Genomic DNA, 40,407 nt, shown 5'->3' on the forward strand with positions numbered 1-40,407 from the left:
CTCCAACAGAAAATTTACAATTGATTATGACGATTGCTGCATTGCAGCTAAAAATGTCGCCTGAGGAAATTTGGAACGCTGTTACGGTGAACGCTGCTCATGCGATTGGTCGTGGTGATGAAGCTGGACAGCTGGCTGTAGGCCGAAAAGCAGATGTTGTCATTTGGGATGCACCTAATTATTTATATATTCCATATCATTACGGGGTGAATCATGTAAATACAGTCATAAAAAATGGAAAGATTGTCGCTGAAAGGATGAGAATCATTGACTAACCGAACTGCACTCTTTAGAGAGTGCGGTTTTTTAAGTGTTATTGTATAAAACCTTTCTAAAACCGAATGTAGAATTTAGAATTAAAAGACAAAAACATATGATAAGCGCGTTATTTACAACGGTGTCACAACCCTCAAATAATTCTAAATTCTAAATTCTAAATTCTAAATTCTAAATTCTAAATTCTAAATTGGTCTTTCAATTTTACATTTTACATTTTACATTGACTTTCCTTTCCCTTCCTGTTGACAGCTTTCTCATAGAATGTTACGGTAAATAATATTTTACTATATTAGTGATTTACCAAGCTAAAGAGATAAAAAAGAGAAAAAGAAAGAATAAGAGAGAAGGAAATGAGAGGAGACGTCATTTATGAATGCAGTGGTAGTGGCAGTTGTTGTCATGCTAGTGTTAAGTTTAGTTCGTATTCATGTTGTATTAGCGTTAATTGTAGCAGCACTTGTTGGAGGCCTTTTAGGTGGACTGGGTTTTACAGAAACGATTGATGTATTTACGAATGGACTAGGTGGCAGCGCATCTGTTGCCTTAAGTTACGCCTTGCTAGGTGGATTTGCGGTTGCGATATCTAGAACGGGTCTGCCTGATGTTATTGTGAAATTTGCCTTAAAGGTTGTAGGGCGCAAGGGTGATAGTCAGCGTAAAGCGTTATCTAAAGTGTTTATCTTTTTAATTATTGTAACGATTTCATGTTTCTCACAGAATGTCGTTCCAATTCATATTGCTTTTATTCCAATTTTAATTCCACCGTTATTAAAAGTATTTAATGAATTAATGTTGGACCGTCGTGCAGTAGCCACAATGATAACATTTGGATTAAAAGCACCATACATTTTGTTACCGGCAGGGTTTGGATTGATTTTCCACGAAATTATCGCTACAAATATGGAAGAAAGTGGACTTGCAATCACTCAATCGGACATACCATCGGCTTTACTTATTCCGACATTAGGGATGGTCATTGGTTTGGTTGTAGCTGTTTTTATCACATACCGTAAACAAAGAAACTATAAAACTGTTCAATTTACTGAAGAAAAAGAAGAGCAAATCTCTTATTCTTCTATAACAATTTTATTTGCAACGATTTCAATTGTTGCTGCGTTAGTTGTTCAACTAATGACAGAATCAATGATTATTAGTGCTCTGACAGGTCTAGTAATTATCTATCTTAGTGGGGCAATTAAGCTTAGACAGTCGGAGGAATTAGTGACTGATGGAATGAAGATGATGGCCTTTATCGGTTTTGTCATGCTTGCAGCTTCAGGGTTTGCGGCAGTAATTCGTGAAACTGGTCATGTCGATCTATTAGTGACTCAAGTAGCAGCAGTGATCGGTGATAATAAAGGATTAGCGGCGATGTTGATGTTACTCGTTGGTTTGTTTATCACAATGGGGATTGGTTCTTCTTTTTCTACGATACCAATTATTACGACACTATTTGTTCCTCTGGCAATCACTGTCGGTTTTAGCCCAATGGCGACAATTGCCTTAATTGGTACGGCTGCTGCTCTTGGTGATGCAGGTTCTCCAGCTTCAGATAGCACCTTAGGGCCCACAGCTGGATTAAATGCCGATGGCCAGCATAATCATATTTGGGATACGTGTGTACCGACGTTTATCCACTTTAACATCCCATTGGTTATTTTTGGATGGATTGCAGCGATGGTATTATAGAAATAATAAAGATTACGGTAAAAAGCAGATGGTTATAAAATTAACGGGTTCCGTTACCTATCGCAAACATTAAAATGTAACGTAAAATGACTACTAAATTGTATATCAATTTAGTAGTCATTTTTTTATTGATATATAAACACATTTGTAGTTATTATCTGTTTGAATTTACAAGGAATTCTGAATATTTAAGTTAAAGTAAATACAGAGATTGTGAATCGATACACTTAAAGTAACGAGCAGAAGAGTTGAATAAGGTTTGGATAACTTTACCTGTAATTTTAGTTATATAATTAAACGTCTAAGTTATATAGAAAGTTCTTAAATAGTTTTACAGGAGTGAACAGAATGAACAATTTTAAAGGGGTTTTGGTCGCTATTTTGATTTTTATCGTTATGATTATGATTTTTTTCTGGGCTTCGGGATTTTTGGTGAAAACGGAAGATGTTAAAGAAGTTTTTGTTCAACTAACTGCTCAAGAGTTTAATAACAAAGGTTGCTGCGGCAGCCTTTGTTTATTCAATTCAACGGTACAGAAATGTGGAAGAAGCAAATTTATAGAATAGAAAAAAAGAAAATGATAACTTATTTGTATTAGGCAATTGAAGGAGTGTTCTGTTTGAAAAAAATTCTTTTTTTAGTATTTTTAATCGGTAGTTTGATTGCTTGTTCTTCTGAGTTAGAAAATGAAAGTACAAGTTATGAAATAGGTATCGTTGGAAATTCCACATTTGACCTTGACGGGCATAATGTTATAAAGGTTTCTCTCAATGAATTACGGAATAATGAATATACATTTGATGCAGTTTTTATAGCTAAAGAGGAACTTTCTTATGCCTTATCTCCTGAAAATCAAAGCTTGTACAAAGATTTAAAATTCCCAGTTTTTTTTATAGGTTTACAAGAACCTTTACATGATTATATAACTCACGAAAGTAATTATGAAGAAAAGTATTTAGGAGATAGTGAAGCAAATGTCTTATTAGCTCAATATGTTTATACACTAAGCGGAGAAATAGTATTTGGGGAAATTCGTGGTAATCAAGGTTTGCTTGAACGTTCCTTAATTTCAACATTAGATAGACAAAATTAGTTAAAGAAAAACAGTGAAGAATGCTAACGGAGTGCTTTAACTAACAGGAGATGCCGTTACGGTAACTCCTTCTTGAGCTAACGAGGAAAGTTTAATTGAGAAAGGTTTTATAAAAAAATCTAAACTATTATAGTGTGTTTTGATTAGAGATCAAAACATGCTTTTTTTTAACCTTTAACTAAAATAATTTAGGAAAAATGAATTGTTGAAACTTTTTGTATTTCTAGATCACTCTAAATAGTGAGAGGAGGGAATGAGACACGATGAAACATGATCTACAAACTGTGAAAAGGGCGATTAATGGAGACGCTGATGCTTTTGAAGAATTACTTTTTAAAGAAGAAAAAATACTATATTACAAGGCGCTTTCTTACGTTGGTAAAAAAGAAGATGCTTTGGATGCTATACAAGAAACAGCGTACAATGCATTTCTCGCGATAGGGCAATTGCGAAATCCGGAGTATTTTTCAACTTGGCTGTTTAGAATTTTAATACGTGAATGTTATAGGTTATTAAGAGAACGAGACCAAATAATTCCCTATGAGGAAAGCGAATTGTTGAAGAGATTAGATCGCATATATGACAAAGAGATAGATTCTTTTCATTTAAATGAGGCATTATCGAAGCTAAATTCGTCCTATCAAACATCAATTATCTTATTTTACTATCATGACCTGTCTATTAAGGATATTTCCGAGGTGATGGAGAAGCCGGTTGGTACAGTGAAAACGAATTTACGTAGAGCGAAGAAAATATTGAAAATGGAATTAGAAAGGAGTTATCAATTAAATGAAAAAGTCACATGATCCTTTCGAGGAGTTTCCACAAGATCAAGTTCGTTCAGCTATTCGTTCGGGAATCGTTCAAGCTAATGAGCGATTAGATACGTCCCGTTTTAGAATGACCAAGGGCAAAAGAAGAAGAAAGATATTCTATGCTTTGAGCAGTGTGGCAGCTGTTTTTGGAATATTGGTTGGTTCCTCTTACTATTCTCCAGCTTTGGCAAACAGTTTGTCCCAAATACCGATTATCGGTTCTGTTTTCGGGAATTCTGATCTGATCGGTTTACTACAAGCTCAAAAAAATGGGTTAACGAATGAAATTGGGGAGACACAGACGGTCAATGGAATTTCCGTTACGCTTGATGAAATTTTATATGATCAAAATAATATTACTATCGGCTTGTTCATTCAATCTGATGAGGAACTTGATCAATTTTATTTTGGTGCCGGGATGGATTTTACGATTAATGGGAGAAATCCTGCTGGAGCCACTGGGAGTTACGGTGAAGAAATCCTTTCGGCAACAACTCGGACGGCTATTCAAGAAATAAATGTGACCGAGGATATGCCAGAAGAATTCGAACTTGGATTAATGTTACATGGGGGGAATGGGGAAAAATGGTATTTCTCAATTCCAGTTGAAAAAATTACTGACATTCAAAAAATTCCTGTGCATCATTCACAGACGGTTGATGGTTTGACCCTTACTGTAACAGAAATGTCTTTTAGTGAAACAGGTGTAAGTATAGCCTATAAGAGTTATGAAGAGGAAACAGATTTTGATCTAAGTCGCGGAGGAAATATCGAATTCATGGTAGTTGATCAAGATGGAAATGAAATTACAGGTCGCTCGGGTGGAGCAACAGGTGAAAGGGTTAAGGATAGAATACAGTTCAAGAGTAATAAGCAATTTGATCCCATAGATTCTAATGTTACTGAATTGACAATCACTCCTTATATAGTCATTCCTACGGGCGGTGGAGGAGTGGAAATTGATGAATATGGCGAGGAAAAAGAGTTAGAATTTAAAGGGGATACTATACAGCCGGTTGAGTTTGACTCTTTTAAAGTGAAAATGCAACAATAAATTCATTATCTATATTTTAGGTAGATAATGAATCTTAGTTAATTTATTCACTTAAAGTAAACGAAGCAGTTGAAGAAGCAAATAAAAATAAATGGAATTCGTCTAGTTCATTATGAGGTAGGCGATTTTATTTTTTTCACAACAAAAAGCACTGCAAATACGGTGCAATTCGTTATTTATTTCATTAACATTTTAATGTGTATATTAGGTTTATGCGATAGGTAACGGAACCCGTTATTATCACATCTGCTTTTTTTCATGTTTTTTTGTAAAAAGATGCAACCTTTCGACGTGCGATTACGTTACTATTATAGAGAGTGTTAAAGGTGGGGTGCTATGAAAAAATGGTTGATTAGTTTCATTTTATGTGGATTAACCCTTGTGGCTTGTTCTAATGATAAGCTCGTTGGTGAAGAGGATGTTTTAGTTAGTTATTATGAATTAGTTGACATGTGTAATGAGTTGTTCAGGTATCATGCACCGATGGATGAACATTATATAAATGAAGCGTACCAACATGTTGCTGATGTACAAAACCTCTTGGAAGGGAAAGTAACGGAACATGGATTAGAACAAATAATTGAGAGTATTTTTGATAAGGAAGAGGAACAGCTCGTTTATAAAGGACAGTATAAACGATATATAGAGGAGTCGTATTACTACGGTAATGACTACAATCATAGGGATGAGTATTATCCTACTGTTAGGGAATCGATTTTAAATCCAGGATTACAAATTATTTCAAGTGAAGAGCTGCAAGTTGAAAGTAAAGACGAAAATGTACTTGTTACAGGTGAACAAGTGCCGGTTATATTTTATGATGAAGAAGACCGGTTAAACAAAATGCAATTTCAACGATTCGGCTATCCTGCAGTTGATTATATAACGATATCATTCTCTTTCGTTCATAAAAACGGCCAATATTTAATGGACGACTATCATATAGAAATTGTGGAAGGATAAGGATGTATTCACTAGTTGAATACATCTTTTTTTATTATATGAATTAGGAGGATTTGTGATGGCTAAAGATGAAAGATTAAATGAAGAAGGGGCAATGAATAATAATTTGTCTTCAAGTACGTTATTGGCTAATGAAGAAATAAGAAAAGAGCATAAACAGGCAAAAGTCAAAAAAGGCAAATAAATAGTTGCTTTTGTTTGTTAATTGAACAAGGTAATGAAGATGAGATTAGGCGTTTGGATAGTTGGTATCCAAGCGTCTTTCTATTTGTAAAAAAGCTATCTTTTCACATTGATTCATAATCAGTAACATGTAAAATGTGTTTTTTAAGAAAAAAGTGAAATGAAAGCCCTTACGTTCATAAAGTTATTTGAAAAGTGCAAAAAGTATATTGACTTTCCCTGTTAATGAGGTACTATGTAAGTTAAAATTCTAAATTTTTAATCAATTGGAGTGTGGATAGAGTGAAATATGCATTTGCCAACAGAGTAAAACATCTTAAGTCATCAGCGGTTCGAGATATATTGAAAGTAGTCAATCAAGGGAATGTCATTTCGTTTGCCGGCGGACTACCTGACGATGACTTATTTCCGATCGAGGGGATTCGGGAGGCATTTTCTTCTGCGTTTGCAAGCGGGAAGAAGTCTCTTCAATATATTGAAACGGAAGGATATGCACCGTTACGCGAACTGTTACTTGAAAGAATGAAACGTAAAGGGATTGAACGTTCATCGATTAATGAAGTATTGCTGACTACAGGTTCACAGCAGGCAATTGATTTATTTGCTCGCGTTATGTTCGACCGGGGCGATGTTATTTTAACGGAGAATCCAACGTATTTAGCAGCATTGCAAGTGTTTCAATCATATGAAGCGAAGATTATTCCGGTTATGTCTGATGAGCATGGCATGCTTCCAGACGATCTCGAATATAAAATGAAAAAGTATAAACCTAAATGTGTTTATGTTGTACCGACATTCTCTAACCCTGCAGGAAAAGTGTGGTCTCTTGAACGAAGACAGAAGTTGCTTCAGTTAGCGCAAAAAAAACATGTTGTTATTTTTGAAGATGATCCATATGGTGACATTCAGTTTAATAAAGATGAGGTCTATACTCCAATTGCTGCTCTAGATGACGGCAACCATGTACTGTATACGAGCACATTCTCAAAAACAGCAGTACCTGCGTTAAGAACGGGGTGGATAGCAGGGCCGAACCAAATTTTAAGAATAATGTCGCAAGCCAAACAAGCAAATGATCTTCATTCCAACTCGCTTTCACATCAAGCACTATACCATTTATGCCGTAATTTTGATCTTGACGGTCATATTAACAATCTTATTACTGTCTATCAATCTAGAATGAAACTTATGCTGCAGCATCTTCAATCACTAGAATCATTAGGGGTCAAGTATATCGAACCTAAAGGCGGGATGTTCTTTTGGATTGAACTCGATGAGTCCATTAATACAACTGAGTTATTACAGACGGCAGTGCAGCATGGAGTAGCTTATGTTCCGGGAGCACCGTTCTATGTTGACGAACCAAAGCAGAATACAATGCGTCTTAACTTTACTCATTCCACACCTGAGAAAATTAATGAAGGAATGGAAAAACTGACAAAAGTTTTTCAGATTCATTTGCAATCGGTTTAAGTAAGTTGAAAGTGAATAGTTGTAACATAGCCAAAAAAGGTCCAACCGTTACAGGTGGACCTTTTTTACTATGAAGGGGGCAGTGTTCTTAATTAGTTCACAGCGTCTTTTAATTGTTTTCCAGGCTTGAATGCAGGTACTTTACTAGCTGCAATATCAATTTCTTCACCAGTTTGCGGGTTGCGGCCTTTTCTAGCAGAACGTTCACGAACTTCAAATGTACCAAAGCCGATTAATTGGACACTATCTCCGTTTGTTAGTGAGTTTGAAATGGATTCTAAAACAGCATTAACGGCATTTGTAGCATCTTTCTTTGAAAGGTTTGTATTGTCAGAGACATAGTTTATTAAATCAGTCTTATTCATAAAATTACCTCCATAATCTATTAAAAATTTATTTCACTTATCTTCATATTTACCACTATTTCAGTTTCTATTCAATATTTTCTGAAAAATTTTCAAATTTCATTTCATTTTGTTTCGTGAGATGGGTCACGGATTGCCAGGAAGCCCTTTGTTATAATTAACTATTAGCTTGATAGATAAATGAGGTAGTTAAAGATGATAAACAAACGCTGGGTGCCGTCCAGGTTCAATGTGGTGACAAAAACGGATAATGAAGAGTTACTGATTTATAACAGTTATACAGGGGCGATTGCTGCTTTTTCGGTTACTGAGAAGCAAGAGGTGTTGAGCCTATTAAAACGCAAAGGTGTGGAAAGTCTTTCACAGTTAGGAACAATATTGGAGGCTGAAGGTTTCTTAGTATCAAGTGAAATTGATGAAAAGCAAAGGGCACAATTTTTACATCAATCACTGCACCGGACAGATATGATGCATCTTATTATTATGCCGACAGAAGCTTGTAATTTTCGGTGTACTTACTGCTATGAGTCGTTTCCAAGAGGGAATATGTCAGGTGAAGTTCTAGCAGGTTTGAAAAAGTTCGTTGAGACAAAAGCAGGACAGCTATCCAATTTGATGGTTAGCTGGTTTGGTGGTGAGCCATTACTTGCTCTTGATGAGATTACGTCGCTCTCAAAGTCTTTTTTAGAAACAGCCAGGAATCACCAAGTAGACTATAAAGCTGAAATGGCTACGAACGGCTATTATTTAACTGAAGATACGTGCAGGAAGCTATTAGCACTTGAAGTGAGGCAATTTATGGTGACCATTGATGGGTCAGAGGTGATTCATGATCAGCGCAGAAAATTAGTCAATGGAAAGGGCACTTTTAAGACGATCATTCATAATCTCAAACAATTAAAAAATATAGACGATCAATTTGAGGTTTTTATACGGATTAATTTTGATGAAAGCAATCTTAATAACATTCCTTCTTTTATTGCATCGTTAAGTGAATTTTTTCAAGGTGATAAGAGGTTTCAAGTCTTCTGCCGACCAGTCGGGCGCTGGGGCGGTGAAAATGACGAGAACATCCCTGTATGTGACCGTCAAACATCAGATATAAAAATATGGGAATTTACCGAACATAGTCTATCGAATGGACTTGCGATGAGTTCACAAATCGAAAGTGCATTAATGCCAACGGGCTCTGTTTGCTATGCTGCCAAGCCACATTCATTAGTTGTTGGTTCAAACGGCCAATTGTATAAATGCACACTAGCCTTTGATCAGGAATTCAATCAGGTGGGGCAATTAGCTGGTGATGGTACTGCTACTCTAAACTTTGATAAAATTGCTGCTTGGACACTTTCAGGTGAAGAAAAGGATGAACATTGTCAATCGTGTTTTTACCGACCGGCTTGCCAAGGGAATCATTGTCCATTGTATCGAATTCAAACAGGAAAAAGACCTTGTCCTTTTGAAAAGCGACAAATAAAGAAAGTGTTACAGCTTTTGTGGAAGAGTTACGATAACCCTTAATAATTACTAAGAAAGTTGAAGTCTATTGGAGTGTAGAGTTTAGAGTGAAGATCTTTGTGAGCATCTCTAGGAAGACTTCTTAGGAATGCTTTCAAACAACTCTAAATTCTACACTCTACACTCTAAACTCAAAAGGAGGTGAATGACTTGAAAATTCTTCGTCCTGCTATATCACCAGTTGCTTCAACAAAAAAGGGTCAATTAGTGAAATCAGTACCAGGTAATATGAAATAATCATAAGTGGAGAGCCGACTATCAGTTGATAGCGGCTCTCTTTCTATATAATGATTTATTCTGTTTGCATTGCTATCTTTTAGTTTAAATGTGATTTTTGTTACGTTATTAGAATATCGTCATAGTTTCGCCTCTAATTCTCCATAATTATAAAAATTATTCTGATATGTTGTGTGATAGATTATTATTACGAGTTAGTAGTTAATAAAGTTGAAAGTTAAAAGTTAAATGTTAATAGATGTATAGATGAGGGGAAATTAGGGAGTGGGTGACGTAAGTGAGTTTGAAAGCGAAATTAATGTTTATTTTCTTAGTTGTTTTGCTTGTACCGAGTATCACAATCGGAATGGTTCATTCCTACCAGGCAAAGGAGCAAATTACTAATGTAGCAAAACAATCTCTTGAAAATGAAGTCAAAGTCATTTTAGAGATGATTACCTTTTTGGAACAAAAGGTTGAACTTGGTCACGTTACGTTAGAAGAAGCCCAAGAAGAAATGAAGGAATTTTTGATTGGACCGCAAAATGAAGATCATACGCGTTCAGTTAAAGAGAACGTTAATTTAGGAGAGCATGGTTACTTTTTTGTCATTGATAAGGAGGCCAATTTAATTGCTCACCCAACAAGAGAAGGGCAGAATCTAACGGCATTAGGAGATATTAATGCAGTTGATTTTGCTTCGACATTAATTGAAAACGCTCAGCTTCCAAATGGCGGGTATACGTATTATGATTGGGAGCTGCCGAGTGTAAATAATTCAAAGGCCTTAAATCGTGCTGACGGATTATATGTTTCATGGGATGTTCCTCAGAGCACGATGGTAGATCTAATTTCTCCGAAGATCACTTATACGATTCAAGACCATAACTGGGGTTGGATTATCGGTGCAAGTGCATACTTATTTGAAATCAATGGCCCAGCAGTTGAAGTGCTTGTTTCAACAATTATTTCGATTGTTGCCTTCGCTTTTGTCGGGATCTTTTTCATTAATTATGCTGCAACAAGGATTACAAAGCCGATCACTGATTTGAAGGAATCAATGGAGCAGCTATCAGAAGGGAAGATTGCGGTCGATAAATTAAATACATCACGTTACGATGAAGTTGGTTTAATGAATCGAGCTTTTGTTGATTTGGCGTCATCTGTCAGTAGCTTTTTAACTGGCTTAAAAAAAGAAGTGGACACAGTTATTCCGTATTCGAAAAAGGAGAATGACTCTCAAGGTTTAAATACACTCTCTCCATTTACGAAAGCAATCACCGAAGTGCGACAGCAGACAGAAGATCATCTTCGTCTTTCCGCAAAAGTATTTGAGAACTCACTTGAAGGAATTACAATCACAGACAAAAACGGGGATATTATTTTTGTTAATCCTGCATTCACTAATATAACAGGATATACACCAGAAGAAGTGATCGGGAAGAATCCTAACCTGTTAAGCTCAGGAAAGCATGATAAAGCGTTTTATGACGGGATGTGGAGCTCATTAAAGGAAAAAGGTCAATGGAAAGGTGAAATATGGAATAGAAAAAAAGACGGAAGCCTTATTGCTGAATGGCTAACGATCAGTTCAATCTTGGATGATAGTGGAGAAACAACACACTATGCGTCAGTATTTACAGATATAACGGATCGGAAAAAACAGATGGAAATGATTGAATATCAAGCAAATCACGATTCACTAACTGGTTTGACGAACAGACGACTTTTTAATAAACAAATTATTGAATCGTTACATTCCGCCAAGGACAGTCACCGAAAAATGGGGATTATGTTTCTTGATCTTGATCAATTTAAAAACATTAATGATAGTTTTGGTCATGGATTTGGAGATTGTTTGTTACAAAACATAGCAGCAACTCTGAATGAAACAGTTGACGATGACGTGACATTGGCCCGCCTTGGCGGAGATGAATTTATTCTCTTTTATCCTGCTATCACTGATCGGGATGTCCTGGCAGAAGATGCTCAAAAGATCATTGATAAGATTAGCCAACCGATTACGATCAATGGGTATAGTGTTGTTGTAACGACGAGCATTGGTATAAGTGTGTTCCCGGATGATGGGGAAGATTTAGATTCACTCATAAAAAATGCTGACATTGCGCTTTACCATGCGAAGGGAAAAGGACGTAATAGTTATTATTTTTATGAATCATCGATGAGTGAAAAGGTAATGAAGAGAGTTGAGTATGAAGCTAAACTTCGTGAGGCAATTAGCGAGGAGCAATTTCAAGTATATTACCAGCCAAAAGTGGAAGTATCAACTGGAAAAATCATAGGGATGGAGGCTTTGCTTCGTTGGCAGCATCCAGAGATTGGGATGATTTCACCATCCGATTTTATCCCGATTGCGGAAGAAACTGGGCTTATTATTCCAATTGGTGAATACGTACTACGAACGGCTTGTGAACAAAGTAAGCATTGGCAGCAAGCAGGATATCCGCCAATAGCTGTATCAGTCAATATTGCATCACAGCAATTGCAAAAAGACTATTTACTGTCACTAGTCACAAAAGTCTTGTTTGAAACTGGATTAGAACCTAAATACTTAGAGTTGGAAGTGACAGAAGGAAGTCTGATGATGAATAACGAAGAAACAATTGAAATTCTTACTAGTTTAAAAGAAATTGGTGTGAAAATTTCGATTGATGACTTTGGTACAGGATATTCCTCTTTGAACTATATTAAGCAATTTTCGATTGATATGATCAAAATTGACAAGTCATTTGTCATGAATATGACGAGTGATCCTAACGATACTGCAATTGTTAAAGCGATCATTTCCATGGCTCACAGCTTAAATATGAGGGTTGTTGCTGAAGGGGTTGAGACAGAGGAGCAGTTTGCCTTATTGCGTGACATGGGTTGCGAATGGGTACAAGGCTTTTTATTTAGTGAACCAGTAACTGCCATTGCCTTTGAAAATATTATGGAAAAGGAAAAATATGTTCAGCGGATTCCGTGTGCACATAGCAGCAGATTAGTAGCAGAACGTTAATGGTTAATAGTTAATAGTGAATAGTCAAGATTTAGAGATTGAGTATTTAAAGTTCAGTAAATCTTCAATACTTTGTTGAAAAGGATATCGAAATAAAAAAATAATTATGAAATGTCAAAATAGTTTCACAAAAGGGGCAATTTTGTATTGTTCCTTTTTCATTATTTTGATATAAATAATATAAGGCAACCGTTTTCTCTACTGCCAAACTGCACTTCAATATACTACTCATTCCATTGATTGTTAGTTTATGAGAGGGGGTTTATCATTTATTTAGACAAGCTTTGTTTTGGCCTCTATATCGTATTCAGACATTGCTCCATTACTGTATTCTCTTCGTGTCCAGTCAGCAAAAATGAAAGAACTTTCTAAGACCTTCACCAATGTTTTAAACCCAGTTTATTTTTTCCATTGTGCTCCATATCAGTAAGTTAGTGAATTACTGAACGAATTAATTTCAAGCAAAAATAAGAAGTCAATAGTGTAGTGATTAAGGAGAGGAGTGTGAATTTTGCATGCATATTCTCGTATGCGTTAAGCAAGTTCCTGATACTAAGATTATCAAAATCAATCCAAAAACAAATACACTCGATCGTGCGAGTGCTCCAGCCATTTTAAACCCGTATGATGCCCATGCGGTTGAGGAAGCAGTTCGTCTTAAGAAGGAGTATGGGGGTAAAGTGACTGTCTTATCAATGGGGCCGCCACAGGCTGTTACAGCAATCAAAAAGTGTATCGAAATTGGTGCAGATGAAGGGGTGTTGATTTCCGACCGTGCCTTCGCTGGTGCTGATACATTAGCTACAAGCTATGCATTGTACAAAGCGATTCAAAAGATTGAAAAAGCGGAGACGATCTCACTGATTTTAGCAGGTAAGCACGCAATTGACGGTGATACTGGACAAGTTGGTCCTGGTATTGCGAGACGCTTAGAGATACCGCCGTTAACGAATATTATCAAGGTTGATTCTGTCGATAGTGAAAACCGCAAAATTACCGTTCATCGAAAGCTGGAAATTGGCCATGAAGTCATCCAATCCTCAATGCCGTGTCTTTTAACAATTGAAAAAGAAATTAATGATATTTCCTACTCGCCACTACCAAATATGATTGCAGCTGCTCGTTATGAACCAATGGTTTGGACTGTTGCTGATCTGGACGAAGTTGATAAAGCTCAATTAGGAATGAAAGGGTCTCCAACAATTGTTGGCAAGATGTTCCCGCCCCCTAAAGAAGAAGGCGGTAAGAAAATTGAGGGCGATGCCAAGTCTCAGGTGAAGCAAGTACTTTCCATTGTTCTAGAGAAACGTGAGCTGTTTGCACAGAAAGGTGGGAAATAAGGATGAATATTGAGGAATATCAAGGAGTATGGGTTTCAATTGAACAGCGTGATGGTGAAATAGCAAATGTTTCACTCGAATTATTAGGGGCAGGACGTGACCTGGCAGACAAACTAGGTGTTGAATTATGCGGTGTCTTACTGGGCGATAATGTAAAACCATTATGTCCGACGCTGTTTGAATATGGTGCGGACAAGGTCTATGTCATTGATGACCCAATATTAAAGAACTATCGTACTGAAACACATATGGTTGCAGTCGGTGACTTAGTTCGTAAATACAAGCCAGAAATTTTCCTTTATGGTGCGACATCGAATGGGAAGGACTTAGCGAGTGCCGTTGCAACAGAAGTAATGACAGGTCTTACAGCTGATACAACAATTCTTGATATTGATGTTGAAAAGCGTTTATTTGAAGCAAGTCGTCCGGCTTTTGGTGGAAACATAATGGCGACAATCCTTTGTAAAAAACACCGTCCGCAAATGGCAACGGTAAGACCGAAAGTGATGAAAGCATTAGAGCCGGAGCGAGGTCGACAAGGAACAATTGTCGAAGAAAAAATTCAGCTCAAAGAAGAAAACCTTCGTACAAAGGTGCTTGAAATCGTCAAAGATGCCGGTAAAAAAGTAAACCTTGAAGATGCCGATATCATCGTTGCTGCTGGTAAAGGTGTTCGTGATGAAAAAGGATTCCAACTTGTTTGTGATTTTGCCAAAGTAATAGGGGCTGAAGTAGGAGCTACCCGTGATGTCATTGAGGCAGGACTTCTAAGTCATGAGTATCAAATTGGACAAACTGGTGAAACTGTTACACCGAAATTATACTTTGCCTTTGGAATTTCAGGTGCGATCCAGCACGTTGTCGGAATGAAGAACTCAGAAACGATTATTGCAGTTAATACAGATCCGAATGCTCAAATTTTTGAAGTAGCGACATATGGAATTGTCGGAGATTTATTTGAAATCTTACCATTACTAATCGAAGAGTTCAAAGTAGCACTAAAAGAAGAGGTGGGTGTTGTTCATGCCTGAGAAATTTGATGTCATCGTAGTCGGAGCTGGTCCAGCAGGTACTGCCTGTGCCTATACTTGTGCAAAAGAAGGTTTAAAGGTTCTTCTTATTGAACGTGGTGAGTATCCTGGTGCAAAGAACGTAATGGGTGGTATTTTATATCGTAAACAATTAGAAGACATTATTCCGGAATTTTGGGAAGAAGCACCACTTGAAAGACCAATTGTTGAACAAAGATATTGGATGATGGATAAAGAATCAATGGTCACGATGGGTTATAAAGGCGGCGAATGGGCTGAAAAGCCATATAATAATTTCTCTGTTCTACGTGCGAAGTTTGACCAATGGTTTGCACAGAAAGCCGTCCAACAAGGAGCAGTCCTAATCAATGAAACGGTAGTTAAGGAATGTATCGTCAAAGACGGTAAAGTAATCGGAGTAAGAACAGATCGCCCTGACGGTGATGTCTATGCTGATGTTGTTGTGCTGGCTGACGGCGTTAATTCACTACTGGGAAAACAATTAGGTTTTCATCGCGAATTAAAACCGCAAGAAGTAGCTTTAGCAGTAATGGAAGTTATGAAGTTGCCTGAAAAAACAATTAACGAACGCTTCGGTCTTGAAGGGAACCAAGGAGTTTCAGTTGAAATCTTTGGAGATTCAACAAATGGCGCGCTAGGAACAGCTTGGCTCTATACGAACAAAGACAGTATCAGCATCGGTGTTGGAATTACATTATCAGGTCTTATTAAAGAAAAGAAAAAGCCGTATGAACAAATTGAATATGTAAAAAATCATCCAATGATTAGACCTTATATTGAAGGTGCTGAATCATTAGAGTATTTGGCGCATTTAATTCCTGAAGGCGGATATAACTCGATTCCTAAACTGGCAGGTCATGGAGTGCTCCTTGTTGGTGACGCAGCCCATCTGGTAAACGGAATTCACCGTGAAGGTTCCAATATGGCAATGGCATCAGGGAAAATGGCTGCAGAAACTGTAATACTTGCAAAGCAGGCAGGTGATTTCTCTGAAAATATGCTAGATTCATATCGAACAAAAATCTATGACAGTTTCATAGGCCAGGATTTAAAGAAATACAAGGATGCAACTCATACATTTGAGGAAAATCCGCAATATTTCAAAGAGTATATTCCGTTAATGAACAAAGCTGCAAGCAAGCTGTTCAGTATTGATGGAACGTCAAAGAAAGAAAAGCAAAAAGAAATTATGAAATCATTTACATCAGGAAGAGGAAAGCTTGGAGTAGTCCAAGATCTATACCGTGCGTGGAAGGTGATGAAATAATATGGCGAAAACACTTGAAGAAAAGCAGTATCTCATTCGTTTCAAAGCAAATCACGAATCACACTTGGAAGTATTAGACTACGACGTCTGCGACACAAAATGTCCTGAAAAACTGTGTACAGTCTTTTGCCCAGCTGAAGTATACAAGTGGGAAGGTGACCGGATGTTTGTCGGCTTTGAAGGCTGTCATGAGTGCGGAAGCTGCCGCATTGGTTGTCCACATCAGAATATAAAATGGGAATATCCAAAAGGTGGACACGGCATCATTTTCCGCCTTGCATAAGAACCATATTATTAATGTTTCCAATGAACAGTCTAATGGAGTGGCAGCTCCGTTAGACTGTTTTTTACGGTTTTCCTCTATATTCCTGATAAAAAGTACATCACTTTTACTAAATTGATATATAGTTAATACTATGTTTATGTTACAAAATAAATTATAGCAAATGGACACAAAAAATTCAAAAATAATGCTCTTCAGAATTTTAAAAAAGTTGACTGCCAATACAATAAGATTATGATATGATTAACAACAAATACATTACATTGATTCACTTTATTGTTGATTTGAAAGGAGATTTTTTTTATGGGTGGAAAGGAAATCGAAATCTTACACCTCTTGGAGGAAAATGCCCGAATTTCGATTGATACGTTAGCAAAAATGGTTGACCTGTCTGTAGAAGAAGCAGAACAAATTATAAAAAACCTCGAGGATAAGAATATTATTCTTAACTATACTGCCGTGATAGATTGGCGTAAAGTAAATGTAACTGAAACAGTGACTGCCATGATCGATGTGAAGGTGACACCAAAACGCGGTGTTGGCTTTGATGATGTTGCTGAGCGTATTTACCGCTTCCCTGAGGTAAAAGCGCTTTATTTAATGTCAGGAGCTTATGACCTTTCCGTTGTAATTGAAGGAAAAACAATGTCAGAAGTAGCAAGTTTTGTTTCTGATAAGCTATCAACAATTGACTCTGTTCTTTCAACAACTACTCACTTCCAATTGAAAAAGTACAAACATGATGGAGTGGTATTTGGGGATAAGGAAGAAGATAATCGGATTGTGGTGTCGCCATGAGCCAAGTAAAATACAACCCAAGATTATCAGACGCAGTTCAAAATATTAAACCATCGGGAATTCGCCGCTTTTTTGATTTAGCATCAACGATGGATAATATTATTTCATTAGGTGTTGGTGAGCCTGATTTTGTAACACCATGGAATGTTCGTGAAGCTAGCATTTCTTCAATGGAACGTGGTTTTACGGCATATACAGCGAATGCAGGTTTAATTGAATTAAGAGAAGAAATTTCAAAGTATTTAGAGTCTCGCTTTGAACTTTCCTATGACCCTAAGGATGAAGTTCTCGTAACGGTAGGAGCAAGTGAGGCGATTGACATTGCACTGCGTTCGATCGTTAATCCTGGTGACGAGGTCATCGTTGTTGAACCGACATTTGTGTCCTATGCACCAATCGTTTCATTAGCTGGTGGTGTACCTGTTTCAATTGGAACGTCAAAAGAAGACGATTTTAAGCTGCGTGCAGAGCAAATTGAAGCAGTTATTTCACCGAAAACAAAAGCAATTATGCTTGCATTCCCGAATAATCCTACAGGCTCAATTATGACGAAAGAAGAGCTGGAGACGATTGCAACTGTCATAGAGAAGTATGATCTAACGGTTTTATCTGATGAAATTTATGCTGAGTTAACTTATGACGAAAAGCATTACAGCATTGCCAATATTCCAAGCATGAAAGACCGTACGATTTTAATCTCTGGCTTTTCTAAAGCATTTGCGATGACTGGCTGGCGCTTAGGGTTTGTAACCGGACCGAAAGATTATGTTGCTGCCATGCTGAAAATTCATCAATATACAATGATGTGTGCGTCGACAATGGCGCAGCACGGAGCTATCGAAGCATTACGTAATGGAATTGATGATATGGAAAAAATGATCCGCAGCTATCGTCAACGAAGAAATTACGTGGTCAAAGCATTTGCCGAAATTGGCCTGCCATGCCATACTCCAGGAGGGGCGTTCTATGCATTTCCATCGATTAAGGAAACAGGTCTTTCGTCAGATGAATTTGCCGAGCGTTTACTAATGGAAGAAAGAGTGGCGGTTGTGCCTGGTAATGTTTTTGGTGACGGAGGAGAAGGGCACATTCGTTGTTCATATGCTACATCGATGGAAAATCTTCAGGAAGCGATCCGACGAATGGGTAATTTTATTACGAATTTGAAATAAAGGGCAAAAAAAAGAGACAAAACCATAAGGGTTTTGCCCAAAAATAAATAGGGGGAATACTAAAATAGTATACACAATTAGTATTACCTAACGAGCATGTTCTATACGTAATAAATGAAAAAAAGTTTAAATTTTTTTAAAGCTATTTGTTAACCAAACTAAAAATAATGTTGACATATGGTCTCCCTCCATTATAATTAAGCATAAGAGGATTATTTATTGTGGAGGGAAAAAGAATGAATCGTTCTAGTCAAAGTATTGTTAATATGATGTATATTGCTATGATGGCAGCAGTCATTGCTGTTCTAGGGTTAATCCCTCCGATTACGTTAGGCTTTACACCAGTACCAATTACAGCTCAAACATTTGGGATTATGCTTGCTGGTGCGGCACTCGGTGCAAGGCGCGGGTCATTGGCTGTTATTTTGTTTTTATTACTTGTTGCATTTGGAGTACCGGCATTATCAGGTGGCCGCGGTGGTTTAGGAGTTTTTGTTACACCATGGGCAGGCTATTTATACAGCTATCCAATCGCAGCCCTATTTATTGGGTATGTCATTGATCGTATGAAGCATTTAAATTTCTCAAAAATGCTTATTGTTAACCTAATTGGTGGAATTGTCATTATCCACGCAGTAGGTGTTGTATGGTTTCAAGTCTTTAATGGCGTTACATTTGGAGCAGCGCTTGTAGCCGCTTCCTTCCCGTTCTTAATCGGTGATACGCTAAAGGCGATTCTGGCAGCAACTGTTGCCTTGGCACTGCGCAAGGCAATGCCGCGACTCAGAACCGATAAACAAAAGGTGCAAAAAAATATTGCATCGTAATATTGAGTATAAAAGTAAAAGCAAAAACGCTTGTTAAAAAGGTTGTCAGTGATGACAGCCTTTTTCTTTTAACGAAGAAAATGATAGAAAAGGAAAGGGAGGATAAAAGTGAATTCGGCAGTTATTATTGAAGCAAAAAGAACAGCGATAGGAAAAGCAGGAGGACAATTCAAGAATTTGCAACCGGAAGCTCTTGCCGCGCCACTCATTGAGGAAATAGTAAAAGATTATCCACAGTTACATGATCAAATTGATCAAGTGATTCTTGGTAATGTTGTTGGACCTGGTGGAAATATCGGCAGATTAACAGCGTTGACAGCAGGTCTGCCACTGCATGTGCCAGGAAGTACAGTCGATTTACAGTGCGGAGCAGGGCTTGAAGCGATTCGAATGGCTGCTAACAGCATTTACTCTGGTGCCGGTGAAGTGTACCTTGCAGGCGGAGTAGAGAGTGCCAGCTTAGCCCCGTGGAAAATCGCCAAGCCACAAAATATGTACGGGCTTGAAGCGCCGAATATTTTTACAAGAGCAAGATTTTCCCCTGATACAATTGGAGACCCCAATATGGGAGTTGCTGCCGAAAATGTTGCCAAGCATTATCATATTTCCCGAGAGGAGCAAGATGAATTTGCGTTTAACAGCCATCAGAAGGCGATAAAAGCCATGGCTGATGGGAGATTTGAACGAGAAATTGTTCCTTTAATAACAAAGGAAAGGAATGTGGAGAAGGTCATTGACCAGGATGAATGTCCACGTGAAAATACAAATTTAGAGAAGTTATCGAAGCTTCCATCTGTGTTTATTGAAGATGGTACGGTGACGGCTGGAAATGCTTGTCCAATGAATGATGGTGCCTCGATGATCCTGATGATGTCTGAAGAAAAAGCAGAGCAATTGTCGTTGAAACCGAAAATGAAATATATTGATGGTGTCGTGACAGGAGTCGATCCGAATCTATTAGGGATTGGTCCGGTTCCAGCTGTAACCAAGTTGTTAGCACGACAGCAGCTTTCAATTCATGATATTGATTACTTTGAAATAAATGAGGCATTTGCATCACAAGTGGTCGCTTCCATTAAGGAACTGCACATTCCATTTGAGAAAGTAAATATATATGGCGGTGCCATAGCTTTAGGTCATCCGTACGGGGCATCAGGTGCCATTCTAGTTACTAGGTTAATGCATGTATTAGAAGACCGGAAAGCAAGATTTGGTGTCGTTTCATTAGGCATCGGTGGTGGACTGGGGATTGCCGCATTATTTGAACGATTGGAATAGAAAGGTTGATGGCAGTGAAAACACTTGTTGAACAACTTTATGATCATAATCGAAAAAAGACCGCACTAATCATTGAAGGGGCTACAATTACTTACGAACAGCTTATTAACGGCATTGAGCAACGAAAGGATCAGCTAAAGAGCGTAGCAAAAGGAAAAATCAAAGGAAAAGTGATAGCTTTACAGCTTGAAAATGGCCTTCCTTTTATCGAATGGTTTTATGCCATAGTAGATCTTGGCGGGATCGCACTTCCTTTTCCGGTTGGGTTTACAGAAGATGAGAGGCTTCGGAATCTAATGAGATTTGAGCCATTATGTTTGATCACAGTAGAAGAGGTTACTAAACTGAATTTTAGTGGTGAATCACGGATTGAAATGCAACATACTAGTGTTAAAGTAGACTACCCGTTTTATATCTCTTTATCATCAGGAAGTACAGGTAAGCCAAAAGGGATTATTCGTACCCAACGCTCATGGCTCGATAGTTTTGTTTGTATGAGCAAGTCATTTCAGCTCTCCAGTAAAGACATTATACTCATTCCCGGACCGTTATGCTATTCAGCTTCTTTAATTTCTTTATTACATATGCTTTCGTTAGGGGGAACAGCTTATGTCTTAAAGAAATTTTCGAAAGATCACGTTCTGCAAGGGTTGGACATGGTCACGACAGCTTTTATGGTTCCTACGATGTACCAAATGATCATTGATCAACTAGATAAAAATGAAGACTGCATTGTTCCTCAGAATCTCCGTTCCATCATTACAGCCGGAGCAAAAATGAATGTCCAACTGAAAGACAAACTTAAACAGTATTTCCCTCAAGTAATTTTGTATGAGTATTTTGGTTCGGCGGAACAGGGCTTTATCTCTTATATAACAAATGAAGAATCAAGTGAGAAACAACAAACCGTTGGGAGATTGTTTCCTTCGACAGAAGTAAAGATTGAGGAAGGTGCAATCTTTGTCCGCAGTCCTTATACAGCACGTTCGTATTGGGGTATGGATGACAGTTGGCAAGGAAATTGGCTGACTGTTGGTGATCAAGGCTATTTTGACAGTGATGGGTATTTACATTATGTAGGTCGAAAAGAACAGATGATAATTAGTGGTGGTATTAATGTGTACCCTCTGGAAATTGAACGTGTACTTGAAGAGATAGAAGGGGTTAGCTGTGCAGCAATTATCGGTCTAGCAGATAAAGTATGGGGTGAGAAAATTGTTGCCGTCATTCAAGGTGACAAAGCATTTGCTGACAAAATCGAAAAAGAATGTCAGCACCGCTTCTCGGCAGCCAAGAGACCAAGGGAGTTCTACTTTATCGATTCGCTCCCAAAACTAGTAAATGGGAAAATCGACCGCAAGAAAATTAAGCAGATGATGGAGGCGGAAATGACATGGAACGGGTCGTACTGATTACAGGTTCTACAAGGGGCATTGGTCTTGCGTTGGCAACGTTTTTTTATCATCAAGGCGATAGCATTATCATTCATGGGCGTACAAGAGAGACCGTTACAAAGGCATTGACACTTTTCGATGATAAAAAGCGTGTAGCCAGTTTTTGTGGTGATATTGGCAAAAGTGGAATAGCGGAAAGGCTTGTAAAAGAAACAGTGGAAAATTTCGGGAAGATTGATATAGTTATAAATAATGCTGGTATTGTTCGAGATCGAATAAGTTATAAAATGACTGACGAAGAATGGACGGAAGTCATTGACAGTCATTTATTCGGTACGTTTTCAACCTGTCGCACTGTCATACCCTATATGAGAGAACAAGGGGGCCAGATTATCAATATGACCTCACTTGCAGGAATCGAAGGGCAAGCGGGTCAAGTAAATTACGCAAGTGCCAAAGCTGGTATAATCGGGTTAACCTATACGCTGGCAGAGGAGCTCGCTCGTTTTCAGATTTCCGTTAATGCGATTTCTCCAACGGCATTAACGGATATGACAAAGCCCTATGTGGAAGCCGCTAATAAGTTAAAAGAAAATGTGGATTACTGGCAAATTGGAGAACCTGAGGATATTTGTCCATTGGTTGATTATTTATGCAGTGAAAAAGGGAAACTAATAACAGGAAGAGTCTTCTCTGTAAATGGAAACAAAATAGGCTGCTATCAAAAGCCCGAACATCGAACGGTGACTTTATCTCAAAATGAGACGATGGAGGAGCAGATTTCAAGAATTGTGAATGGTTGAAAGTTAATAGTTAGTTTAGAGTTTAGAGTTTAGAGTTTAGAGTTGGAAGAGCAATTAAGAATTTAGAATTAAGAATTTAGAATTGGTGTGGGTAGGTTCGAGGGTGTTATTTACAAACAATAATTGAAATGAAGGAGTATTTTAATAATGAGTAATGGGTTTGAGGGGTATCAATTGCCGTCATACATAATGAGTGCATTAAAGGAAATGAAGATTACGGAGCCAACGGATATTCAGAAACAGGCGATACCTGAGATTTTAGATGGACAAGATGTAATTGCCAGATCACAAACAGGATCCGGAAAGACACTTGCGTTTTTAATTCCAATGCTGGCAAAGATTAACGAAGCAGAGCAGCAATTACAAGCAATTGTCCTTTCTCCAACACATGAATTAGCCATGCAAACGTATCGTGTTGTTGAGGAGTTAACTAAAGGCTCGTCAATTAAAGCTGATGCATTTATTGGGAGTGCGAATATTAAGCGACAATTAGACAAATTAAAAAAACAGAAGCCACAGCTGATTGTTGGGACGCCTGGGCGAATCATGGAATTGATTGAGATGAAAAAGTTGAAGGTCCATCAAACGAAAATGGTTGCTGTAGATGAAGCAGATCGGATGCTTGAAGAGAAAAACACGTGGAATGATTTTCAGAACATTGCAAAGCGTGTTGGGCGTGAAGGACAATATCTCTTCTTCTCAGCGACAATACCAAAGGACTTTCATTCTTTAATTGGTGATAATGTGTTAACCCCAGTAACGATTGAAGCAAAAGGGGGATTAATTGAAGCGGAAAAGGTGTCACATCTCTATGTAACCTGCGATGACCGCCAGCGGGTAGATGTAGCAAGAAAGCTTATTCATGGTCTGAACATAAAGCGTGGAATCCTGTTTGTTAACCATTTGGATAAGGTTGCTGAAGTGACTGATAAATTACGCTATAAGGGAATAAAAGCAGATGCCCTTTCAGGAGACCAAGACAAAACCGAGCGTGCCAAGGTGTTAAAAGAATTCAGTTCTGGTCAATTACATGTTATAGTGGCTTCTGATCTTGCGGCGAGAGGATTGGATGTCGAGGACGTCACACACATAATAAATGTTCATCTGCCTGTTGATGCGGATGCGTACTTGCACAGGGCAGGAAGAACAGGACGAATGGGGAAAACGGGGACCGTTGTTTCGCTTACTAGTCCTAAAGAGAAATTTATTATTGAAAAATTTGAGAAAGCACTCAGTATAAAGATTGAAGAGCAATCGTTAGAGTATGGTAATTTAACTAAGCCTGTTGAAAAGAAAAGCTTTCAAAAAAAGGAAACAAGTGGAGCGAAATATAGTAAAAAAAGAAGATGAGCGAGCTCTCATCTTCTTTTTTTAGAATTTAATTAAACGTTTGATTAAATAATGCCCACAACATTTAAAAAGACAATGATGATGGCAACTGGTGCAAGATAGCGAATCAGTAAGAGCCATACAGCAAAGGTACGTCGACCGATTGACGATGCCTGTGTTACTTCTTCAAGTAAAACATTTCGAGGTACTCTCCAACCGACGAAGATTGCGATAAGAAGCGCTCCAAGTGGCAGGAGGATATTACTTACCAGGTAATCCGCCAGATCAAAGAATGCTCGGTCAAAAATAGTAAATTCACTAAGTACTCCAAAGGATAACGCAGAAGGAATTCCTAATAGGAAAATTAAGATTCCAGAACGCCATGCCATTTTACTGCGCTTTGAAGGATCATTTTTAGTTAATGATGCAACAATAATCTCTAATAGTGAAAATGCTGAAGTTAATGTTGCAAATAGTAATAGTGCCAAGAATAACGTGAGAAACAGTGATCCAAACGCCATTTGACTAAAGACTGCCGGTAATACTACAAAGATTAATCCAGGGCCCTCTGCAGGCTCAAAACCAAAAGCAAATACTGCTGGGAAAATAGCCAGTCCTGCTAATAATGAAATAAAGATACTTAAACCAACAATCGAGACTACCGAACGAGGTAAGCTTTCATTTTTAGAAAGGTAGGAGCTATATGTAACCATTATGGATACACCTAGACTTAATGCAAAGAATGATTGGCCCATTGCAAAGAGAATTGTTTCAGATGAAAGCTCTGAAAAATCAGGTTGCAAGAAGAAAAGAACACCTTCTAGGGCTCCATCTAACGTTAGGGAACGAATGACTAAAATAATAAATAAAATGAAAAGTGCAGGCATCATATATTTTGATGATCGTTCAATTCCTTTTTGAATCCCGCCTTGGACAACAAAGACAGTAATAAACATGAAGACAAGATGAGCAAATATTGCAATATAAGGATTTGCAATAATGCTGCCAAAGAGATTCCCGTATTCTTCGTGGCTAAGCCCAGTAAGACTGCCGGTAATACTTCTGAAAAAGTAAATAACAATCCAGCCGCCAACAACACTATAAAAGGATAGTAATAAAAATGAAGTTGCTACACCAATTCGACCAATATTATGCCAGTAGCTACTAGGAGCTAATGCCCGATATGCAGAGATTGCTTCTTTCTGCGTACTGCGACCGATTGTCAGCTCAGCTAAAAGTAAGGGTGCTCCAATTAAAATGGTAAAAAGTAAGAAAATTAAAAAGAAAGCACCACCACCGCTTGTCCCAGCTACGTAAGGAAGCTTCCAAATTGCCCCTAATCCAATAGCTGATCCTGCTGCAGCTAAAATAAACCCAAGTTTTGATGTCCATTGTTCCTGTTTTGCCATAAAAAACCACCTCTAAGTCACTACAAAGTTGTTACAATGAAGTTAGAATGTATGTATTGGTGATAAAGACCAAATAAAAAATGTTCCCTTCCCAAAGGATGAGAACAACCCTTAAGACCTATCCCAATTTTTTATTACTATAATGTTTTAAAGCGATTATGTCAATGGAATTTCAATCCTATTTCAATAAATCCTCATATTTAAATTTATGTAAATAATGGAAGTGATTTGAGGACAATTGTCACTATTTATCATACCCAATTCAAGTTAAATCATGATAATATCAATAATCGTGGATAAAAATGCAACAATTCGAGAAGTTTAAACTATGAGATAACCATACAGTCAGTCGATCATCAATCTGCTAAGTGAGAGGATGCTTTGTTTTATAGGTATTTTTATGCTATACTTAATAAGTTAAAAAATAGTTAGGAGTTGTTTCCATGTCAGAAAATTATCAAGTTGGAAGTATTATCGAAGGTAAAGTTACAGCAATTAAACCATTTGGTGCTTTTGTAGCATTAGATGATAACAAACAAGGATTAGTTCATATTTCACAAGTAGCTCATGGATTTGTAAAAGATATTAATGACCACCTTACTGTTGGTGATTCAGTGAAAGTAAAAATTATGTCTATAGATGAAGAGTCTGGCAAAATTTCACTTTCTATCCGTGAAACTGAGCCTGCTCCTGAGCGCCCGGCACGTCAAGAGCGTCCACAACAAGAGCGCAAGCCGCGTCGTCCACAAGCAGCTAAAGAGCAACAACAAGCTCAAGGACAAGCACCTCAAGGATTTAACACTCTTGAGCAAAAGTTAAAAGACTGGTTAAAACAGTCAAATGAAATTCAAGCTGATCTTAACAAACGTACGAAAAAGTAATTATCAAAGGCACTAATTTCATTTCATTCATAAGGAGAGGGCAGCCTTAAATCACCCCTCTTCTTTTTGTTTGAAAAACTCCATTAGTTCCAGCTTGTATATAGAGAAAAAGGTGACCAGTTCAACTGGTCACCTTTTTTAATGGTGTCTAGCTCCGGCGCCTAGCGCTCTTACGATTAATCGCCGTTCGCTTTTCTAGTTACCTTTGTGGTTCTGGACTTCTTTCAAGTTCTTCACTTGGTTTAAACAAAAGGGAGAGACAATATAAACCAGCTAGGCCGACAATAGCGTATATAAAGCGGGAAATACCAGCTGCTTGTCCTCCGAAAATCGCTGCTACAAGATCCCAACGGAAAAAGCCAATTAGTCCCCAGTTAATTGCACCAATGATAGTAAGTGCTAATGCGGTTCTTTGGATACCACTCATTAAAACTCACCTCCTGTCTATAGGTTGATGAAGAATGAAAAAGTTTATGCAAGATAAGCGATTAGGATCTTACTGGGAATGATATATTTCGTGAGTTTGTTCAGGAAACTTTCACTTTTTTGGTAAATAAGAGATAATAGATATAGGTACAAGATGGAAAAATGGAAAGGGGTTATACTAATGAATAATTTTTCTTTTCGTAATCCGACGAAACTCATTTTTGGAAAAGGCCAATTGGAGACTTTAAATCAAGAACTCCCGAATCACTGTCAGAAAATTTTACTGGTTTATGGTGGTGGGAGTATAAAGAAAAATGGATTGTATGATGAAGTAAAGGAAAAGCTTGATCAAAAAGGAGTTACTGTATTTGAATTAGCTGGTGTTGAGCCAAATCCACGGTTATCTACAGTACATAAGGGTGTTGAGATATGCAAACGTGAGGAGATCGATTTTATCTTGGCGGTTGGTGGCGGAAGTGTGATCGATTGCGTAAAGGCGATTTCTGTTGGTGCTGAATATGACGGTGATGTATGGGAGATTATTACACGAAAAGCCAGTCCGTCAAAAGCAGTGCCCTTTGGAACAGTGTTAACATTAGCGGCAACAGGTTCAGAAATGAATCCAAGTTCTGTTGTCACCAATTGGGAGACAAAGGAAAAAATAGGCTGGTCAAGTCCTATTACTTATCCGCAGTTTTCAATTCTTGATCCTACCTATACCTTTTCGGTTCCGAAAGATCAAACAATCTATGGGATAGTCGATATTATGTCACATATACTTGAACAGTATTTTCATCATATCCCAAATACACCGATTAATGACGGAATGTGTGAATCGCTGTTGCGTACTGTTATTGAAACTGCGCCAAAGCTGATTGATGACCTGGAAAATTATGAATACCGGGAAACAATTTTATTAAGTGGTACAATGGCGTTAATTGGAGTTTTATCTATGGGAAGCCGCGGCGATTGGGCTACTCATAATATTGAACATGCTGTTTCAGCCGTGACGGATATTCCTCACGGTGGAGGATTAGCGATTATCTTCCCAGAGTGGATGAAGCTTGTTGTGGATGAAAAAGTAGAGAGGTTTAAACAATTAGCTGAACGTGTATGGGATGTTGAAACTGCTGGAAAGTCAGACCGAGAGATTGCATTGGAAGGAATTGAAAAACTGCAGCAATTTTGGATCAGTCTTGGTGCTCCGAGCAAGCTGGCTGATTATAAAATTGATCAATCAAAAATAGAGGAAATGACTGAAAAAGCGATGACACGTGGGGAATTTGGCCATTTTAAACGTTTAAATAAAGAAGATGTAACTGCAATTTTAACCAATTCTTTATAAAGGGGAGGACTAATGTCCTTTCTTTTTTTATGCTCATCTTTTGTCCATCATTCACAGGTATTTATGCAATGCGTATACATAGCATATGGGGTGATGGATATGGGCGATAAACTAACATTTGATTTTAGTCATGCCCGCTCTTTTATTAAAGACCATGAATTAGAGCAAATAAAAGAAACGGTAAACTTAGCTCATAGGATGTTACATTATCATGCAGATCAAGAAAATGATTATTTAGGTTGGTTAAACTTGCCTAATGAACTTAACAGAAATGAAATTTTGCAAATAAAAAAGGCTGCACAGAAAATAAGGAAAGAATCTGATGTGCTTATTATAATCGGCATTGGCGGTTCTTACCTCGGTGCACGTGCAACGATTGAAGCGTTAACCTCTTCTTTTTATAACCTTCAAGCAAATGACGTACGTCAAACACCACAAATCTTTTATGCTGGACATCATATTAGTTCAGATTATATGAATGATCTGTTATCCATAGTCGAAGAGAAGGACATTTCTATTAATGTTATTTCAAAGTCAGGAACAACAACAGAACCAGCGATTGCCTTTCGAATTTTTCGTAATTATTTAGAAAAGAAATATGGAAAAAAAGAAGCAAGCAAGCGGATATATGTAACGACTGACCAAAAAAGCGGGGCATTGAAGGCGTTAGCTGATAAGGAAGGATATCAAACATTTGTGATTCCTGACAATATAGGAGGACGTTACTCAGTTTTTACGGCAGTTGGCCTTTTGCCGATTGCTGTAAGTGGAATTGACATAGATGAGCTAATTCGAGGGGCATCAGATGCTTGTCATGAGTATAACAATGCTAATATCCTCCAAAATCAGGCTTATTTATATGCAGCGGTTCGTAACCTACTTTATCATAAGGGGAAAACAATAGAAGTTATCGGAAGTTATGAGCCATGTCTCAACTACTTCTCTGAGTGGTGGAAGCAATTATTTGGCGAAAGTGAAGGAAAAGACGGGAAAGGAATATTTCCAGCTTCATTATCGTTTACAACTGATCTTCATTCCCTCGGTCAATATTTACAGGATGGACGGCGGGATATGTTTGAAACAATTCTCCAGGTTAAGCAGGCTAAAGATAACATCGTGATTGGAAAAGATAACGACGATCTTGATGAGCTTAATTATTTAGCGGGAAAATCACTGCAATTTGTGAACGAAAAAGCATTACAAGGATCAATGCTCGCTCATGCAGATGGTGGTATCCCAAATTTATTGATTACGATACCTGAATTAACACCTTATTACTTTGGATACTTACTCTATTTCTTTAAAAAAGCATGTTCTCTAAGTGGCTGTTTACTAGGTGTCAATCCATTTGATCAACCGGGTGTTGAAGCGTATAAGAAAAATATGTTTGCCCTCCTCGGAAAACCCGGCTATGAGATGGAGAGGGAAATCCTTTTGAAGCGACTACGAAAAAATGAAAGTTAAAAGTTAGAACCAGTTTAGAGTTTAGAGTGTAGAGTTTAGAGTTGTTTTTTGGGTGGATTCAGTGAGGCTTTTGCTGAGTCGGCTCTTTTTGTTTTTAATTTTAAAGGTTTTTCACTCTAAACTCTATACTCTACATTCTAAACTGTCTTTTTGGGTATTCTATTTGGTAAGGATGTGTTATTGAAAGGAGAATATGTAATGATTGAGTTGCCTTCGAAGGTTGAAAACAGACAATTTAAGTTAATTGATTTAGAAAATAAATTGAAGCCGTTAGGGTATGTCATCGGTGGGAATTGGGATTATGATCATGGGTATTTTGATTATCAAATGGAAGAAAAGGACACGTATTTGTTTTTACGACTTCCTTTTAAAGCAGTAGAAGGTGAACTGGATCAAAAAGGGGTTATCGTCGAATTAGGAAGACCGTTTTTGTTAAATCATCAATATAACAATGATCAGCAGACATTTACTACAGACGATGATCCATTAACAAATCAGTTTTCAGCACCGCTTGATCCAGATGATGAATTTCCAAATGAGTGGATCGCTACTGGGAAAAATTTATTAAATGAATTAGAAATAACAATCCTAACATAACGTTCATTGATTACCTTCAAAAGAAGATAAGCCTAGCGTTGAATGACGATAAGCTTATCTTCTTCTTCTAATTGTAGTGATGGTGTTGGATTTAACAGCAACTGCTCACCCCGCTTTATTCCTAGAACGAGCGTTTGGTGGTTTAGATAATGCTGGCAAACCCTCTCAAAACTTTCATGAGTAAGCTCTTCAGGGGAATGAATATAAATCATTTTATTTCCTTCTTGGTGATCCAGCAAATCTGAAAATACAGTTGCCACGCCATTAAATAACGTACTATTTACCATAAGCAGACTTGATATATAAGCGGATTGAAGGATTTCATCAGCACCTGCCCGGCGGCAATTTTTCAACTGTTCAGGTGTTAATAACTCGACAATACTGTATATAAGTGGATTTAGTCCTTTGATTGCAAGCAGGACAATAATCGATTTTGTATCGGCTTCTGTTTCTGATTTGCGTTGGTCAGCAGTGATAAGGACAGTTTTTGCTTGTCTTACATTTGCTCGCTGTAATGTTACATCCTCAGTAGGATTGCCTCGAATAAAATGGACATTTTTAATATCAATCGGTCTTTCCTGAACACTTTCGTCAATGAGGACTATCTGTAAATCAGGGTGTAATTGATGAAGGTGGATTATCGTATTTTTTGCACGCTCATTCCAGCCAACGACAATTGTATGATTTCCTTTTTTAAATGCCAGTTCCCCCTGTTTTAACGAGTTCTTTGTTGTGATTGTTGATGAAGCTAATGTGGTCAGGAAAAAGGTTACAAAACCAATCCCAAAAAGAATAAGAACAACTCCAACAAGGCGACCGAAAAAACTTTGTGGAACAAAATCACCATAACCGACTGTGGTTGCTGTAACAATAGCCCACCAAATCCCGTCAAAGATCGTTGGAAATGTATTTGGTTCTATAAAATGAATGATAACACCAACGGTTAAGGTCATTAATAAAACGATGATCAGAAGTCTAACTACAACAGGAAAACGGGAATAAGTATGAAACACTTCATCGACCTTGACCAAATGATCGCCACCTTTTACTACTCTTTTATCCTCCATTATGACCATAAATCTATGCAATCAATCGTTGTTTCTGATAAGATAATTATAGTATAAGGAAAGAAGAGGGGTTCAGTGTGATTCAAGCATTTGTTCTTGCGGTGACTGTATTCATAGGCTGGACACTGTTAGACTTTGTAAAGAAAAAGAGACTAACAAAAGAAAGCTTAATCGGTTCATTTATCACAGCAATTTTGGCAGGAGTTGTATGGTTTATCATGGAGCTGATTATTAGCTTCTTATAACTTTTTGCACTCTTGAAAAGTAGCAAAATATCATTTATAATCAATCTTGTGTTAAAGAAAAACATTATAGGGCATTAGCTGGAAGAGGAAGTAGCAACGAGCGATGCTTCACTGAAGTACCGTCGAGTTGTTTCGACGCATAAAACAACATTGAATTAGCTAGTAGAGGAAGAAACAGGGACTCATCCTTGAATTAACTTCATTATTACTACGGGGCATTAGCTCAGCTGGGAGAGCGCCACGCTGGCAGCGTGGAGGTCAGCGGTTCGATCCCGCTATGCTCCATCTTACATAAACATTGATATATCAAGGATTTTAAAGGGTAGTCGTTCTGAAATATAGAACGGCTATTTTTGCGTTGTGTGCGAATAGTGTACGAAAAAAATTTTTTGTGTGCAATTTAATGCTTAAAGTAAATAAAATGGTAACTTTATATCAAGAGCAAACAAGAATAGATGGGTTATTGAAGAAACGAAAGCGTTTATGGAATAAATATAAAAGGATCATACATATTAGCAGGACTAATATGTATGATCCTTTTTTTTATTCACGCAAAATAAGTATTAAAAAAAGTGCAAAATAATTCCAAAAGTTACAATATACACTAAGAATATACATACAGGTAGAGGGCTATCCGAACCTTACATAGAGGAGAGCCCCCAAAAAAGTAAGTCGTATAGATTTGAATTTTAGTGAACAAAACAAGTACATTTTATTCGTAGTTATACACTTTATGATGAATTTCAATCATGAAAATTAGAATCTTCGGTATTTCCATTATGTTTTGTTCTTATTTTGAAAATATTTGAGGTTTGTACCAAAACCCAATTATCTGACTTTAGACCAATGTCTCTCTTGTTTAACATCGCTTATGGTATCTTCCCTTCTATTTCTCGTTTTGCTCTAATAAAAGCAATAAATTGTTGTATTTCTTCTTTAGAAAGAGAGGTTCCATCGACAGTAAGGTCCAAATTTGGCAGATCTGTTAATTCTATGATATGAACTGACTTTGTAGTATCCTCTTCAAGTTGAAAATTTGGATGATCAACTCTACCTAAAATGTAATCGGTTGATGTGTCAAATAATTCAGCTATTAATTTAATTGCTTCTAATGAAGGGCGGCGGTACCCCGATTCGTAGCCTGCATAAGTACTTTTGGCAATACCGAGTCGATCAGCCGTATATTGTAACGACCAACCTTTGTCCTTTCTTAATCTAGTTAACCTATTTATAATCATTTTTTACTCTCCTTTATTTCAACTTATTATACCATATATTAAAATAAAATGTACGCGAATTGAATAATTTTTCTTGATTTTCACAAAATTCATGACTATAATACAATTAAATTATTCAAAACGCGTACAAAATACATTTTTTCTGTTTTAAAGCTTATTGTAAATTCATTGACAAAAATTAGAAAAACTTATGGGGGTATTATTTTGAAGAAGCTGATGTTACTTACTACTGGCGGGACAATTGCTTCATTAGAAGGGAAAAATGGACTAGTTCCTGAGATGAACGCTAACGAAATTTTAAGTCACTTACCGGGATTAAATTTACTCTGTCAGATTGATGGCAAGCCTTTAATGAATATCGACAGTACAAATATACAACCAGAGCATTGGGTTGAAATAGCAAACTCTATCCACCAGCATTACCATGACTACGACGGCTTTATTGTCACACATGGGACGGACACAATGGCTTACACTTCAGCTGCGCTCTCCTATATGTTGCAAAATGTAGAAAAACCAATTGTGCTTACAGGATCTCAAATCCCAATTGCTTTTAAGAAAACAGATGCGAAAAGAAATATCTCTGACGCCATTAGATTTGCTTGTGAAGCTATAGGTGGAGTATATGTAGTTTTTGATGGTAGAGTCATACAGGGTACTAGGACCATTAAAGTAAGAACAAAAAGCTATGACTCGTTTGAAAGTATTAATTACCCTTATGTTGCTTCTATACTTGAAGATGCTATTGAATATCATAAACCATCTCATTCATCAAAGAATAAGGAAATACAGTTAGATACTTCACTTTGTACTAATGTTTCTTTGGTTAAGTTACATCCAGGGATCAAGCCGGAATTCTTTGATTTTCTGAAAAAACAATATAAGGGGATTGTAATTGAAAGTTATGGTAGCGGTGGCATTCCATTTCAGGGAAGAAATCTTTTAGAGAAATTGAATGAGTTGACCGAATGTGGAATCTCTGTTGTCATTACTACCCAATGTTTAGAGGAAGGAGAGGATATTGATATATATGAAGTGGGACGAAAACTAAATCAGAGTAGCATCATTCGTTCCAGAGATATGAATACAGAAGCCATTGTTCCTAAATTGATGTGGGTACTAGGCAAGACACAGGATCCACAAAAGGTGAAGGAAATGATGGAAACACCAATTGCAAATGACATTACATTCTTAAAAGGGAGCAGGGGAAATGTTGAGAGAAGAAACGGTATACCGAGTTGAGAAGGATTTCCTCGGTGAGAAAGAAATTCCGGCAGATGTTTATTATGGAATACAAACATTAAGAGCTGTAGATAATTTCCCAATCACCGGTTACAAAATTCATGAAGAAATGATTAAAGCTCTAGCAATCGTAAAAAAAGCAGCAGCACTTGCCAATATGGATATCAAGGGACTGTATAAAGAAATTGGTGAAGCAATCGTTCAATCCGCAGATGAAATTATCGAAGGAAAATGGCACGAGTATTTTATAGTCGATCCGATCCAGGGAGGTGCCGGCACTTCAATGAATATGAATGCAAATGAAGTGATTGCAAACCGTGCGCTTGAACTGCTCGGTTATAATAAAGGGGAATATGGGAAAGTAAGCCCAAACAGTCATGTAAATATGTCGCAATCCACAAACGATGTGTTTCCGACAGCCATCCATATCTCAACTCTTAATATGCTGGAAAAGCTTTTGGATACCATGAATGACATGTTGGATATCTTCAAGAAGAAAGCTCAGCAATTCGATCATATCATAAAAATGGGACGCACCCATCTTCAAGATGCCGTACCAATTCGCCTAGGTCAAGAATTTGAAGCATACAGCCGAGTATTGGAACGTGATATTAAACGGATTGGACAAACACGCCACCATCTTTACGAAGTGAACATGGGAGCAACAGCTGTAGGGACAGGATTAAATGCTGACCCCCGGTATATTAAAAATGTTGTAAAACATCTTGCAGATATAAGCGTATTGCCGCTTGTTGGGACACAGCACCTTGTTGATGCAACACAAAACACGGATGCCTACACAGAAGTGTCAGCTGCATTGAAAGTCTGCATGATGAATATGTCCAAAATAGCGAATGACTTGCGATTGATGGCATCCGGACCGCGTGCGGGATTTGGCGAAATTATCTTACCGTCACGTCAGCCTGGTTCTTCGATTATGCCTGGAAAAGTCAATCCAGTAATGCCGGAGCTCATTAACCAAGTCGCCTTTCAGGTCATTGGAAACGACCATACGATTTGCTTGGCCTCTGAAGCGGGACAACTTGAATTAAACGTAATGGAACCAGTGTTGGTTTTTAACTTGCTTCAATCGATCAGCATCATGAACAATGCGTTCCGAAGCTTTACAGACTTTTGTCTCACTGGTATCGAGGCAAATGAAGACCGGATGAAAGAATATGTTGAAAAAAGTGTGGGAATCATTACAGCTGTAAATCCGCACATAGGGTATGAAGCTGCATCACGAATTGCACGGGAAGCCATATTAAAAGGCAAATCTGTTCGAGAGCTTTGCCTGAAATATAATGTTATGACAGAGGAAGAACTCGATTTGATTTTAAACCCTTACGAAATGACAAATCCAGGTATATCTGGTAGTGCTCTATTCGATCGAGTGCAACACTATTAATCTATAGATCCAATTAAAATGTATATTGAAATTCTATTGGAAAATCATCCCCAGTAAGAGCCATGGCAGGATAGTCAAAGGCATTAATTGTTTTATTTATTTTTATTAGTACTTTTGTTATGAATTTCTTAACTGGCGGATGACTATCAATGAAAGATGATCTATAAAAACAGGGTTTTGAAAGCGGTTTATATTGATAAGGGGGAGTAGGAATGAGGAATGTACGATTACCATCTATGCTAGAAATTATTTTTACATTGGGGTTGTTTTTAGCAATCGTTTTTTCATTTACGACGATGTTTGATTTACCGATACAGCTAGCACTATTTATATCGTGGTTCCTAGTTATTTTACTTGGGTTGCGCTTGGGACACAAGTACGAGCAACTGCAAGAATCTATTAAAAATGGTATTTCGAATGGTCTTGAAGCTATTTTAATTCTCGTAGCAGTCGGTGCCCTTATTGGGACTTGGATAGCAGGAGGAGTCGTGCCAACCCTTATTTATTACGGTTTGGAGTTTATCCATCCAAGCATTTTCTTATTAGCGACTCTCGTCATTTGCTCGATCACATCTTTGGCGACAGGTACGTCGTGGGGAACAGTCGGGACTGCTGGAATCGCGATGATGGCAATTGGAGAAGGGATGGGGATCCCGCTCCCGATAGTAGCCGGTGCTGTTCTTTCGGGTGCATACTTTGGTGATAAGCTTTCCCCGCTATCTGACAGTACCGTACTTGCAGCATCAATGTCGAAAGTAGATGTAATTGCACACGTACGTGCCATGTTATATTTAGACATCCCTGCATACATAATCACTGCTTTTCTTTTTACTATCGTAGGCTTTATTTATGGCGGGAAAAATACAGATTTAGAAAGGGTAGAGTTTCTTAAGAATGCATTACTTGAGAATTTTAATATTCAAATTTGGATGCTCCTCCCTGCGATATTTGTCATTCTAATGCTAGCACTGAAACAACCATCTGTACCGACAATTGCTGCAGGGGCTCTCTTAGGAACCATTTGGGCTACAGCATTCCAAGGAATAGATTTTTCTGTCGCCTTAGGTACGGCTTATAATGGTTTTTCAATAGATACAAGCATTGAATTCTTGGATGTTCTTCTGAACCGTGGGGGGATCCAGGGAATGCTTGGCGCAATCGTCGTTATTATTTTCGGATTAGGATTTGGCGGTTTATTGGAACATTTAGGAGTACTAAAAGTAATAATATCAAAATTCCAGAACCAGCTAACTTCAGCAGGTAATGTGACCCTTTCAACAATAATTGTTGCCTTTTTAGCGAATGTATTTGGTTGTGCTATGTACGTTTCATTAATTTTAACACCAAAGATTATGGAAAAAAGCTATGATAAATTACACATTGATCGCAGAGTTTTATCTCGAAATTCTGAGGTTGGAGGTACGCTAACATCAGGGATGATTCCTTGGTCTGATAACGGGATTTTCATGGCAGCGATTCTAGGCATATCTACCTTTTCCTATGTTCCATTTATGTGGTTAAGTTTTGTTTCCATTATACTTGCGATCATTTATGGTTATACAGGAAAATATATTTGGTACACTAAAAATAAAGTACAGTCAGTGGAGAAGATGGCTAATTAAACTCATGTAATACAATTGATAATTAATTGAATCTCAAGAATCTTATAAATAAGATTTTGAAATAAAATCGCGGCAGTATGCCTAGAAGGGGTAAATAATATCTCAAATGTAAAATTTATCATGTGATGTAATGTAACTCATGAAGAATTATTTAATTATGTTAGCAATACAAAGGCTGATTATGAGTACAATATGGATGTACCTAATCATATTTTCGTTGAACTGCTTACCTTTGGTAGTGGTAACGGTAATTGGTCTTTAACAGTCTTTGATCTTCCGTAATCGAGCGCTATCCTTGAATAAGGGTAGTGCTCTTTCCTTTTAAGAACCATTTTCTTGAATAACACCCAATAAGAAAATTGAATATTTATGTTAAAATAATTAGAGATTGTGAAGGATTGCACTTAAAGTAACGAGCAGAAGAGTTGAAGAAGGGAAATGGAAAACAATAACCAAATATTTAATAAGTTATGTTACCATTTAGTAAAGCTTTTCAGACATTTTGAATAATTTTGGAGGTGTGTTTTTGAGATTTATAACTATAATACTACTGCTTTCTTTATTACTAACGGGCTGCTCATTTGGAGAAGATGAAGCGAAAAGAATAGATACTATCAGTCAATTAAAACCGAAAGAAGAAGGTCAGTATCACATGTTTGTATTTTTTGACTTCCCTGACAACAATGTAGTACCGCCTGAACCAACTGCTCGCGGAAATGTTGATGAGTATTTACAAAGGCAATATGATGTTCATGATACTATGATGGTGACAATGAATCCAGCAATGAAAGTACATCAATTTGGTGTTAGAAATGCTAATGAAAATCCCGAACAAATTGACTTTTTAAACATAGAAGAATTCCCTACTTTTGTTATATTGGACAATACGGGAATTGTATTGCTTTCAACTGACATGGATGAAACTGCTGAATTTTTACAAACACTTCCTGACCTTTAAAGTGATTAAAAAATAAGTTTCCCTTATTGAAGAAACGGATGCATTACTTGAACAACAGGAGCAGTCATAGATGATTGCTCCTGTTCTTTTTACTTCAACTATTAAAGTAGGTAGGTTAATGGGCTAAAATATATGAAACTAAATACAGCTTATGCGCGTCAAATATGGTAATAAAAAATTATTAAATCAGGTGGTGTAATACAGTGTTTAAATATAAAAAATTGTTTATAACCTCTATTTTAATTGTAATTCTTTTAGTATCCGTAGGTTGTTCTAGTAATAGTAAAGAAAGTTCTATTTTTTTTTAAAGAGCAAGAGGTTGAAAAATTTATCCTTATTTCTAAGGTTAAAATTATATTTACGGAAGGGGAAAAAATTGAAAAGCTATTATCTATAATAAATAATTCAAAATTTATAGAAGCTTCTTTAGAGCTAAAGAACTGGGATTACGAAATACAAATTTATTCTACCAATGAAGAGATAATTGAAAATTACTATGTTTGGATAGATAAAGATTACAAAAGAGGAACATTAGTTAAAACCGATGACAAAAATGCGTATAGTATGAGGGAAAAAGATGTAGGAATTTTCTTAGACTTAATAGAAAAATAAAAGGTTAGTATTCCGCTAACGGAGAGCGATAGCTGAATAAAGGTTATCGCCTTTCTTTTGTTGAAGTAACGAAGCAGGCTTGTAAAAATTAAAAGAAGGTGAATGCTTGAAAAAGTTTTTAGTAGTTATTTTATTGGTATTGATAATTGCTTTTGGATTTATTGGAATTAGATTTGGAAGTGCCTTGTTTCAAGAAGAAAATACAACTGAAATAATTGCAACTATCACTAAATTGGAGTTCTCAAATAGTGATTACATACAAATAACCGATACTTCTGATGGAATAAGGTATGTTACAAAGAATAAAAATGGTTCCCAAGAACAAATAATTAAAGAATTTATGGAAAAGAATGATTGGGCGTTTAAAGAACAAATGGGTGCGGGTTATATATTTGAGAAAGATGGAGTGACCGTAGTAGTTGAAACAAGGCTATTTACAAAAAACTATTTCCTTTGGGATGTTCCAAAGGAGGTATTCAGGTAACGGAAGCGATTGTTCCATATGAGCAGTCGCTCTATTTCTAACGGAGCAGGTTAATGAAAATACGAAGAAGAATATATTTATGAAATAAAATACCAAAAACAGACATAAACATGCCAATAAAAGCAGTCTTTTGAGGTGTTGATATGTATAAAATAGCTTTACTAATCTTAATTTTAACTGGGTGTCAATCATATGAAAATATATATCATGAAGATACAAATGTAGAGACGAATAGGCTTGAACTGGAAAATAAGAGCAATAATCTTGATGTTGATGATTATCGTGGATTATCTAAGGTTTTATTAGAGAAGCATGATATTGTTTTAAAGTCTTTCGCCTCTTCTTTTCCTACGATGGAAATTGTTTTTAGAAAGTATGGGGATTTTGAAACAGAGTTAACAGAAGCAGAAGTGGAACAAGTAAAAAAGACAATAAATCATTTTATAGAAAATGATAACTTTAATATAAATCTAAATCAAGAGATGATTACGAAATTCCCAGGTGTAAAGGGAGATATTAAAGAAATCAACAGCGTTAGTAAACAGTTTCTTGTATTAGATGATTATGCATATGAGGGCAGAGGAATATGGATGAGTCTAATGGAGGATACCATTATAAGCTATTCAGACTCATCAACTCAGTTGGGATTTGAGGATATTAAACTGGGACAAAAAGTATCAGTTTGGTATGATGGATTTTTAGAAGTATCAGGTGGAACAGCTTTAAAGGTTATTATTGACCAATAGATTATGAAATCAGTTTTTATTGAACTAACGGATGCAATAGCACAAGAAGGCTGTCGCTTCCGTTGCTATTGAAGCAAAATAATTGAATTCATTATGAGAGGGTTATTAACGTTTTCATTGGTGATTGTAACGAATATATAATAGAGTATCTTGAAAAAGATGAAACAGATAAACTTGAAAAGTTCTTTAATTTTTTTGAGAAAATGGCAATTGAGGGTGATGATTATACTAAGGAACTATTAACGGTCACTATTCTTGAGCGACTAGGTGATGATAAAGAAATCTTAATTACGGCTTATAAATACATGGGTAAAGAAACAAGGAAGGCTTCAGATGAAGTTGAAAAGGGTTGGGGTCGATACTAAACTAAACAGATGCTCTAGTAAAATTACGGGCTGTAATATATGCAGCTCGTTTTTTGTGCTCACAGATTGGAAAATGATGTTAAA

Annotated in this window: 39 protein-coding genes and 1 tRNA gene (1 of these 40 only partly in view); 35 read left to right on the plus strand and 5 right to left on the minus strand. The window is 37.1% G+C overall.

Features of this window, described 5'->3' with window-relative positions; all coding sequences use genetic code 11:
- The 9 genes from hutI to ACJ2A9_RS14590 form a co-directional block, all read left to right on the plus strand.
- Positions 1–275: the final stretch of an imidazolonepropionase gene (gene hutI, locus ACJ2A9_RS14550; protein ID WP_441422392.1), read on the plus strand. The gene continues 988 nt to the left of window position 1, outside the view; only the last 275 of its 1,263 coding nucleotides appear in the window; its start codon lies beyond the left edge, outside the window; its stop codon occupies positions 273–275.
- Between the two features lie 373 nt (positions 276–648).
- Positions 649–1,968: a Na+/H+ antiporter family protein gene (locus ACJ2A9_RS14555; RefSeq protein ID WP_441422393.1), complete on the plus strand. Its 1,320-nt coding sequence runs from the start codon at positions 649–651 to the stop codon at positions 1,966–1,968.
- Positions 1,969–2,316: 348 nt separating this feature from the next.
- The gene (locus ACJ2A9_RS14560; protein ID WP_441422394.1) at positions 2,317–2,535 is read left to right on the plus strand and encodes a hypothetical protein; all 219 of its coding nucleotides are present in this window, start codon (positions 2,317–2,319) and stop codon (positions 2,533–2,535) included.
- Positions 2,536–2,588: 53 nt separating this feature from the next.
- Entirely contained in the window at positions 2,589–3,062 is a 474-nt protein-coding gene (locus ACJ2A9_RS14565; RefSeq protein ID WP_441422395.1) for a hypothetical protein, read from the plus strand.
- A gap of 263 nt (positions 3,063–3,325) precedes the next feature.
- Positions 3,326–3,868, plus strand: a complete 543-nt coding sequence (locus ACJ2A9_RS14570) for a sigma-70 family RNA polymerase sigma factor (RefSeq protein ID WP_441422396.1) — start codon at positions 3,326–3,328, stop codon at positions 3,866–3,868.
- Entirely contained in the window at positions 3,852–4,931 is a 1,080-nt protein-coding gene (locus ACJ2A9_RS14575; RefSeq protein WP_441422397.1) for a DUF4179 domain-containing protein, read from the plus strand. Before ACJ2A9_RS14570 ends, ACJ2A9_RS14575 begins: the two co-directional genes overlap by 17 nt.
- A 336-nt stretch (positions 4,932–5,267) precedes the next feature.
- Positions 5,268–5,894: a hypothetical protein gene (locus tag ACJ2A9_RS14580; RefSeq protein WP_441422398.1), complete on the plus strand. Its 627-nt coding sequence runs from the start codon at positions 5,268–5,270 to the stop codon at positions 5,892–5,894.
- A 58-nt stretch (positions 5,895–5,952) separates the two neighbouring features.
- Entirely contained in the window at positions 5,953–6,078 is a 126-nt protein-coding gene (locus ACJ2A9_RS14585; protein ID WP_441422399.1) for a hypothetical protein, read from the plus strand.
- Positions 6,079–6,359: 281 nt separating this feature from the next.
- On the plus strand, positions 6,360–7,550 hold the full coding sequence (locus tag ACJ2A9_RS14590; RefSeq protein WP_441422400.1) for an aminotransferase-like domain-containing protein: 1,191 nt from the start codon (positions 6,360–6,362) through the stop codon (positions 7,548–7,550).
- Positions 7,551–7,642: 92 nt separating this feature from the next.
- Here the strand turns inward: ACJ2A9_RS14590 and ACJ2A9_RS14595 are convergent, their stop codons facing one another.
- Positions 7,643–7,915, minus strand: a complete 273-nt coding sequence (locus tag ACJ2A9_RS14595) for an HU family DNA-binding protein (RefSeq protein WP_441422401.1) — start codon at positions 7,913–7,915, stop codon at positions 7,643–7,645.
- Between the two features lie 195 nt (positions 7,916–8,110).
- Here ACJ2A9_RS14595 and ACJ2A9_RS14600 point away from each other — a divergent pair, with 195 nt between their 5' ends.
- The 13 genes from ACJ2A9_RS14600 (at position 8,111) to ACJ2A9_RS14660 (ending at position 24,235) form a co-directional block, all read left to right on the plus strand.
- Complete coding sequence (locus tag ACJ2A9_RS14600) at positions 8,111–9,436, plus strand: radical SAM protein (RefSeq protein ID WP_441422402.1); 1,326 nt, start codon at positions 8,111–8,113, stop codon at positions 9,434–9,436.
- Positions 9,437–9,947: 511 nt separating this feature from the next.
- Positions 9,948–12,671 (plus strand): EAL domain-containing protein, encoded by a 2,724-nt coding sequence (locus ACJ2A9_RS14605; protein ID WP_441422403.1) that lies wholly within the window; start codon positions 9,948–9,950, stop codon positions 12,669–12,671.
- 515 nt (positions 12,672–13,186) lie between these two features.
- Positions 13,187–14,011 (plus strand): electron transfer flavoprotein subunit beta/FixA family protein, encoded by an 825-nt coding sequence (locus ACJ2A9_RS14610; protein ID WP_441422404.1) that lies wholly within the window; start codon positions 13,187–13,189, stop codon positions 14,009–14,011.
- Between the two features lie 2 nt (positions 14,012–14,013).
- A complete protein-coding gene (locus tag ACJ2A9_RS14615) occupies positions 14,014–15,042 on the plus strand; it encodes an electron transfer flavoprotein subunit alpha/FixB family protein (protein WP_441422405.1) in 1,029 nt (342 codons plus the stop codon).
- Positions 15,035–16,330: an FAD-dependent oxidoreductase gene (locus tag ACJ2A9_RS14620; RefSeq protein WP_441422406.1), complete on the plus strand. Its 1,296-nt coding sequence runs from the start codon at positions 15,035–15,037 to the stop codon at positions 16,328–16,330. Before ACJ2A9_RS14615 ends, ACJ2A9_RS14620 begins: the two co-directional genes overlap by 8 nt.
- Position 16,331: 1 nt before the next feature.
- Positions 16,332–16,613, plus strand: a complete 282-nt coding sequence (locus ACJ2A9_RS14625) for a ferredoxin family protein (protein ID WP_441422407.1) — start codon at positions 16,332–16,334, stop codon at positions 16,611–16,613.
- Positions 16,614–16,916: 303 nt separating this feature from the next.
- A complete protein-coding gene (locus ACJ2A9_RS14630; RefSeq protein WP_441422408.1) occupies positions 16,917–17,411 on the plus strand; it encodes an Lrp/AsnC family transcriptional regulator in 495 nt (164 codons plus the stop codon).
- A complete protein-coding gene (locus ACJ2A9_RS14635; protein ID WP_441422409.1) occupies positions 17,408–18,583 on the plus strand; it encodes an aminotransferase in 1,176 nt (391 codons plus the stop codon). The genes ACJ2A9_RS14630 and ACJ2A9_RS14635 overlap by 4 nt, the downstream gene beginning before the upstream one ends.
- 236 nt (positions 18,584–18,819) lie before the next feature.
- Positions 18,820–19,410: a biotin transporter BioY gene (locus ACJ2A9_RS14640; protein ID WP_441422410.1), complete on the plus strand. Its 591-nt coding sequence runs from the start codon at positions 18,820–18,822 to the stop codon at positions 19,408–19,410.
- Positions 19,411–19,518: 108 nt separating this feature from the next.
- A complete protein-coding gene (locus tag ACJ2A9_RS14645; RefSeq protein ID WP_441422411.1) occupies positions 19,519–20,688 on the plus strand; it encodes a thiolase family protein in 1,170 nt (389 codons plus the stop codon).
- An 8-nt stretch (positions 20,689–20,696) separates the two neighbouring features.
- Positions 20,697–22,100, plus strand: a complete 1,404-nt coding sequence (locus ACJ2A9_RS14650) for an AMP-binding protein (protein ID WP_441422412.1) — start codon at positions 20,697–20,699, stop codon at positions 22,098–22,100.
- Positions 22,082–22,885, plus strand: coding sequence for an SDR family NAD(P)-dependent oxidoreductase (locus tag ACJ2A9_RS14655; RefSeq protein ID WP_441422413.1), 804 nt, complete (start codon positions 22,082–22,084; stop codon positions 22,883–22,885). Before ACJ2A9_RS14650 ends, ACJ2A9_RS14655 begins: the two co-directional genes overlap by 19 nt.
- 147 nt (positions 22,886–23,032) lie before the next feature.
- On the plus strand, positions 23,033–24,235 hold the full coding sequence (locus ACJ2A9_RS14660) for a DEAD/DEAH box helicase (RefSeq protein ID WP_441422414.1): 1,203 nt from the start codon (positions 23,033–23,035) through the stop codon (positions 24,233–24,235).
- A 44-nt stretch (positions 24,236–24,279) separates the two neighbouring features.
- On the opposite strand, the gene ACJ2A9_RS14665 is transcribed toward ACJ2A9_RS14660, so the two are convergent.
- On the minus strand, positions 24,280–25,623 hold the full coding sequence (locus tag ACJ2A9_RS14665) for a sodium-dependent transporter (protein ID WP_441422415.1): 1,344 nt from the start codon (positions 25,621–25,623) through the stop codon (positions 24,280–24,282).
- A gap of 443 nt (positions 25,624–26,066) precedes the next feature.
- Between ACJ2A9_RS14665 and yugI the strand changes: the two genes are divergently transcribed.
- The gene (gene yugI, locus ACJ2A9_RS14670) at positions 26,067–26,504 is read left to right on the plus strand and encodes a S1 domain-containing post-transcriptional regulator GSP13 (protein ID WP_441422416.1); all 438 of its coding nucleotides are present in this window, start codon (positions 26,067–26,069) and stop codon (positions 26,502–26,504) included.
- 199 nt (positions 26,505–26,703) lie between these two features.
- Here yugI and ACJ2A9_RS14675 read toward each other — a convergent pair whose 3' ends face one another.
- Positions 26,704–26,931, minus strand: a complete 228-nt coding sequence (locus ACJ2A9_RS14675) for a DUF378 domain-containing protein (protein WP_441422417.1) — start codon at positions 26,929–26,931, stop codon at positions 26,704–26,706.
- Between the two features lie 180 nt (positions 26,932–27,111).
- Here ACJ2A9_RS14675 and ACJ2A9_RS14680 point away from each other — a divergent pair, with 180 nt between their 5' ends.
- The 3 genes from ACJ2A9_RS14680 (at position 27,112) to ACJ2A9_RS14690 (ending at position 30,336) form a co-directional block, all read left to right on the plus strand.
- Positions 27,112–28,275 carry an iron-containing alcohol dehydrogenase gene (locus tag ACJ2A9_RS14680; protein ID WP_441422418.1) on the plus strand — a complete coding sequence of 388 codons (1,164 nt, stop codon included), beginning with the start codon at positions 27,112–27,114 and terminating at the stop codon, positions 28,273–28,275.
- Positions 28,276–28,374: 99 nt separating this feature from the next.
- Positions 28,375–29,739 (plus strand): glucose-6-phosphate isomerase, encoded by a 1,365-nt coding sequence (locus ACJ2A9_RS14685; RefSeq protein ID WP_441422419.1) that lies wholly within the window; start codon positions 28,375–28,377, stop codon positions 29,737–29,739.
- 198 nt (positions 29,740–29,937) lie between these two features.
- Positions 29,938–30,336 carry a YugN-like family protein gene (locus tag ACJ2A9_RS14690; protein ID WP_441422420.1) on the plus strand — a complete coding sequence of 133 codons (399 nt, stop codon included), beginning with the start codon at positions 29,938–29,940 and terminating at the stop codon, positions 30,334–30,336.
- Between the two features lie 32 nt (positions 30,337–30,368).
- Here ACJ2A9_RS14690 and ACJ2A9_RS14695 read toward each other — a convergent pair whose 3' ends face one another.
- Entirely contained in the window at positions 30,369–31,367 is a 999-nt protein-coding gene (locus tag ACJ2A9_RS14695; protein ID WP_441422421.1) for a potassium channel family protein, read from the minus strand.
- Between the two features lie 113 nt (positions 31,368–31,480).
- Between ACJ2A9_RS14695 and ACJ2A9_RS14700 the strand changes: the two genes are divergently transcribed.
- Positions 31,481–31,648, plus strand: coding sequence for a hypothetical protein (locus tag ACJ2A9_RS14700; protein WP_441422422.1), 168 nt, complete (start codon positions 31,481–31,483; stop codon positions 31,646–31,648).
- 212 nt (positions 31,649–31,860) lie between these two features.
- A tRNA-Ala gene (locus tag ACJ2A9_RS14705) sits at positions 31,861–31,933 on the plus strand.
- A gap of 584 nt (positions 31,934–32,517) precedes the next feature.
- Here the strand turns inward: ACJ2A9_RS14705 and ACJ2A9_RS14710 are convergent.
- Complete coding sequence (locus tag ACJ2A9_RS14710; RefSeq protein WP_441422423.1) at positions 32,518–32,886, minus strand: helix-turn-helix domain-containing protein; 369 nt, start codon at positions 32,884–32,886, stop codon at positions 32,518–32,520.
- Positions 32,887–33,090: 204 nt separating this feature from the next.
- On the opposite strand from ACJ2A9_RS14710, the gene ACJ2A9_RS14715 reads away from it, so the two are divergent.
- From ACJ2A9_RS14715 to ACJ2A9_RS14745, 7 genes are all read left to right on the plus strand, one after another.
- Positions 33,091–34,128: an asparaginase gene (locus tag ACJ2A9_RS14715; protein WP_441422424.1), complete on the plus strand. Its 1,038-nt coding sequence runs from the start codon at positions 33,091–33,093 to the stop codon at positions 34,126–34,128.
- Complete coding sequence (gene aspA / locus ACJ2A9_RS14720) at positions 34,097–35,536, plus strand: aspartate ammonia-lyase (protein ID WP_441422425.1); 1,440 nt, start codon at positions 34,097–34,099, stop codon at positions 35,534–35,536. The genes ACJ2A9_RS14715 and aspA overlap by 32 nt, the downstream gene beginning before the upstream one ends.
- Positions 35,537–35,748: 212 nt before the next feature.
- Positions 35,749–37,158 carry a Na+/H+ antiporter NhaC gene (gene nhaC / locus ACJ2A9_RS14725; RefSeq protein WP_441422426.1) on the plus strand — a complete coding sequence of 470 codons (1,410 nt, stop codon included), beginning with the start codon at positions 35,749–35,751 and terminating at the stop codon, positions 37,156–37,158.
- Between the two features lie 526 nt (positions 37,159–37,684).
- A complete protein-coding gene (locus ACJ2A9_RS14730; protein WP_441422427.1) occupies positions 37,685–38,116 on the plus strand; it encodes a hypothetical protein in 432 nt (143 codons plus the stop codon).
- A 718-nt stretch (positions 38,117–38,834) separates the two neighbouring features.
- Positions 38,835–39,212, plus strand: coding sequence for a hypothetical protein (locus tag ACJ2A9_RS14735; protein ID WP_441422428.1), 378 nt, complete (start codon positions 38,835–38,837; stop codon positions 39,210–39,212).
- A 143-nt stretch (positions 39,213–39,355) separates the two neighbouring features.
- Positions 39,356–39,958: a hypothetical protein gene (locus tag ACJ2A9_RS14740; protein WP_441422429.1), complete on the plus strand. Its 603-nt coding sequence runs from the start codon at positions 39,356–39,358 to the stop codon at positions 39,956–39,958.
- 116 nt (positions 39,959–40,074) lie between these two features.
- A complete protein-coding gene (locus ACJ2A9_RS14745) occupies positions 40,075–40,323 on the plus strand; it encodes a DUF7674 family protein (RefSeq protein ID WP_441422440.1) in 249 nt (82 codons plus the stop codon).
- Positions 40,324–40,407 lie beyond the last annotated feature (84 nt).

It is taken from the genome of Anaerobacillus sp. MEB173, from assembly GCF_052119505.1.
Classification (GTDB): domain Bacteria; phylum Bacillota; class Bacilli; order Bacillales; family JBJMAU01; genus JBJMAU01.

Coding starts and splice junctions, on each gene's coding strand:
- ACJ2A9_RS14555 (WP_441422393.1), top strand. CDS start 649: ATGAATGCAGTGGTAGTGGCAGTTGTTGTCATGCTAGTGTTAAGTTTA.
- ACJ2A9_RS14595 (WP_441422401.1), bottom strand. CDS start 7,915: ATGAATAAGACTGATTTAATAAACTATGTCTCTGACAATACAAACCTT.
- ACJ2A9_RS14655 (WP_441422413.1), top strand. CDS start 22,082: ATGGAACGGGTCGTACTGATTACAGGTTCTACAAGGGGCATTGGTCTT.
- ACJ2A9_RS14690 (WP_441422420.1), top strand. CDS start 29,938: ATGATTGAGTTGCCTTCGAAGGTTGAAAACAGACAATTTAAGTTAATT.
- ACJ2A9_RS14650 (WP_441422412.1), top strand. CDS start 20,697: ATGGCAGTGAAAACACTTGTTGAACAACTTTATGATCATAATCGAAAA.
- ACJ2A9_RS14640 (WP_441422410.1), top strand. CDS start 18,820: ATGAATCGTTCTAGTCAAAGTATTGTTAATATGATGTATATTGCTATG.
- ACJ2A9_RS14620 (WP_441422406.1), top strand. CDS start 15,035: ATGCCTGAGAAATTTGATGTCATCGTAGTCGGAGCTGGTCCAGCAGGT.
- ACJ2A9_RS14615 (WP_441422405.1), top strand. CDS start 14,014: ATGAATATTGAGGAATATCAAGGAGTATGGGTTTCAATTGAACAGCGT.
- ACJ2A9_RS14685 (WP_441422419.1), top strand. CDS start 28,375: ATGGGCGATAAACTAACATTTGATTTTAGTCATGCCCGCTCTTTTATT.
- ACJ2A9_RS14580 (WP_441422398.1), top strand. CDS start 5,268: ATGAAAAAATGGTTGATTAGTTTCATTTTATGTGGATTAACCCTTGTG.
- ACJ2A9_RS14625 (WP_441422407.1), top strand. CDS start 16,332: ATGGCGAAAACACTTGAAGAAAAGCAGTATCTCATTCGTTTCAAAGCA.
- ACJ2A9_RS14710 (WP_441422423.1), bottom strand. CDS start 32,886: ATGATTATAAATAGGTTAACTAGATTAAGAAAGGACAAAGGTTGGTCG.
- ACJ2A9_RS14630 (WP_441422408.1), top strand. CDS start 16,917: ATGGGTGGAAAGGAAATCGAAATCTTACACCTCTTGGAGGAAAATGCC.
- ACJ2A9_RS14560 (WP_441422394.1), top strand. CDS start 2,317: ATGAACAATTTTAAAGGGGTTTTGGTCGCTATTTTGATTTTTATCGTT.
- nhaC (WP_441422426.1), top strand. CDS start 35,749: ATGAGGAATGTACGATTACCATCTATGCTAGAAATTATTTTTACATTG.
- ACJ2A9_RS14740 (WP_441422429.1), top strand. CDS start 39,356: ATGTATAAAATAGCTTTACTAATCTTAATTTTAACTGGGTGTCAATCA.
- yugI (WP_441422416.1), top strand. CDS start 26,067: ATGTCAGAAAATTATCAAGTTGGAAGTATTATCGAAGGTAAAGTTACA.
- aspA (WP_441422425.1), top strand. CDS start 34,097: ATGTTGAGAGAAGAAACGGTATACCGAGTTGAGAAGGATTTCCTCGGT.
- ACJ2A9_RS14585 (WP_441422399.1), top strand. CDS start 5,953: ATGGCTAAAGATGAAAGATTAAATGAAGAAGGGGCAATGAATAATAAT.
- ACJ2A9_RS14600 (WP_441422402.1), top strand. CDS start 8,111: ATGATAAACAAACGCTGGGTGCCGTCCAGGTTCAATGTGGTGACAAAA.
- ACJ2A9_RS14575 (WP_441422397.1), top strand. CDS start 3,852: ATGAAAAAGTCACATGATCCTTTCGAGGAGTTTCCACAAGATCAAGTT.
- ACJ2A9_RS14680 (WP_441422418.1), top strand. CDS start 27,112: ATGAATAATTTTTCTTTTCGTAATCCGACGAAACTCATTTTTGGAAAA.
- ACJ2A9_RS14665 (WP_441422415.1), bottom strand. CDS start 25,623: ATGGCAAAACAGGAACAATGGACATCAAAACTTGGGTTTATTTTAGCT.
- ACJ2A9_RS14660 (WP_441422414.1), top strand. CDS start 23,033: ATGAGTAATGGGTTTGAGGGGTATCAATTGCCGTCATACATAATGAGT.
- ACJ2A9_RS14675 (WP_441422417.1), bottom strand. CDS start 26,931: ATGAGTGGTATCCAAAGAACCGCATTAGCACTTACTATCATTGGTGCA.
- ACJ2A9_RS14570 (WP_441422396.1), top strand. CDS start 3,326: ATGAAACATGATCTACAAACTGTGAAAAGGGCGATTAATGGAGACGCT.
- ACJ2A9_RS14635 (WP_441422409.1), top strand. CDS start 17,408: ATGAGCCAAGTAAAATACAACCCAAGATTATCAGACGCAGTTCAAAAT.
- ACJ2A9_RS14610 (WP_441422404.1), top strand. CDS start 13,187: ATGCATATTCTCGTATGCGTTAAGCAAGTTCCTGATACTAAGATTATC.